General features: G+C 31.0%; 54 protein-coding genes, 14 tRNA genes and 1 other annotated feature (1 of these 69 running past the window's edge). Of the genes, 6 read left to right on the top strand and 62 right to left on the bottom strand.

Annotated elements, in window-relative coordinates:
- The 3 genes from C3E90_RS07675 to C3E90_RS07665 form a co-directional block, all read right to left on the bottom strand.
- Positions 1–1,147, bottom strand: partial view of an aminoacyl-histidine dipeptidase gene (locus tag C3E90_RS07675; protein WP_236915062.1) — the 5' portion only. The gene continues 317 nt to the left of window position 1, outside the view; only the first 1,147 of its 1,464 coding nucleotides appear in the window; the start codon lies at positions 1,145–1,147; its stop codon lies beyond the left edge, outside the window.
- A complete protein-coding gene (locus C3E90_RS07670; protein ID WP_236915061.1) occupies positions 1,132–2,544 on the bottom strand; it encodes a DNA methyltransferase in 1,413 nt (470 codons plus the stop codon). The genes C3E90_RS07675 and C3E90_RS07670 overlap by 16 nt, the downstream gene beginning before the upstream one ends.
- A 141-nt stretch (positions 2,545–2,685) precedes the next feature.
- On the bottom strand, positions 2,686–4,818 hold the full coding sequence (locus C3E90_RS07665) for an adenosylcobalamin-dependent ribonucleoside-diphosphate reductase (RefSeq protein ID WP_236915060.1): 2,133 nt from the start codon (positions 4,816–4,818) through the stop codon (positions 2,686–2,688).
- A gap of 217 nt (positions 4,819–5,035) precedes the next feature.
- On the opposite strand from C3E90_RS07665, the gene C3E90_RS07660 reads away from it, so the two are divergent.
- A complete protein-coding gene (locus C3E90_RS07660; RefSeq protein WP_236915059.1) occupies positions 5,036–6,385 on the top strand; it encodes a transglutaminase-like domain-containing protein in 1,350 nt (449 codons plus the stop codon).
- 63 nt (positions 6,386–6,448) lie between these two features.
- On the opposite strand, the gene C3E90_RS07655 is transcribed toward C3E90_RS07660, so the two are convergent.
- The 21 genes from C3E90_RS07655 to C3E90_RS07555 form a co-directional block, all read right to left on the bottom strand.
- Positions 6,449–6,946, bottom strand: a complete 498-nt coding sequence (locus C3E90_RS07655; protein ID WP_236915058.1) for a GAF domain-containing protein — start codon at positions 6,944–6,946, stop codon at positions 6,449–6,451.
- An 11-nt stretch (positions 6,947–6,957) separates the two neighbouring features.
- Positions 6,958–7,314, bottom strand: coding sequence for a DUF3221 domain-containing protein (locus C3E90_RS07650; protein WP_236915057.1), 357 nt, complete (start codon positions 7,312–7,314; stop codon positions 6,958–6,960).
- A 31-nt stretch (positions 7,315–7,345) separates the two neighbouring features.
- Positions 7,346–8,449, bottom strand: coding sequence for an ArsR/SmtB family transcription factor (locus tag C3E90_RS07645; protein ID WP_236915056.1), 1,104 nt, complete (start codon positions 8,447–8,449; stop codon positions 7,346–7,348).
- Complete coding sequence (locus C3E90_RS07640) at positions 8,439–9,728, bottom strand: MFS transporter (protein WP_236915055.1); 1,290 nt, start codon at positions 9,726–9,728, stop codon at positions 8,439–8,441. Before C3E90_RS07640 ends, C3E90_RS07645 begins: the two co-directional genes overlap by 11 nt.
- A gap of 199 nt (positions 9,729–9,927) precedes the next feature.
- A complete protein-coding gene (locus C3E90_RS07635; protein WP_236915054.1) occupies positions 9,928–10,509 on the bottom strand; it encodes an HDIG domain-containing metalloprotein in 582 nt (193 codons plus the stop codon).
- A gap of 78 nt (positions 10,510–10,587) precedes the next feature.
- Positions 10,588–11,001 carry a hypothetical protein gene (locus tag C3E90_RS07630; RefSeq protein ID WP_236915053.1) on the bottom strand — a complete coding sequence of 138 codons (414 nt, stop codon included), beginning with the start codon at positions 10,999–11,001 and terminating at the stop codon, positions 10,588–10,590.
- Between the two features lie 19 nt (positions 11,002–11,020).
- Positions 11,021–12,652 (bottom strand): MBL fold metallo-hydrolase RNA specificity domain-containing protein, encoded by a 1,632-nt coding sequence (locus tag C3E90_RS07625; protein WP_236915052.1) that lies wholly within the window; start codon positions 12,650–12,652, stop codon positions 11,021–11,023.
- Positions 12,653–12,918: 266 nt separating this feature from the next.
- A complete protein-coding gene (locus tag C3E90_RS07620) occupies positions 12,919–13,599 on the bottom strand; it encodes a hypothetical protein (protein WP_236915051.1) in 681 nt (226 codons plus the stop codon).
- Between the two features lie 19 nt (positions 13,600–13,618).
- On the bottom strand, positions 13,619–14,311 hold the full coding sequence (locus tag C3E90_RS07615) for a DUF5058 family protein (protein WP_236915050.1): 693 nt from the start codon (positions 14,309–14,311) through the stop codon (positions 13,619–13,621).
- A gap of 118 nt (positions 14,312–14,429) precedes the next feature.
- The gene (locus C3E90_RS07610; protein WP_236915049.1) at positions 14,430–15,146 is read right to left on the bottom strand and encodes an isochorismatase family protein; all 717 of its coding nucleotides are present in this window, start codon (positions 15,144–15,146) and stop codon (positions 14,430–14,432) included.
- A gap of 288 nt (positions 15,147–15,434) precedes the next feature.
- Entirely contained in the window at positions 15,435–16,862 is a 1,428-nt protein-coding gene (locus tag C3E90_RS07605; protein ID WP_236915048.1) for a sigma-54 interaction domain-containing protein, read from the bottom strand.
- Positions 16,863–17,052: 190 nt separating this feature from the next.
- Positions 17,053–18,390: a sodium-dependent transporter gene (locus tag C3E90_RS07600; protein WP_236915047.1), complete on the bottom strand. Its 1,338-nt coding sequence runs from the start codon at positions 18,388–18,390 to the stop codon at positions 17,053–17,055.
- Positions 18,391–18,618: 228 nt separating this feature from the next.
- Entirely contained in the window at positions 18,619–19,926 is a 1,308-nt protein-coding gene (locus tag C3E90_RS07595; protein WP_236915046.1) for a glycine/betaine/sarcosine/D-proline family reductase selenoprotein B, read from the bottom strand.
- 24 nt (positions 19,927–19,950) lie between these two features.
- The gene (locus C3E90_RS07590; protein WP_236915045.1) at positions 19,951–21,237 is read right to left on the bottom strand and encodes a glycine/sarcosine/betaine reductase component B subunit; all 1,287 of its coding nucleotides are present in this window, start codon (positions 21,235–21,237) and stop codon (positions 19,951–19,953) included.
- A gap of 37 nt (positions 21,238–21,274) precedes the next feature.
- The gene (locus C3E90_RS07585; RefSeq protein WP_236915044.1) at positions 21,275–21,637 is read right to left on the bottom strand and encodes a GrdX family protein; all 363 of its coding nucleotides are present in this window, start codon (positions 21,635–21,637) and stop codon (positions 21,275–21,277) included.
- A 324-nt stretch (positions 21,638–21,961) separates the two neighbouring features.
- Positions 21,962–22,846: a homoserine kinase gene (gene thrB / locus C3E90_RS07580; RefSeq protein WP_236915043.1), complete on the bottom strand. Its 885-nt coding sequence runs from the start codon at positions 22,844–22,846 to the stop codon at positions 21,962–21,964.
- Positions 22,839–24,323, bottom strand: a complete 1,485-nt coding sequence (thrC, locus tag C3E90_RS07575; RefSeq protein WP_236915042.1) for a threonine synthase — start codon at positions 24,321–24,323, stop codon at positions 22,839–22,841. Before thrC ends, thrB begins: the two co-directional genes overlap by 8 nt.
- A gap of 14 nt (positions 24,324–24,337) precedes the next feature.
- On the bottom strand, positions 24,338–25,549 hold the full coding sequence (locus C3E90_RS07570; protein WP_236915041.1) for a homoserine dehydrogenase: 1,212 nt from the start codon (positions 25,547–25,549) through the stop codon (positions 24,338–24,340).
- Entirely contained in the window at positions 25,543–26,544 is a 1,002-nt protein-coding gene (locus C3E90_RS07565) for an aspartate-semialdehyde dehydrogenase (protein WP_236915040.1), read from the bottom strand. The genes C3E90_RS07570 and C3E90_RS07565 overlap by 7 nt, the downstream gene beginning before the upstream one ends.
- A gap of 1 nt (position 26,545) precedes the next feature.
- On the bottom strand, positions 26,546–27,877 hold the full coding sequence (locus C3E90_RS07560) for an aspartate kinase (RefSeq protein ID WP_236915039.1): 1,332 nt from the start codon (positions 27,875–27,877) through the stop codon (positions 26,546–26,548).
- Positions 27,878–27,917: 40 nt separating this feature from the next.
- Positions 27,918–28,126 (bottom strand) — a binding site (T-box leader).
- Between the two features lie 90 nt (positions 28,127–28,216).
- Positions 28,217–28,855 (bottom strand): GntR family transcriptional regulator, encoded by a 639-nt coding sequence (locus C3E90_RS07555; protein ID WP_236915038.1) that lies wholly within the window; start codon positions 28,853–28,855, stop codon positions 28,217–28,219.
- 287 nt (positions 28,856–29,142) lie between these two features.
- On the opposite strand from C3E90_RS07555, the gene C3E90_RS07550 reads away from it, so the two are divergent.
- Complete coding sequence (locus C3E90_RS07550; RefSeq protein WP_236915037.1) at positions 29,143–30,462, top strand: helix-turn-helix domain-containing protein; 1,320 nt, start codon at positions 29,143–29,145, stop codon at positions 30,460–30,462.
- The gene (locus C3E90_RS13280) at positions 30,459–30,593 is read left to right on the top strand and encodes a hypothetical protein (RefSeq protein WP_272879089.1); all 135 of its coding nucleotides are present in this window, start codon (positions 30,459–30,461) and stop codon (positions 30,591–30,593) included. Before C3E90_RS07550 ends, C3E90_RS13280 begins: the two co-directional genes overlap by 4 nt.
- Positions 30,594–30,678: 85 nt before the next feature.
- Here C3E90_RS13280 and C3E90_RS07545 read toward each other — a convergent pair whose 3' ends face one another.
- From C3E90_RS07545 to C3E90_RS07470, 16 genes are all read right to left on the bottom strand, one after another.
- Positions 30,679–31,863, bottom strand: coding sequence for an NAD(P)/FAD-dependent oxidoreductase (locus C3E90_RS07545; protein ID WP_236915036.1), 1,185 nt, complete (start codon positions 31,861–31,863; stop codon positions 30,679–30,681).
- An 88-nt stretch (positions 31,864–31,951) separates the two neighbouring features.
- Positions 31,952–32,998, bottom strand: coding sequence for an ABC transporter substrate-binding protein (locus tag C3E90_RS07540; RefSeq protein WP_236915035.1), 1,047 nt, complete (start codon positions 32,996–32,998; stop codon positions 31,952–31,954).
- Positions 32,995–33,786, bottom strand: coding sequence for an ABC transporter permease (locus C3E90_RS07535; RefSeq protein ID WP_236915034.1), 792 nt, complete (start codon positions 33,784–33,786; stop codon positions 32,995–32,997). The genes C3E90_RS07540 and C3E90_RS07535 overlap by 4 nt, the downstream gene beginning before the upstream one ends.
- Entirely contained in the window at positions 33,780–34,616 is an 837-nt protein-coding gene (locus C3E90_RS07530; protein WP_236915033.1) for an ABC transporter permease, read from the bottom strand. The genes C3E90_RS07535 and C3E90_RS07530 overlap by 7 nt, the downstream gene beginning before the upstream one ends.
- Complete coding sequence (potA, locus tag C3E90_RS07525) at positions 34,613–35,662, bottom strand: spermidine/putrescine ABC transporter ATP-binding protein (protein ID WP_236915032.1); 1,050 nt, start codon at positions 35,660–35,662, stop codon at positions 34,613–34,615. The genes C3E90_RS07530 and potA overlap by 4 nt, the downstream gene beginning before the upstream one ends.
- A gap of 23 nt (positions 35,663–35,685) precedes the next feature.
- Positions 35,686–36,225, bottom strand: coding sequence for a helix-turn-helix domain-containing protein (locus C3E90_RS07520; protein WP_236915031.1), 540 nt, complete (start codon positions 36,223–36,225; stop codon positions 35,686–35,688).
- 243 nt (positions 36,226–36,468) lie between these two features.
- Complete coding sequence (locus C3E90_RS07515) at positions 36,469–37,257, bottom strand: metal ABC transporter permease (protein ID WP_236915030.1); 789 nt, start codon at positions 37,255–37,257, stop codon at positions 36,469–36,471.
- Positions 37,258–37,267: 10 nt separating this feature from the next.
- Positions 37,268–38,017 carry a metal ABC transporter ATP-binding protein gene (locus C3E90_RS07510; protein WP_236915029.1) on the bottom strand — a complete coding sequence of 250 codons (750 nt, stop codon included), beginning with the start codon at positions 38,015–38,017 and terminating at the stop codon, positions 37,268–37,270.
- A gap of 1 nt (position 38,018) precedes the next feature.
- Positions 38,019–38,909: a metal ABC transporter solute-binding protein, Zn/Mn family gene (locus C3E90_RS07505; protein WP_236915028.1), complete on the bottom strand. Its 891-nt coding sequence runs from the start codon at positions 38,907–38,909 to the stop codon at positions 38,019–38,021.
- Between the two features lie 14 nt (positions 38,910–38,923).
- Complete coding sequence (locus C3E90_RS07500) at positions 38,924–39,715, bottom strand: TPM domain-containing protein (protein ID WP_236915027.1); 792 nt, start codon at positions 39,713–39,715, stop codon at positions 38,924–38,926.
- A 9-nt stretch (positions 39,716–39,724) separates the two neighbouring features.
- Positions 39,725–40,279, bottom strand: a complete 555-nt coding sequence (locus C3E90_RS07495; protein ID WP_236915026.1) for a LemA family protein — start codon at positions 40,277–40,279, stop codon at positions 39,725–39,727.
- 142 nt (positions 40,280–40,421) lie between these two features.
- On the bottom strand, positions 40,422–41,792 hold the full coding sequence (locus tag C3E90_RS07490) for a radical SAM protein (protein WP_236915025.1): 1,371 nt from the start codon (positions 41,790–41,792) through the stop codon (positions 40,422–40,424).
- Positions 41,793–41,810: 18 nt separating this feature from the next.
- Positions 41,811–42,398 (bottom strand): TetR/AcrR family transcriptional regulator, encoded by a 588-nt coding sequence (locus tag C3E90_RS07485; protein ID WP_236915024.1) that lies wholly within the window; start codon positions 42,396–42,398, stop codon positions 41,811–41,813.
- A gap of 120 nt (positions 42,399–42,518) precedes the next feature.
- Complete coding sequence (thiI, locus tag C3E90_RS07480; protein WP_236915023.1) at positions 42,519–43,685, bottom strand: tRNA uracil 4-sulfurtransferase ThiI; 1,167 nt, start codon at positions 43,683–43,685, stop codon at positions 42,519–42,521.
- Positions 43,686–43,690: 5 nt separating this feature from the next.
- Positions 43,691–44,848: a cysteine desulfurase family protein gene (locus tag C3E90_RS07475; protein WP_236915080.1), complete on the bottom strand. Its 1,158-nt coding sequence runs from the start codon at positions 44,846–44,848 to the stop codon at positions 43,691–43,693.
- A 24-nt stretch (positions 44,849–44,872) separates the two neighbouring features.
- Complete coding sequence (locus C3E90_RS07470; protein ID WP_236915022.1) at positions 44,873–45,478, bottom strand: lactate utilization protein; 606 nt, start codon at positions 45,476–45,478, stop codon at positions 44,873–44,875.
- 332 nt (positions 45,479–45,810) lie between these two features.
- Between C3E90_RS07470 and C3E90_RS07465 the strand changes: the two genes are divergently transcribed.
- On the top strand, positions 45,811–46,794 hold the full coding sequence (locus C3E90_RS07465) for an asparaginase (RefSeq protein WP_236915021.1): 984 nt from the start codon (positions 45,811–45,813) through the stop codon (positions 46,792–46,794).
- 25 nt (positions 46,795–46,819) lie between these two features.
- Here the strand turns inward: C3E90_RS07465 and C3E90_RS07460 are convergent, their stop codons facing one another.
- Both C3E90_RS07460 and C3E90_RS07455 read right to left on the bottom strand, forming a co-directional pair.
- Positions 46,820–46,999 carry a hypothetical protein gene (locus tag C3E90_RS07460; RefSeq protein ID WP_236915020.1) on the bottom strand — a complete coding sequence of 60 codons (180 nt, stop codon included), beginning with the start codon at positions 46,997–46,999 and terminating at the stop codon, positions 46,820–46,822.
- 14 nt (positions 47,000–47,013) lie between these two features.
- Positions 47,014–48,090, bottom strand: coding sequence for a hypothetical protein (locus C3E90_RS07455; RefSeq protein ID WP_236915019.1), 1,077 nt, complete (start codon positions 48,088–48,090; stop codon positions 47,014–47,016).
- A gap of 147 nt (positions 48,091–48,237) precedes the next feature.
- Between C3E90_RS07455 and C3E90_RS07450 the strand changes: the two genes are divergently transcribed.
- Positions 48,238–49,206, top strand: coding sequence for a hypothetical protein (locus C3E90_RS07450; protein ID WP_236915018.1), 969 nt, complete (start codon positions 48,238–48,240; stop codon positions 49,204–49,206).
- 36 nt (positions 49,207–49,242) lie between these two features.
- On the opposite strand, the gene C3E90_RS07445 is transcribed toward C3E90_RS07450, so the two are convergent.
- From C3E90_RS07445 to C3E90_RS07420, 6 genes are all read right to left on the bottom strand, one after another.
- Positions 49,243–49,713: a nucleoside recognition domain-containing protein gene (locus C3E90_RS07445; RefSeq protein ID WP_236915017.1), complete on the bottom strand. Its 471-nt coding sequence runs from the start codon at positions 49,711–49,713 to the stop codon at positions 49,243–49,245.
- Positions 49,714–49,724: 11 nt separating this feature from the next.
- Positions 49,725–50,141 (bottom strand): nucleoside recognition domain-containing protein, encoded by a 417-nt coding sequence (locus tag C3E90_RS07440; RefSeq protein WP_236915016.1) that lies wholly within the window; start codon positions 50,139–50,141, stop codon positions 49,725–49,727.
- Positions 50,142–50,212: 71 nt separating this feature from the next.
- Positions 50,213–51,193 carry an acyl-CoA dehydratase activase gene (locus C3E90_RS07435; protein ID WP_236915015.1) on the bottom strand — a complete coding sequence of 327 codons (981 nt, stop codon included), beginning with the start codon at positions 51,191–51,193 and terminating at the stop codon, positions 50,213–50,215.
- A complete protein-coding gene (locus C3E90_RS07430; protein WP_236915014.1) occupies positions 51,186–52,277 on the bottom strand; it encodes an acyl-CoA dehydratase activase-related protein in 1,092 nt (363 codons plus the stop codon). Before C3E90_RS07430 ends, C3E90_RS07435 begins: the two co-directional genes overlap by 8 nt.
- Positions 52,249–53,250 carry an acyl-CoA dehydratase activase-related protein gene (locus tag C3E90_RS07425; protein ID WP_236915013.1) on the bottom strand — a complete coding sequence of 334 codons (1,002 nt, stop codon included), beginning with the start codon at positions 53,248–53,250 and terminating at the stop codon, positions 52,249–52,251. The genes C3E90_RS07430 and C3E90_RS07425 overlap by 29 nt, the downstream gene beginning before the upstream one ends.
- 78 nt (positions 53,251–53,328) lie before the next feature.
- On the bottom strand, positions 53,329–54,795 hold the full coding sequence (locus tag C3E90_RS07420; RefSeq protein ID WP_236915012.1) for a hypothetical protein: 1,467 nt from the start codon (positions 54,793–54,795) through the stop codon (positions 53,329–53,331).
- A 107-nt stretch (positions 54,796–54,902) separates the two neighbouring features.
- Here C3E90_RS07420 and C3E90_RS07415 point away from each other — a divergent pair, with 107 nt between their 5' ends.
- Positions 54,903–55,817 (top strand): ribonuclease H-like domain-containing protein, encoded by a 915-nt coding sequence (locus C3E90_RS07415; protein ID WP_236915011.1) that lies wholly within the window; start codon positions 54,903–54,905, stop codon positions 55,815–55,817.
- A gap of 50 nt (positions 55,818–55,867) precedes the next feature.
- On the opposite strand, the gene C3E90_RS07410 is transcribed toward C3E90_RS07415, so the two are convergent.
- From C3E90_RS07410 to C3E90_RS07345, 14 genes are all read right to left on the bottom strand, one after another.
- Positions 55,868–55,944: transfer RNA gene (locus C3E90_RS07410), tRNA-Ile, on the bottom strand.
- Between the two features lie 4 nt (positions 55,945–55,948).
- A tRNA-Ile gene (locus C3E90_RS07405) sits at positions 55,949–56,025 on the bottom strand.
- A gap of 66 nt (positions 56,026–56,091) precedes the next feature.
- Positions 56,092–56,167, bottom strand: a tRNA-Val gene (locus C3E90_RS07400).
- 10 nt (positions 56,168–56,177) lie between these two features.
- Positions 56,178–56,252, bottom strand: a tRNA-Trp gene (locus C3E90_RS07395).
- 33 nt (positions 56,253–56,285) lie between these two features.
- Positions 56,286–56,361 (bottom strand) — tRNA-Phe (locus tag C3E90_RS07390).
- A 1-nt stretch (position 56,362) separates the two neighbouring features.
- Positions 56,363–56,439 (bottom strand) — tRNA-Ile (locus tag C3E90_RS07385).
- A 6-nt stretch (positions 56,440–56,445) separates the two neighbouring features.
- Positions 56,446–56,537 (bottom strand) — tRNA-Ser (locus tag C3E90_RS07380).
- Positions 56,538–56,548: 11 nt separating this feature from the next.
- Positions 56,549–56,639 (bottom strand) — tRNA-Ser (locus C3E90_RS07375).
- Between the two features lie 51 nt (positions 56,640–56,690).
- A tRNA-Lys gene (locus tag C3E90_RS07370) sits at positions 56,691–56,766 on the bottom strand.
- Positions 56,767–56,904: 138 nt separating this feature from the next.
- Positions 56,905–56,981 (bottom strand) — tRNA-Gln (locus tag C3E90_RS07365).
- Between the two features lie 6 nt (positions 56,982–56,987).
- Positions 56,988–57,064, bottom strand: a tRNA-Arg gene (locus tag C3E90_RS07360).
- A 67-nt stretch (positions 57,065–57,131) separates the two neighbouring features.
- Positions 57,132–57,205, bottom strand: a tRNA-Gly gene (locus C3E90_RS07355).
- Between the two features lie 279 nt (positions 57,206–57,484).
- Positions 57,485–57,570 (bottom strand) — tRNA-Tyr (locus tag C3E90_RS07350).
- A 10-nt stretch (positions 57,571–57,580) separates the two neighbouring features.
- Positions 57,581–57,656, bottom strand: a tRNA-Thr gene (locus C3E90_RS07345).
- Positions 57,657–57,671 lie beyond the last annotated feature (15 nt).

Genomic DNA, 57,671 nt, shown 5'->3' with positions numbered 1-57,671 from the left:
TCTGCTTACTAATATTTGATTTCAATGTTTCTTTGGAACTTCTTATAGCTGATTCAATTGTAACTTCCTTATCTAAAGTATTAACAATCCCTAAATTATTAGAGCTTTCTACCAATCCTTCCATATCCATGCTCATAGACTGAACACCAGTAGGGATTAAGGTTAAAGCTGCTATTGTTCTATTAAAACTATCTTCAGTAAATACTTTATCTACTTCTTTATCTACTTTTTCTATAATAAGTTTAAAGTTAGAATCAGAACTTGCCAATTCCTTCTGTATTTCATTTTCTAATGCTTCAATGGCTTGTAAAAATATACTTTCATCTTCTCTTTCTAGTACAATAATTGCCTTTCCATTTCTAGGTATTGCATTGGTCTTTGAGCCTCCTTCAATATGTACTAAATCATATTTACACTCATCTTTAACAAAAGCTAATATTCTTGCAATAATCTTGTTAGCATTTCCTCTACCCTTATGGATTTCCATTCCCGAGTGACCTCCTTGTAACCCAGAGATCTTTATGGAGTATATTATCTTATCTTCTGTTAATTCTATTGATTGCCAATCTATTGGAATTGTTACCTTATTCCTTTCTCCTCCTGCACAGCTCACTAATATAGTTCCTTCCTCTTCTGAATCTATATTGATAAGTATCCTGCCATTAATATGTTTAGGGTCTAGGGCCTTGACGCCATCCATTCCCGACTCTTCATTAGTTGTAAAAACCACTTCCAAGGGAGGATGGGGAATATCTTTTGATTCTAACAAGGCTAAAGCCATAGCTACTGCTATACCATTATCTCCACCAAGGGTAGTTCCTTCTGCCTCCAAAAAATCGCCTTCCACCTTTAATTTAAGAAAATCCTTTGAAAAATCATGGTTGGAATCTTCTTCCTTTTCACATACCATATCCATATGTCCTTGTAAAATGACAGTAGGACTATTTTCATAATCAAAGGTACCAGGTTTTTTTATAATAATATTTAAAGCCTCATCTTGAATGGTTTCAAGTTTCTGCTCCTTCCCAAATTCTTTTAAAAAATTGCTTATTTTCTCTTCATGAAAAGAACAGCGAGGTATTTTAGATATTTCCTCAAAATAATAAAAAACTCTCTCAGGTTTTATTCCTTCTAATCTTCTTGACATAAAATCACCCTTTCATCTCTTATTTCATATAGATTTGAATTTCCATGGCCAAAAATATCAACATATTTTATATATATTTTTTGACCCTTTTTAATATTTCTTAATTGTAAACTAAAATTTGAATGAATATTTAAACCATCTTTATTTTTATAGTATTGCCAATGGATAATAGGAGTATTACCATCGTAGTCGGTATCTATGCCAATATAATCTATTAAGGATAAGGATTCTTTTGATAGTATAGTTTTAATTTTATTTTTATATTTATCTTTAATATGGATTTGGTTTAAACTTAATTCATATCTATCTAATTCCATATATAATTCTTTACTACCTTTTTTGTTCTTTCTAATCTCTATTTCTTTTATTAATAATTTTCCTGCTTTAATATGATTTTTATAAGTTTTGCAAATATAATATGGTGAAGATTTATTTCCAATCAACCTTTTACTAATAGTAATAGAAGATAAAGATCCAGAGTCTGCCATTATCCATTTCCTATTAAATTTTTCTGCCACCACTCCTGTTGTACCACTGCCTGCAAAAAAATCTGCCACAATGGATTCTTCATTAGAAGATGTTAATATAATTCTTTCCAATAATTTTTCAGGTTTCTGTGTATCATAGCCTACCCTTTCTTTTGACGTTCTACCTACCATATCGATTTTCCATACGTCTTTTAAGTTAACTAAAGTATACCAACCTATATCATCCTCATACTCTTTAACTCCTTTAAATCTATAGGGTTTAAAATCCCTATTGTAAGACTTTTCCAGTTGGGGGTTAAATATGTAGTTTTTCCCTTTGGTATATACTAGAATGTTATCATGTTTTCTTGAATAGTTTCTCGGGCTTGCTCCTCCAGATTTATATGCCCAAATAATTTCGTTTAAAAAATTTTCTTCTCCAAATATTTGATCCATGAATAACTTTACATAGTGGACGGTTCTATAATCTAAATGGACATAGATAGTACCCTGATTACTTAATAATTCTTTCATCAATAATAGTCTTATACATAGCATTTCAAGATACGAAAGTAATCCATTTTCCCATGTGTCATTGTATGCAAAGTATTCTATTACATCTTCCCTTTCTCCATTATTGAGCAAAATTCTTCCCTTATATTTTGTTTTAGTTAAAAATGGTGGATCTATGTATATTAAATCTATCTTTTCTTTATATCCATCTTCTATAAGCTTTTTCATCACCATTATATTATCTTCCTGATAAAATTGGTTAACCCAATTTTTTTTGCAGATAGCTTCTATTTTATTTGGACAGGATATAATCTTTTCTTTTTGAATAAAATTATTAATATAGGGTTTATTAATAATATCTTCCGCTTGTCTTTTACAATTACCAATAATTAGGGGCAATTTCTCTAATATTTGCATATTATTCTCTCCCTTGATGATATTATAACCCTATTATACATGTTATTGAAAAGAAAAAACAAGTCTCTCTGAAATAAACTCTACTAACTCTATATTAGTAATAGTATTTATATAATTTCAGAATGACTTGTTTCATTCAGATTATATGGAACAAGGACTATATCCACAATCTTGACATTCAGAACATCCACCACTATGGATTAATCTTCCCCCACACATTGGACAAGTATCTGGGTCTTCTTTTAATTGTTTAGATACTAATTCATCTAATTCCCGTTGTAATTTTTCTATTTTTTCTTGGTTAGATAAATTATTCTTATTTGTAATTAGTATTCCTTCTCTAGCACATCCATCTCGATAAATTGTAATCCCTTTTAATCCATTTTGCCATGCATATATATATAGTTCTTCTACTTCTTCCACAGTAAATTCATTAGGTACATTAACTGTTGAGGAAATGCTAGCATCTATATATTGTTGCCAAGCAGCTTGTACTTTTATTCTATCCTTATAGTTCAAGGTAGAAGTAGTTACAAAGAAATCTGGCAAATCTTCTTCTCTAGTAATATCATTTCTATCCATATATTCCTTTACTATAGGAGTAAATACCTTATAGTAAGTGTCCTCATGGTGTAGAGACTCAGATTTTCTGGTATAGGATGTTTGGAATATAGGTTCCAATCCATTGCTACAACCAATTAAAGTCGATATACTTCCCGTAGGAGGTATAGTTAATAGCTGACTATTTCTAAGTCCATATCTTTTAATAATTTCTATGACATCATCCTTAGCGTTTGATACTAAAAACGGTGATTTTAAAACAGCTTCTTCTCTATACCTAGGAAATGGTCCATGTTCTTTTGCTAATAATGCAGATTGTTTTAAAGCTTCATTTACTAAAACTTTACCAATTTGATGTATTAGGTTTATTGATTCTTGATCACCATATCTAACACCTAATTTAATAAACATATCTGCAATACCCATTATCCCTAGGCCAATTTGCCTCAACTCTCTAGCCATGTCCTTTTGTTGTAATAGAGGATGTAGTTTCATATTCTCATCTAATACCTCATTTAAGAAGATAACTCCTTCCCTTACCATTTCTCCAAATCTTTCAAATTCAAATTCTGCTTTTTCTGTGAAAGGATTTCTAACAAACTCACTTAAATTAATAGAAGACAGATTACAGCTTCCAAAAGCTGGTAAAGTCTCTTCTGCACAAGGATTTACTCCTGCAAATTCGAAGGTATCATCTTCGCTCATTAAATGCCAAGAATTTATTCTATTTGTAAATAGCATTCCTGGTTCTGCCATATTCCAGTTGTTTTTTGCCAATTTTCTAAACAAATCTCTAGCTTTGATAGTTTTTCTAATTTCTTCACCAGTAGCTTCTACTTTAAAATATAGTTCATATTCCCTATCATCTATTACAGCTTCCATAAACTCATCAGTTATATTGACAGAAATATTAGCATATTTAACTTTGGTTAAATCATTTTTCACATCTATAAAATCTTCAATATCTGGATGATTACAATCTAAATTAAGCATTAATGCTCCTCGTCTTCCTCTCATTCCTATTAGTCCAGTGACTAAAGAATAAAGGTCCATAAAGGAAACAGCCCCTGTAGTAGTACTAGCTGCATTATTAACCTTTGCACCCTTGGGCCTTAACTTAGATAAGGTTAAACCTACACCACCACCATAAGAATAGGTTCTTGCCATATATTTAGCTGTATCAAATATGGATTCAATATTGTCTTCTACCTTAGGCATAACATAACAATTGGATAATGTCATCTTTCTCCCATGCTTATCTAAACCTCGTCCTGCTAATATCCTGCCTGCAGGCATGAATTTTTTATCTTTAATAGCCTTTTTTATAAAACTATTGCCTCCACTTACTCTAGTTAAAAACTCATCAAAGGTTTCGTTATGGAATCTATACTTTTTCTCATATATATCTCTTTGAAGATCTGTCATAACCCAGCCATGTTTTCTTAGCCTTGCCCTTTCATCTCTGTATAAAATATATTTTTTTGCTACATCTGGTCTAATTTGCATCAATTGGATTTCAACAAAATCTTGTATTTTTTCAATGTGTACCACATCTAAATCACTAAATGTTTCATAAGCCTTGTCTGCTATTTGTTTTGCTATTTCCTCGTCTATACCTACTTCCGTCTCAGCCATAGCTTTACTAATAGCATTTACAATTTTATCTCCATCAAAATCAACAATCATTCCATTTCTCTTTTCAACCTTCAACATAAAACCCCCTCCTCGTGTCTATATATAGTATATGTAATATATTCGGTATACTATATATACACAATTTATCATATGTCTAATCTAAAAGCAAGAAATTATTTTTATTTTAATCCTTTAGTCTTATGGAATATTTATTATCTCTTTTATTATACTTCCAATTTTATATGATTATCTATATAATAGATTAAAGTAGTAATATAATATTGGGGGGATACAGATGAATAAATTAAAATTTTTGATGGTTGATTTACCAGAGGATGTGAACAGATTAGTAGCATTTGGTGATTTCTCTAAAGCTCTAGAATTGATAGATCTATATATGACAAGAAATATCCCAAAGATACTAACGGATAGACTAACCTTTGAAAAAGATAGAATTAGAAGATTCAAGCAAGATTATATATATTCCTTTGATAAGGCATTGACTTTAGCTCAAAATCAAATTCAAGATTTTACCAAGGAAGAATTAGAGTCTCTAAAAGATGGAAGATATGCAGATTGGATTTATATAGATGGTAAAGTTACATTTCATAAAAATTTTTTGGAAAATTCTATTAAGGTGCATCCCATTTTAAAAACAAGACTTATTAATCCTGTAGCGGATGATTCTAATATATTAGATAAAACTATAGAAGAAATCATTAACAGGAGAGAGATAAAATACTTTATTCATATTAAAACTGGTTTAAAATTAAAAGATGAATATGCTAGAAATGGTGAAACTATTAGAGTTTATTTACCTATACCTCAAGGTGCTCAGCAAATAAAAAATGTCAATATATTACATACTTCTCATAAACCTAAGGCTATTTCTCATGAAAATCATCCCCAAAGAACTGTCTGTTTTGAGGAAATAGTAAAAGGAGAAGATGAATTTACCGTTGAATATTCCTATGAAAGCCATATTAAATACAAAGATCTATCAGCAGATAGGGTTTCTAAAAATCAGCCTACTTTTTATACTGAAGAATATTTGCCTCATATAAAGTTTACACCTTTATTAATCGAGTTAGCAAAAGAAATAGTTGAAGAGGAAACAAACCCATTGATTAAAGCTAGAAAGATTTATGATTACATTACTCAAAATGTCCAATATTCTTATGTAAGACAATATGCAGCCATAACCAATGTACCTGAATATGCTGCTTACAATTTAAAAGGAGATTGTGGTATTCAAGCTATGTTGTTTATTACCCTCTGTAGAATAATTGGAATACCAGCTAGATGGCAATCTGGTTTAGTTGTCAATCCAAACCGTATAGGTTGCCATGATTGGGCAGAGTTTTATATAGAACCTTATGGATGGGTATTTGCTGATCCATCCTTTGGTGGAGGAGCATTAAGAAGGGGTAATGAAAAGAGATGGAATTTTTATTTTGGAAACCTAGATCCCTTTAGAATGATTGCCAACTCAGAATTTCACTATAACTTCTATCCTGAGAAGAAGTTTTTAAGACAAGATCCTTATGATAATCAGGAGGGAGAAATGGAATATTTGGATAGGCCTGTTTTCTATGATGAGTATGATGTAATACAAGAGATAATTGAGGTAAGGAAAATGGAATAGATATTAGTAAAAACAAGACAAGAGAACCGTCCCCTTGTCTTGTTTTTAGTCCCCTTGTCTTATTTAAACATTTTGCCAATCTATATGTTCGTTCAATATCTTTACAAATTTAGTAAAATAGTCTTTCTCTAATTCTGTAAATCTTCCTTTTTCCGGACTATCTAAATCTAAAACTCCATATACTGTGTCGTCTTTTATAATTGGTATAACCAACTCAGAGTTAGAAGCTGCATCGCAAGCAATATGCCCTGGAAATAGATGTACATCAGGAACTAGTTGAATCTTCCTTGTTTTAACCGCTGTGCCACATACTCCTTTCCCTATTTCTATCCTATTACAAGCTGGTAGCCCTTGGAAGGGTCCTAATACCAATTCATCTTCCCTTAATATATAGAATCCTGCCCAATTTAACCTATCTATACAAGCCATAATAATACCCGTAGCGTTGGATATATTTGCTAAATCATTTTTTTCAGAGCTTAACTGAGATTTTAAGAGAAGGTTCATGTATTTTAATCTTTCTTCCTCATTCATATCTTTAATAGAATCTAATTTAAACATAATAATTCTCCTTATTCTTCAATAATTATAATTTTCTTTGCAATTCCCTGTACCGGATAGGATTCTGCTACAGCTCCATCAAAAATGACTTCCACTGTCAGCCCTTCCTCTATATCTTCTATTGTTACCTCTTCATCCCCTTTGAAAATTTCAGTATCATTAGTTATTGTAATATGAGCACTGTCATACATTGTATCATCATGAACTTCTCCTTCTACTAAAATACTTTGAACTAATAAACTATCCTCATCAGTATAAATTTCCTTTATTTCCCCTCTTATACCAATGGATTCCGTTGATTCTTTCACACAAGCAGTAGTATTCAAAATTATGGAAAAGATTAATAATATTAAAAGTATTTTTTTCATAAAGATAAATATACCTCCATCTCTCTATATACTATTTTGGGAAACTTAAATCTTTTTTAAACTCTTCTATTGTATCTTCTAGTAATTCATAGTCAACTACATACCCAAATTTATCATTATTCTTATCCATCTTTATCACCTTTGAAGTGAGAAAATTGTTTATATGATAGGAAATAGTTGCACTTGACACTCCTAAAGTTTTGGCAATTACTTTGGTAGAGGTTTCCCCTGCTGCAATTAATTTTAAGACTTCATATCTAGTCTTGTCTCCAAGGTTTTTGAATATTTGTACTCTTTCAAGGGTTTTATTTTCATTTATCTCCTTCATCCTTTTAAAGGCCTCTTCCATTCTCAAGCCCCATGCAGTATAATTAACTTTGCTAGTAGTGACTATTGAAAGGGCGTAGGGATATATTAGGGAAATCAATATATTCATATATTCATCATCTAATAATTTTATATTTACAATTGAATAGGTAATCTCTTCTAATCCTTCTGCCCCTTTTTCGTTTAAAAAATTCACTAAATATTCCCCATAATCCTTTACTTCATCTTCAAAGGAATTATAGATTTCATCAAAAATAGGTAATAATTTTTCCATTAGTTTAACATACATTTCTATATATTTTAAAGGCTCTTCAACTATTAAGAAAAAATTCCATTTAGAACCTGCTTCAATAGGTAATTCCTTAATAAATTCAATCATATCATTATAGTCTAAGCTGATTTCATCAGCCTTTTTCATAGCTTCATCTAAATCGTCGGGATAACCATCGTTTATTAGCATAATGGAATAGATGATACCTCTTTTAACCTCATATTCATCTAAAGATAAGAGCATATTCAGATAATCTTTTTCATCTTTAAAACCAAATATTCCAGTAACCTTTGATATTAAATCTATAAAATCGTAATCACTTAAATATTCCTTCATATAAAATTTCTCTATTTCCTCTGCGAAAGGCTTTAACCTTTCTTCCACTTTGCTAACAAAACTTAGATAATCTTCTATAAGTATTTCTTGATAATTTGTATCCTCTTTTGATTTATCAAATCCCTCCCTATAATATAGTAATCTTGGGAACTGTAAAAAATCGTATAATTTACTCTCCTTTGGATAAAATCTAAATTTCATTTATCACATCTCCCCTTATCCCATCTTCCTGTTCATCCAATTTCATTAAAGCAACTTTATACCTTCTAACTGCAACAATTAATATTAACCCGCTTATTGCAATTACATAACTTGGTGATATTATATCATAAAGATAGCCGAAAAGCATTTGTCCTATTGGAATAAATACAGTAACTGCTAAATTAAATACGGTAGATGTTCTACCCATCAACTGGATAGGAGTTACCTGGTTAAATATAGTACCCATAGTGATATTAGCTATTGTCGCAAATACCCCAACCATAAAAGAAATTATTGATAAAAGAATATATGGTATTAAATTGGATTTGAAACTACCTAATATAGCCTTAGATGGAATTACTGCCATAATCAATATGGATAATGCAATTGAAATAAAACTCAAATAACATAATCTACCTACTTTTACTTTCTTTATATAGCCTGAAGCAAAGATTGGGGCAGCAATCATAGAAGCAGACAAAACCATTTGGAATATTCCAAATTGAAAGTCCGTTGCTTTTAATACTTCCTTAATAATAAATATTAACCCTACTGAAAAAACTGGTGCAACAACAAAATTGATAATAGTTCCTAAGGATATCATCGTAGAAATAAATTTATTTCCCTTAATAATATTTATGCCTTCCATTAAGTCCGTTTTAAATGCCTTCATACTGATTTTTTCTGGCTTTTTATGCTTTTTAGGAATGTTTATAAACATTTCACTAATAGCTGATATCAAAAAGCTAATGGAATTAATTATCATAACTACTTTTAATCCGAATGTTCCATAAACAACAGCTCCAATTACTGGAGACAGTAACTGACCTATATTCATAACTAGGGAGTTGAAAGAATTTGCCTCCAATAATTCTTCTTTATCTACCATGCTAGGTATAACAGCAGACATGGCCGAACCAAAGAATATTTCTGTAATTTCCAAAAGAATAACCAACACATATATCATAGGTATAGTTATACTTCCTTTTAAAGAAAAAACAGCTGCATATATGCCAATTATTATGAAGTTTAATAAATCCAGTAATACTATAGTTTTTTTCCTATCAAACCAATCCCCAAATACTCCAGCAATAGGCGATAATAGTAGCCTAGGAAGAATTGATATGGATAGAATAGATGCAAATATGGTTGCAGACCCAGTCAGTTCAAGGACGTATAAAGATAGAGCAAACTGTTGCATATTACTTCCAAGTAAGGATACCAACTTCCCTAATATCAATAAAGAGAAATCTTTTCGTTTGATAAGTTTTATATTCATAATATAACCTCCGTATTATTAGTTGATTATATTATATATTGATATGTGTTGTATGTCAATATATAAATTTGATGTTTGTCTAATTGTTAGTCAGGGGTTGAAACTTTTATAATTGTATTTTTTGTCTGGGAAGTATGCTTTCCTATTCCTAGGCAATAAAAAAGAGCCGCATATTTCATTGCGACCCAAATTCATAAACTTAAATATTTCCCTTTAATCCAATTTCCTCTGCTACTTTTTGCATTCCTTTAATGGTTTCAGCTATTACTGAATTTAATTCCATACCCAACATTTCTGCACCTTTTTCTATGATAGATCTATCCACCCCTGCTGCAAAACTACTTTGATTCCATTTTTTCTTTACGGATTTTGGCTTCATATCTAAAACGCTTTTACTTGGTCTTACTAAAGCTGTAGCAGCTATTAATCCCGTTAATTCATCAACTGTATATAATACCTTGTCTATTGTCTCCACAGGCTCTACATCGGTACATATCCCCCATCCATGACTAATAATAGTTCTTATATATTCTTCTGGCCAATTTCTTTCAGTTAATATTTCTTTAGTCTTAATACAATGTTCTTCTGGATACATTTCATAATCCAAGTCATGAATAAGGCCTATTACAGCCCATTTTTCTTTATCTTCTTCTCCTAACAATTCTGCAAAATGAATCATAACCCCTTCCACTGCTAAAGCATGTTTTATTAGGCTTTCATTTTTATTATACTCCTTTAATAATTCAAAAGCCTCTTCTCTAGTTGGAATATATTTACTCATATTAATTAACACCCCTTGTGCAAAGATATTTAAATCAAATATAAGGCTTTTCTACCATAATGTCAAGAAAAACCCATGCTATAACATCCTTTTTGTCTCCTTTGTATGCAAATATTTATCCGTAATGAATATTAAAGCTAATGCAATAACCCCTAATAATATATCTGCCATATTTGCACTGCTGACCAACATCTTTCTTGCTATAGCGTATAATATAACTTGCAAAACTTTCCCTGGAGTATGGCTTATTAGCATTATGGCCAACTCTAAGCCTACTACCAATAAAAGGGTATGAGATAAAAATCCTTGTAATATCTCATAGCTGGCATTTGCTTCTGTTATAAATACATTAATCCCTAGTACTATTAAATCTTTAATGCTTAATATAACAGTAAATATTATTAACAGAGCTAATAAAACTTCTATTATGATTGTAAACTTTTCTATTAGTAGTTTTATGTTTTTTAACTTTTCTTCAAATTTATTAATCATTCACTTCTTCTCCCAGAGTTTATTTGCCAATCATCATATTTAAGTCCATTAAATTTTGTTGAAGTAAAATCAATATATTTTTAAGAGAATCATATTCCTTTTCTAATAATTTTCGATCTGTTAATTTGTCCTTTCTAGCGTTTAATGATTGGAATTGATTGTATATATATTCTAAATCCCTTATTATATTTTCTTCTAAATCTAAAGGCTCTTTTGCTACTCTTTTAGTTAATTCTATACTTTGTTTCTCTATATTAAATTTATCTCCTATATTTGGTATTATGGTTTCGATATTGAATTCTTCTTCTATTAAATTAGATAAAGTATTAGAAGACTTTTCTTCACCATGGACAACAAAAATCTTTTCTGGTTTCATTTTAAATTTTCTTATCCAATCAATGAGCATAGTTTGATCTGCATGACCAGAAAAACCTTCTAAATCATAAACTTCAGCTTTCACAGCTACTTCTTCTCCCAATATTTTTACCTTTTTTGCACCATTTAATATTATTCTTCCTAATGTACCTTCTGCTTGATAACCTACAAATACTAAACTATTTTTCCCATCCCATAGATTATGTTTCAAATGGTGTCTAACTCTACCTGCTGTTGCCATACCACTAGAAGAGATTATTACCTTAGGAAATTTATACTTATTTAATGCCATAGATTCTTTTTGGTCTTTAATATATCTTAAATTAGGGAACTGGAATGGATTATCTCCCTTTAGAATAAGCTCTTTTGCCTCATCATCAAAACTACTAGAATTGACCTGAAAAGCTTCTGTAGCCATTACAGCCATAGGACTGTCTACATAAATTGGAATCTTCATGTATTCTTCTATCTCTTCATTGTATTCATAGTACTTATTTAGTTTATAAATCAATTCCTGTGTTCTACCTACAGCAAAAGAAGGTATGATTACCGTACCACCTCTAACTACAGTTTTATTTATTATATCTACTAATTTTTCAGTACTTCGATTAAATTCTTCATGTATCCTATCTCCATAAGTTGACTCTATTATTAAATAATCAGCCTCATCTACATATTCTGGGTCTTTGATTATAGGCCTGTTAGGCATTCCCAAATCTCCAGAAAATACAACTTTTACATAATCTCCCTTATCCCTAATCCATAACTCTATAATAGATGAACCTAGCATATGTCCTGCATCTTTAAAGGTTAACTGGATATCCTCGTTGACAATTATCTTTTGGTCATATAGATAGGTTTCAAAAAACTTTAGACTAATCTCAGCTTCTTCAATAGTATATAATGGTTCAATTGGTTTTTTCCCAGCTCTTTGTCTTTTTCTATTTTCCCATTCTACATCTGCTTCTTGAATTTTAGCTGAATCCATAAGCATTATCTTGCATAAATCATAGGTTGGTTTTGTTGATATTATTCTGCCTTTAAAACCATCTTTTATTAGTTTAGGAATCCTTCCACTATGATCTATGTGAGCATGAGATAATATTAGATAATCTATCTCTGATGGATTATAAGTAAAAGGTTCAAAATTTAATCTTTCTAGTTCTTCACTTCCTTGAAACATACCACAGTCTATAAGAATCTTGTATTTATCTGTAGTAAGTAGATAATTTGAACCAGTGACTACCTTTGCAGCACCACAAAATTGAACGTCCACAAAAACGCCTCCCCATTATTGAATATACTAATAATATATCAATTTATATTGGTTTTTTCAATATTTAAAAAATTCGATATTCTATAATCAATGATATTTGGAAGGTTTGTTTTTCTTTGTATTATTCCTTTTGAAGATTGAAAAAGGAACTTTATAATTTATTAATAAAGTTCCCCTTAAAAGATTATTTGTTTTATTCTATAATTGATAAATATGAGTTTTTTTATTTGATTAATCATTCCATAATATTTCAAATTAATCTTTTACTATGCTTTTTGTACTTTTTTATGCTTATATGAATATATTGCATAACCTATTGTACTAAAGGAACATAATGGCACGACAAGCCAGGTTGGTAGTACTCCTATTACTATTACCAAAAATGCTGAGACTACCATTCCGAAGATTCCATACTTTGGATACTTTACTGCAAACAAAGAAAATAATGCTCCAAAAATTGCTGGTAATACATAGTCAAAAGCCTTTATTACTACTGGTGGGAAGTATGAAATTAAAGCATTGCCTGCTAGAGCAGCAATTGTTACTACTACTAAATTTGTTATTATAGATCCAGCTATACCCAATGTTGCAACCAATTCACCTTCGTTGGTTCCTGGTTCAGCGCCTATAACTTCTTGAGCAACTACAGCACAAGGTACTCTTACATTTGCAATATTACCAGATAGAAAAGACATATATGTTCCTGACATTCCTAAAATAGGAAAGTATGAAATTGGAGTGGCAAAATATTCAACTCCATATATAGAGGCAATCATGAACCAAGCTGTAAATATTGTCTTAACTGGCGGAATTGCTCCATATCTAATCCAAAGGTATATTGCAGGTAGTAAACATAATGGAATTGCTGCTAATAATGTCCAACGTCCAGTTTTTATTATTTTATTTGTAAATACCTCTTCATATGAGTTTAAATTATCTTTTTCCAATGTTATCCCTCCTTAACCATTAAATTAAAACAGCTATAAACATTCCAACTATCATTGATATTCCTAAATTATATTCTTTAAGTTTTGGTAATTTATCTGATACCTTATCAAGTATAATCATCGCAATTGCAGCTACTAATGCTGCCACAAATCTATCAAAACCTGCTTTTGAATTACTCATTACTAAATATGAAGCTGTTCCTAATATGGCTGCACCACAAATTTGCCCCATTAGTACTGTATCTCCACCTGCTACCTTATCTTGTAATCTATCTAATTTATGAGTAAATAATCCGCAGAATATTAACCATCCACAACCATTTAATGTCATGGTCCATACTGATGAAGCAAAAGCTGTTACGTCGTATTCAGGAGAACCAAATTCAACCCCCATAGCCTTAGCACCAATAGTTGATGCTGTTAATTCCGTTGGCGCTGCTCCTATAAAGGATAATCTTAACCATGTAACTGGTCCACCTATAACTGCCATCATGGCAATCATAACAACAAATACTGAAAGGGAAGGCCCTATAGCAGATACTGCTCCAACTTTAAAAGCTTTTCTGCACTGCTCTTTTGTTAAGCTTGTTGTCCTAGAAGCATTAAATGCTCTTTTTGAAAACAAATAAGCTTGAATTCCAACCATTGCCACTGCAGGTATTGCCATTACCCATAGCATTGGATCATTTGCAATTTCTAAATAGTCTTTCATATTAATTCTCCTTTCTAACTTCACAGTTAGTAGAATTTATATCTAAGGGACACCTTATTAAGCTTAGCTCGTTTGGTGTCCCCTATAATTTTAACTAGATATATATATTGTTAGCAGATTATCTATTATATACGCTACTATCAATACCTTCTAAATATTTAACTACAGTTTCTAATGGTTCAACGTCAGCAAATTTAGCATCCATATCAAATAGGTTCCAAGCAATAACTCCAGGTACTCTATCGCCTACTGTTCCTTCAGGAACTATTGTCTTAAATCCATGTCCTGTTGAGTCCATTACAGTATGTCTAACACATGCACAGGAAGTAGCTCCCATTACTATTACAGTGTCAACTCCTAATTTATATAAAGTTTGAGCTAAATGTGTTCCAAAGAAGTTACTAGCATATTTTTTGTGAATAACTGGTTCTTCTGGTCTTGGTTTTAACTTAGGATCAATTTCCATCCATTCTGAGTTAATATCTAATGTATGCATAGGAATTTTTTCGTCCCATCTTGGTAAATCCCATTGTTCTTTTCCTACATAACCAGTAGTTGTATGGAAAATAGGTACTCCTGATTTTCTTGCAGCTTCTAATACCTTAAGAGCGTTAGCACAAACTTCTTCATTGTTTTCACATGTAAATGGATGGCCATCTGACATCCAAGCTTTTGCCATGTCTACAGTTGTTATAGCAGGAGCTTTACCATAACCCATTCTAGTTTGGAATCCTCTTTCTTTGTAAATCTTTCTTGCTTCTTCAAAAGCCTTTTCTAATAATTCGGTATCAAAATTATATTGTCCACCTTTGTCAACAAATTTTTCGTTTTTCATTTATAAATCCTCCCTTTAATTTTATTTTTCAATACCTTTACACCAATTTGTATAGTGCATTTTTATATTTAGTATTGAACTTCTTGCCCTTATATATAGCAAGTACCGTGCCAACTTTCAAAAAGGGAGAATTTAGCCAAAACAATGTTTTTTTATTTAATTATAGAGTCGCGATTTTGCAACAGTACGTTTTGGTATTTTCTCAACACCTGTTGACTACAAGGTTTTGCAAATTTGCAATCAAGTTATCCACAATCGCAAAATTGCGACTTTTTAATAAAAAATATATCAATCTAAAAAATCCGTATTAATATTATGCTTTTTTATTTTTCTAAATAGAGTAGACGGATGGATATCTAGAGTTTTAGCTGTTTCTTTCACAGAATTATGCTTTCTTAATGCAAAGGTAATAATATTTTTTTCATACATGTCTAACATATAATTTAACCTTGGAGTACAATCACCATTTTCACAAATATATTCTTCCATCACATGTTCCGTTAGTACCCAAGATGGAAGCTGTTCTACAGTTATTTGGTCACTAGGATTTACAATAAAAAGATATTCAACTAAGTTTTCTAATTCTCTTACATTTCCTGGCCATGAATAATTGGTCAATATATGTTCTACCTCAGAAGTAAAAGTAATGTTTTTCTTATATTTTCTATTTAATTTTTCTAAAAAATGTGAAGCAATTTCATTAACATCTTCTTTTCGTTCTCTTAATGGTGGTATTTTGATTGGTAGTACATTCAATCTAAAGAATAAATCTTCTCTAAAACATCCTTCTTTAACTGCTTCACCTAGATTTACATTTGTAGCTGCTAAAACCCTTATATCTATTTTTATAGGCTTTTCAGCCCCTACAGGATGGACCTCCATCTCTTGTAATACCCTTAGCAATTTAGGTTGAACAGATAAGTCTAATTCACCTATTTCATCCAATAATATGGTTCCTCCGTCAGCTAATTCAAACATACCAGTTTTGCCTTGTGAAGAGGCCCCTGTAAATGAGCCTGGAACATATCCAAATAGCTCAGATTCAAATAATTCCGCTGGTATAGCTGAACAATTGACTTTTATAAAAGGTCCATCTTTTCTTGGACTATGTTGATGAATGAACTTTGCTAATACTTCCTTACCAGTACCCGATTCTCCAGTAATCAATACGGTACTATCAAAATCTGATACCTTTGAAGCAAATTTAAGGGTTTCTGCCATTGTTTGGCTTTTATAAATTAATCCCTCACATTTCAATTGTTCTTCTCTGAGTTTTTGCAACTCATCGGAATATTTTTGAGTAAGTTCTTTAGTTTTTTCCAATTCCCTTCTTATGTGTACAAGCTCTGTAATGTTTCTTGTATTACAAACTACTCCTAGAAGTTCCCCATCTTCGTTAAAAATAGGATTTGCAGTAGTTAAGGCAGATTTGCCAGTAACATATTGATGAATAAGTGAAAAAGGTTTTTGATTTTCTAGCACAGAAAGAGAAGCAGCTTTATTGAAAAGCTTTTGTTCTAACAGCATTTTTAAGTTCCTACCTAATAAATCATCTCTTTTTAATCCCGTTGTATTCTCATATGCATGGTTCACATAAAGTACATTTCCTTTATTATCACAAATCAATATCCCATCAGAAGAAGCATTTAATGCTTTTATAAACATCTCTTTATATTGAGGGTCTATTAATTCATCTTTATTCATTAAAGATGCCATAAAAAATTCCTCCTCATAATAGTTTACATAAGCTTGTTACTTTTTAATTTTATAACACACCTTTACCAATTACAAGAAAATATATTTCACTTAATATGTTAATTTAATCATAATATTCCAGCCAAATTAATGCTGATAATTCAAAGCAGTGTAATAGACAATCTACTACACTGCTTTAATTTATACTTATCTAGAATATTCCTGTTATAAAAATTATAACTAATGCCACTGGAATTAATATCTTAACCAATGGACCCCACCAACTAAATACTTTAAACTTTGATGCCCCTATATTTGTTTCTTCCTGATATTTCTCAAATTTCCAAACAAATAAAGTATAGAAAGCTAAAACTAAAGCTCCTAAAGGCATCATAATGTTACCGGAAAGATAATCTGCAAAATCAAAAAAGTTTCTTCCTCCAATTAGAATATCTGACCATGGGCCTTGAGCCATTATAGTTGGGAAACCTACTACAAATATAACTATCAAACTTAACCAAACAGCTTTCTTTCTATCCATCTTAAATAATTCAGTACAAGTCATTACAACAGGTTCTAAATATCCTAATGCAGATGATAGTGCAGCAAAGAATACCAATAAGAAAAACATTCCTCCAAAAATATTCCCAGCTGGTAAATGTGAAAATAAATTTGACATAGTTACAAACAACAAACTTGCTCCAGCATTTGGTTCTAACCCTAATGCAAATATTGCTGGGAATATAACAATACCTGCAATTAATGCTGCTAATGTATCAAACCCAATTATAATAATAGCATCTGTTGGAATATTGCTATCTTTTTTAAGATAACTACCATATATAAATGCACCACCGCTAGCTATACCAATAGAAAAGAAACATTGTCCTAATGCAGCTAATAATACTTGTCCATTTATCTTTGAAAAATCAACTCTTAGATACCATTTTAATCCTTCCATTGCTCCAGGAAGTGTTAGGGACCTAATAGCTAATATGATTAACATAGTAAATAAAGTTGGCATCAAAAACTTACATGCTTTTTCGATACCTTTTTCTAACCCTTTTGATGAGATTAAAGCTACAATAATAACACATGCCAAGGTAGATACTGCTACTAAAACCGTGTTAGAAGTAAAATCTGTGAAAGCTTGTGTATAGCCTTCTGCTGTCAATCCGCTTAATGAACCGGAAACCATCTTAAATAAATATGCTAAAAGCCATCCCATAATTTGCATATAATAAGTTAAAATTACGAATGCAGAAAGTACCCCTAGCCATCCAAAGGCTACCCAAATACTTCCTTTTTTAGTTAAAGACCTCATACCTTCTACAGGGTTTAATTGAGTTTTACGGCCTAAGCTCATTTCCATTGTAAATAGAGGAATACCAATTAATAAACAGATTATCAAATATACAAATACGAATGCACCGCCACCATTAACTCCTGTTAAATAAGGGAATCTCCATATATTCCCAAGTCCAATTGAAAAACCTGCAGCTGCCATAATAAAACCAAATCTACTTCCCCAATTTTCTCTTTTTTCCATATTCTACACTCCTCAACTTTATTTTTTAGTTCCGTTCATTTATACAATAAGTTAAATTTTTAACATAAAACTTAAAAAATAAAAATCTTCTAAATCCGACTCTCCCCAAAGGAGAGGTGAAGGAAAGAATCGGATTTATCATAAGATTATTTATTTATTGTTATTTTATTTTAATACCGTTCCTCCCAAAGGAGAGGTGAAGGAAGGGAGTGGTCTAAAATAAAAACTTTATTCAAATTGTGTCGGTTCAGAAACTTCTGTACTTAGAGCATTTAAAGCTTTTTTAACCATTCTACGCCTTAATTCTAATTCCTCTTCAGCTGGAAGATCTGGATTTCCAACTGGATGAGGTATTGCAACAGTTGGAACTATTCTATTTGCTCCTACAGATTCTGAAATAGTGGTGATTGTAGCCATATGAACAATAGGTATGCCATACCTTTCAATTTCTTTTACCATCGTTGCACCGCAACGTGTACAGGTGCCTCAGGTTGAAGTTAAAATAACACCATCTACTCCAGCTTCTTTTAATTCCTTACCTATTTCAGTACCAAATTTAACTGAATTTCCAACAGATGTTCCAGTACCTGTAGTTGTATAGAAGTATTCAAATACCTTTCCTATAAAACCTTCTTTTTCGAATTCTTTCAACATATCTAATGGTGCTACCCTATCTGGCAATGCATTAGCATATACTGGGTCAAATCCACCATGGATTGTACAATATTCTCCAGTAAGTGAATCTCTTTTACTTACATCATATTTACCCCATTTTTGAGCACTTGCTGATTGGATTCTATCTGGATTTCCTAAAGGAACCATACCACCACTAGTAACTAATGCAATAGTTGCTTTACTTAAATCTTTTATTGGTGCAGCAGGTTCTACAGTGTCAAATACTGGCATTGGCAATTCTGTTTGAAATTCTTCATCATTTAAACGAGCCAATAACATTTCTACTGCTCTCTGAGATCCTCTTTTATCTACAAAGACTGTAAGCCTTTTACCTTGTGGAATATAGCCTTCTTCTTCTGGTAATCCTAATGCTTCTCCCTTTGCAATTTTCTTTACTAGTTTTGCCATAACGGGCAATGCTTTACGCATGCCAGCAGCTGAGTCTATTGTTTCTGCTACAATTGCTACGCTTTTACAAACGTCTAATCCTGGATTTTCTATATACATACCTGAAACTACTGGAATATTTAATTCTTCTACTACAGCTTTTGCAATCTCTGCACAAGCCATTCCATATCTACCAGCATTAAAAGCTGGACCTGTTACAACAATATCCGGATTATTCTCTTTGACAACTTTAAGTATATATTCTAAAGCTTCTTCTTTGTTTTCATTGAAATAGTTGTCCCCACAAATTAATGTTCCAATTACTTCTCCTTCATCTCCTAGTAAGCCATTGAAACCCATTGCTGGTCCTATAATTTCTTCTTTATACATTGGCTCTATTCCTGCTTTATCTTCGCCACCTATTTGCCCAAAAAACTGGTTTACATAGTATAATACCTTAAATTTTTCTGTCATTTTCCATCCTCCTTTCAATATTAATTAATAAAGTTTAGCTGTACAGTAATGATAACCTATTTCTGATGTAGACCCGATTACTGCATTTAATTCACACATTAATGTTCCATCTTCAAGTAATGCTCCATCCCAGCCTCCTGCTAAAGTTGCTATGGATTTAGCATTTCCTATAACTTTTTCAGCTGGTGGTAAAGTAACTACATGGCTTACATTACCTCCTGATACAACAGCTACTGCTTCTTTTGCTGTATCTGCTAAAGGTTGACTCATTCCATCTCTACCTGAACATTCATCTGTGATTAAAACCGTTTTTATTCCTGCATCTTCTAGTCTCTTACAAATCATTAGTAAATCTGAATCAGGATTGCCATAACCTTCCTCTGATACTATGACTCCATCTGCACCAATCATCTTACATAGTTTTGATGTATAATCACATGTTCTAAACTTACCTTCCAAAGTAGTAAGTTCTGGTGTCAATACTACTCCCATAAAGTTTAATGTCTTTCCATGTTGTGCATATAAATCTAATATTACTGAGTTGTTTTGGTGTTGATAAGTTGTAATCTTATCACAGGCAGCAACGCAGTTACCACTAATTACAGCACCATCAAGTTCTTCATTTGGATGTAATAATGTTGGTAATATTTTTTGACTGTTAACACCATAAATATATCCATCATGAAGTAACCCTTGAGAAATTAGCATTTCTACATATAATACTTTTGGCAAATTAGGATATTTTTTAGTTTCCTCAGCATGACTCCCTATTTCATAGGTTAATATTTCATCTGGTTCAACTTCTCTTCCTGCTTCACCTATAAGTTCAGCAGCTTTTAGACCTACTGACCTTACAGTTGCTTCATGAGTATGTGGATCTAATCCTTCAACTGGAGTAATGTCTATTACTAAGTTGAATGTCTTTGAAAAAGGTGTCCATTTTGCACCTTCTCCCCACATATCTATAACGCCTTCTTGAAACCCTACTATATCTCCTACTGTAACTACAGCTGCACCATATAGTACATTTACTTTACCTTCCCCTAATTGAGCCATTTTAGTGGTTACTCCTGGAAATCCATTTCCAGATCCTTCAATTTTTACCCTAGGTTCAATTACGTCTTTAACTGGGATAATTCTTACCTTTTCTCCTGGTCTTGCGATGTCAATTTTTATGTCTTTAACCCTATCATCTTCCATTAATTTTTTAATTAGTTCTTCTTCATTTACCGTTAATACACCATCTTTAACAAAAGTTTCTTTACCAAGTTGGATATCCTTAATATGAATCCTTCTAAGTTCTAGTTTCAAAAAATCACCTCCAAAGTTTTTAAAAGTATTGATTATATTAATAAACTTCTAAGTCTCTAAGCGTGGACTTTAAAAGTTCATTATCAATTAAAGCATAATCATCAGCATGAACCCAATCTACTTTTCTAGCCTTCAAATTTTTCTTATAATTTATAATGCTGTTTTCAATTGTTTCAATATGAGAAGGGTTTATTGTATTGTTCTTCTTTCCAACTAATATGGAACGGTAAGGAGAATATAACATTCTCATGCTAGCACCTAAAGGATGACTAATTAACTCTACACCTTCATAGACCAAATCTCTAACTTTAATTAACACATCCTCAAAAGAACCTTCTACAAAACATATATTTTCAGATTCTTTCACAAGCGGATTATTGGTTACAATTTTATATTTCACGTAATCCCACCTCTCATATAGTTTTTACTCATCATCATGTTTAAAAATAGTAATGCATAATATCCATATTGGTTTTGGTATTTTATAATCCATTTCTTTGTTGATGTGTTTCCTAATTGTATTTTATATGTATTTCATTTGTATTTCAATAGTATATTTAACATTTTTTCATAAAGTTAATCTTTTGTCAATCCCTATTTGCTATTTAATTTTATATTTTCTGCTAGTATGCTATTCTTCATAGGTTTTTTTAAAATTTTTTTCATAAAAAAAAGCCCAGGACATGGGCATTAAATTTCACATTTTTAATTATTTATTATTAGGCTATAATGAAACCTTAGTTCCTTCTAAATCTATACTCAATTCTTTTATATACCATTGTTGGTCTAAAGTATGAAGATAGGATTTTATTTTCTCTATAAAATCCCTATTATCTTCTTCTACAATACACATAATAGTAGGCCCAGCACCGCTTAAATAGGCTCCTAGACTATCCAACTTTTCACATTGTTCTATTATATTAAAGTAATCGGGTATTAGTTTTCCCCGATAGGGTTCATGCAATCTATCCTTAAAGGCATATTTTAGTAAATCAAATCTACCATTAGAAAGAGCTGATATAAGTAAAGATACTTTACTTATATTATTTATACAATCCTTAAATTCTATAATAGTTGGCAATACTTCTCTAGATTCCTTTGTGGATAATGTAAAATCTGATATTAAGGCAATGAATTTTATTCCTCTAGTAACTTCTATTTTATTGTAAATAACCTTGTCTTCTTCCATGAGAGATATTACAAGTCCACCAAATAATGCTGGTGCAATATTGTCAGGATGTCCTTCTATCTTTGTTGCTAATTTTAATACTTCATCTTTCCCTAAGGGACTCCCTGCCAACTCATTAGCTCCTATGACTCCAGCTAAAATACAGGAAGCACTACTTCCCAATCCTCTGGAAATAGGTATATTGGTTTTTGCATCTATACTTATTCCTGTAGGAATATAACCAATTTCCTTAAAGGTTTCCTTCATTGATTTATAGACTAAATTGTTTGTCAAATCATATTCCTTTTTAAGTCCGCTGATTTTCAAGCCTTCTGGAATTTCCTGAAATGTGAATTCATTATATAGATTAAGGGCTAACCCCAAAGTATCAAATCCCGGTCCAAGATTTGCAGTGGTAGCTGGCACTCTTACTTTAACCATAAATTTCACCTACCTTTAGAAATTCCTCTATCATGTTTTTCATATCTTCCTTTGTTGAAATATTTTTATGAACAATAGCCTTATCCTTTAGGGATTTTATATTGTCAGGTATATCTATTCCAGTCTTTTCAGCTAATTCTTCAAGGATAAGAATTTCATTTTTACCTCTTGTATCTATGCCTATAGATGAAGCTACTTTTTCACCAAATTTAAAGGGGCTAGCTGTGGAAGCTATTATGGTTTTGGTCCCATCCTTTGAATCCTCTTTATACTTTTTATATACACTATAAGCCACAGCTGTATGAGGGTCTATTAAGTAATCTCCCTCCATGAAAACATCTCTTATACTTCTGGTAACTTCTTTTTCATCTGCATAATTGGAATAAAACTCACTAGTATCTAAATCCAATATTTCATATTGTCCCTTCTCTGAAAGTTCCTTCATTTTATCCTTTATTAATTCTTCATCCTCTCCAGTTAAATGAAATAATAATCTTTCTAAATTACTAGATATTAGTATATCCATAGAGGGAGAAGAGGTAAGGACTAATTCCCTTCTTTTATCGTATTTACCTTGATCAAAAAATTCTGTTAAAACATTATTATTATTTGAAGCACATATTAATTTATTTATAGGTAGTCCCATATGTTTTCCATAATAGGCTGCAAGTATATTTCCAAAATTTCCCGTAGGTACCACTATATTAATCTTTTCTCCTTTTTCTATTTCTTCTCTTCTAACTAATTCACAATAAGAATAAAAGTAATAGACTATCTGGGGAATTAATCTTCCTATGTTTATGGAATTAGCTGATGAAAGTATATAATCATCCTTTTTTAAATCTTCTTTAAACTTTTCATCATTAAATATTGCCTTAACACCACTTTGGGCCTCGTCAAAGTTTCCCTTTATTCCTACTACAAAGGTATTTTCTCCTTCTTGAGTTATCATTTGAAGTCTTTGAACTCTACTTACACCTTCTTCTGGGAAAAACACTATTATCTTTATCCCTTCTACATCAACAAAGCCTTCTAATGCTGCCTTTCCAGTATCTCCAGATGTGGCTGTTAATATTACTATTTCTTTATCTATTTCTTCTATCTCTTTAGATATTTTTAACAAATGAGGCAATAGGGATAAGGCCATGTCTTTAAAAGCTAAGGTTGGACCATGAAATAATTCTAAGAAATTTACTCCCATTACAGTTTTGATATCCACTATCTCTTTATGGGTAAATTTTGTATCATAGGCCATGTTTACAGCTTTTTGGAGATTGTCTCTACCTAATTGGGGAAAGAACTTTTCTAAAATGTATAAAGCTATTTCTCTATAATCCATATCCATTAAGATGTCTAAATCCTCTATTAAAGGCAAAGATTTAGGCACAAACAAACCACCTTCCATGGATATTCCCTGCAAAATAGCCTGACTTGAATTTACCTTTAATTCTTTATTTCTTGTGCTAATATAATCCATATTCTTCACTCCTACTAAAGAAATCTTCCTAAAAAGTACTCTTTTTTGTTTATATTTAATGATTTGAGGATTTCATAGATTTTCCCTAATTTTACTTCCTTAGTTTTAATTCCTATATATTTTCCCTGTCCTAAAATTTCTTCTGTTATCTCCTCTAATCCTTTTCCAGTTTCCCAATCTAGCTTTGAAACCCTTAGATAAAATTTGCCTTTTATACTGTAATTATAGTTTTTAAGTTTCTTATTTCTCAAGGGATTATTATTTCTGTAGGTATTTAATCCTATGTCTAATACATCAGTTAAAATAGCATTTGCCGTAGGAAGTTTTCCTGCTCCTGGTCCATAAAATTTTAATTCTCCCACATTATCTCCTTTAAAGGCTACAGAGTTAAAGGCCTCATTAACAGTGGAAAAATAAGAATCTTTTGTTACAATGGTGGGTAAAACTACTGCTATAAATCCATCTTCATAATATTTACCTTCACCTATTAATTTTATGACACTATTTAGCTTTTTTATTTGTTCTATATCAAAGGATTTAATATTATCTATTCCCTCTAGAAGAATATCTTCTTCTAATACTTTTACTTGCAATCCTAGAGTGCTTAGTATCCTTAATTTTCTTAGAGTATCATGGCCTTCTACATCTGCTGCTGGATTTGCTTCTGCATAACCTAAATTTTGGGCAATCTTTAAGACTTCATCATAATCTAAATCATCTTTAAACATTCTAGTAAGTATATAATTACAAGTGCCATTTAAAATTCCTTGTATTTCATTTATTCTATTTAAAGGAATATGTTCCTTTAAAGGCTTTAATACAGGTATACCACCTGCTACACTAGCCTCATATAAAAAAGCTACTTTATTTTCTAAGGCTAAGGCCGTTAGTTCCTCAAAATATTTAGATACTATGGCTTTATTAGCTGTAACTACATGTTTTCCCCTATTCAATCCTTCCTTTATATACCCATAACTATCCTCTAAATTACTGGTGGCTTCTATTATTAATTGGATTTTATCATCTTCTATAATGTCATTAAAATTATCTGTAATAATACCCTTTGGCAGATCTATATTTCTTTTTTTCTCTATATTTTTAACTAGTATCTTTTTAATTATTATCTTTTTATTCAAAATTTCTTCCAACTCTTTTTTTCTTTTGGAAAGTATCTCTAATACTCCTTGTCCTACTGTCCCAAGGCCTAGAAGACCAATATTTAACATTTTTCTTTCCTCCTATACAGTTTTTCAGCTACTAATTCAGCTATTTGTACAGCATTTGTGGCTGCTCCCTTTCGAATATTGTCTGCAACTACCCAGATATTAAGGCCATTATCTAAACTATAATCTCTTCTTATTCTACCTACATACACCTCATCCTTGCCTTCAACATCTATTGCCATAGGGAAGATATTGTTTTTTATATCATCCATTACTACAATTCCATTAAACTCCTTTAAATCCTTCTTTATTTCTTCTAAATTGAAAGGTTTTTCCAATTCAATATTTATAGAAACGCTATGACTATATTTAACTGGTACCCTTACTGTAGTAGCTGTTACTCTTATATTATTATCCTTTAATATTTTTTTAGTTTCCTCTATCATCTTCATCTCTTCTTTTGTATAACCATTTTCTAAAAATTCATCTATATGAGGAAATACATTGTATTGAATTGGATAGGGGTAAAATTCTATATTTCCCTCTTCTAAATCCCTAAGACCTCCTAAACCAGATCCTGATACTGATTGATAAGTAGAGTAGATTACCCTTTTAATCCCATATTTATCATATAGGGGCTTAAGGGGCAATACGGATTGTATAGTTGAACAATTAGGATTGGCTATTATTCCCTTATTAGCCTTTATATCATCAGGGTTTACTTCAGGTACTATAAGGGGAATATCCTTGTCCATTCTAAATACACTGCTATTATCGATTACTTGTATCCCTTTTTCTACTGCATATGGAGCAAATTTTTTGCTTACAGTTCCTCCAGCAGCAAATAAAGCTATGTCTATATCCCTATTAAAGGATTCTTCTTCTAATTCTTCTACTATATATTCTTTTCCTTTAAATTTTACTATACATCCTGCAGATTTTTTAGAAGAAAATAAGAACAAGTTGTTAATGGGATAATTCCTTTCTTCTAATATTTTAAGCATGGTACTTCCTACTAACCCTGTAGCTCCTATAATTGCAATGTTAAGCTTTTTCATATTATATCCCTCCATTTTTATTAAAAGCATTATATATGGATTTTATAGCCTTTTCAAAATCATCATTTTTGATGCCTATTATTATATTTAATTCACTGGACCCTTGGGTAATCATCTCTATATTTACCTTCCCTTGGGCTAAGGCTGTAAATACTTTCGCAGATATACCTCTTGTCTTTATCATCCCTCTGCCTACTACTGCAATAAGGGCCATATCCGTATAACAAACTATATTGTCTGGACTACAATATATCCGTATTTCCTCCACAATTTTATTTAATTTAGAACCAATTTCTGAATTAGGTACTATTACCGTAATAGAGTCTATACTGGAAGGCATATGTTCAATAGTTATATCATTGGTTTCCAATACGGACACAAGTTTTCTATAAAAACCCTTGTCAATGCTCATTAGAGTCTTTTCTACGGATATGGCTGTAAAGTTCTTTTTTCCAGCAATTCCCGTTATAGTTCCTATATAGCTTATTTCTGAAAAATCATCTATTATCATAGTTCCAGGGTCCTCTGGAAAATTGGTATTTTTAATATTTATTGGTATGCCAGAGTTTTTTATGGGAAATATAGCCTCTTCATGAAGTACTGGCGCGCCCATATAGGAAAGTTCTCTAAGCTCCTTATAAGTAATCCTTTCAATTGTCTTGGGATTTTCTACTATAAAAGGATCTGCCATTAGAAATCCTGATACATCGGTCCAGTTTTCATAGAGCTTAGATTTTACTGCATTAGCAATAATTGAACCGGTGATATCTGAACCTCCCCTAGAAAAGGTCTTTATTTCCCCATTAGGTTTACTTCCATAGAATCCTGGAATCACAGCATAGGAGACTTCTTTTAAGGCTTCTCTAACCTTTGTTTCTGTTCCTTTTTCATCAAATTGACCGTTTTCATCAAATAATATAATTTCCTGGGAATCAATAAATTGAAAACCTAGATATTGGGATAATATTATACCATTTAAATATTCTCCACGACTTCCACAGTAATCTTTAGAAGCGCCATCCTTTATTTGTTCCTTTATATGGCTTAATATTTTATCTATTTCTATTCCTAGTTTTAAATCTCTACATATATCTAAAAATCTGTTTTCAATTATATTATAAACCTCATCAAAGTTTAATCCATGGGATGCAAGTTGATAACACATATATAGTAAATCCGTCACTTTATGATCCTTTGAATTTCTTTTTCCTGGTGCTGAAGGTACTACATATCTTCTATTGTTATCTGATTTTACTATTTTCTTAACCTTAGCAAATTGAGTTCCGTCGGCTAAAGAACTTCCTCCAAACTTCACCACTATTATATCTTCCATCCTATATCCCTCCAATTTTTATAAAAAAAATACCCGTCCTTAATAGGACGAGTATTACTCTCGTTTCCACCTAATTGCGAATTAAGTATAGTTAATAGCTGTAACGTAAGCCAACGCAAATCCCTACTAGATTTCAGGATTGAGCTCATAGGGGGTTTTCAATTTAGTGTGTCAAAGAAGTCTTTCAGCCGATGAACTTCTATCTCTATTGACCTTAAAAAATCTACTCGTCCTATTCACCGCTTTGCAATATTTTATAGCTTTAATTGGAGAAAGTCAAGTTTTTTTAAAAAATCATACTGGCATTCTTGGTGTTCATAATAAACAAGAAGCCCTAAACTAAAGTAACTCTTGTTTTATTTTATCAACAAAATCATCTATATGCTCTCTTGCATATTTCTCAGCTCTATCTCTATCTTTTTCCTTTATTGCCTTTAAAACCTTACTTAAACTATCAGTAAACAAATCCATAGTATCAAAATAGCGTTTAGAATAATGCCAAAGTCTTTCCGTATGACTATGTAAACCAAGGAGAATCTCTTGCAAACATGGATTCCCACTACTTAAAAATATAATATCATGGAACTTTTGGTCATCAATAATCGCTTTTTGATAATCTACATCTATATCATAAGTTTTAAATCTATCAATTATGCTTTCCAATTCTTTAACTTGTTCATCAGTAATTCTATCAACTGCTAGTTTTGCTGCAAAAGGATCGAGTATACGAGTTACTTCAAAAACTGATTTCATATACATGAAATCAATTGGCGCAACCTGGGCACCAAACCTTGGTATTATATTAAGTAACTTATCAGTACTTAGTTGATGGAATATTTTCCGTATAGGTGTTCTACTAATATTAAACTCATCAGCTACATCTACTTCATTAAGTACTTCTCCAGGTTCATAATCTAATTTAATAATTCTTCTTTTTAGAATATCATAAATTTCCTCAGTTTTAATCTTCTTGCTCACAGTCATAACTCCTTATTGTAATATTTACTTCTATCATATCAGTATAATATTAATTCTGCAATTATTGAAGCCTAAATAAAATTATTTTTCAATACAAATATACCAGGAAATAATCCTAACCCCATAAACTTCCCACCACACAAATTGGACTTTCCTGGTATACAGTAAAATTTAATCTTTGTACTATATATTATATCATAAAAAAATAATATGTAAATATATTTACTTAATATTAGTTATGTGATATAATCTAATTTGAATAAAATATACAATAAAGGTTGAGAAATGTGGAGGATAACGAAATAACCATAGGCCAAAATTTAAAAAAAATAAGAAAGGACTTAAACTTAAGGCAATATGAATTAGCTGGTGATCAAATTACTAGAAACCTAATCAGTCTTATAGAAAATGATAGAACACCGATATACTATAATGTGGCTAATATTATTTCCAAAAATATAAATAAAATTATTCATGGAAAAGGTAATGATATATATATTCAACCAGAAGATATACTCAACCCAGAAAGATATGAAGCAAGAAAACAAGCTAATGTTTATATTGAAAAATTAAATCATCATTTGATTGAAAAAGACTATGAGTTTGAATTGGAAGAATTAAACGAAATTGAAACTTTTCTGAACAAATGGAACTTTATAGACAAGAAGGTAAAAGCTTATGAATTATTAGGAGACATTTATTATAATGCCAAGGATTCCAATAAAGAATATTACTATTATTTAAAAGCTTTAGAGGTTTCTTATGAATACCCATATATGAAAGAGCGCTATAAGATTATCCTAAAGCTAGTCTATAATTGTATTGTAACAAAGAAATTTGATGAGGCTATTAGATTATGTAATTTTGCTCTTTCTACTCAAGATGATATTCCTGATAAATATAAAGGTGTTTTTTATTATAATAGTGCATTAGCCTATTATAATAAAAAAGAATATGGTAAATGTTTGGAACAGCTAATAAATGCTAAATATTATGTAAGTCATGATAACCATAGAGAAACAAAAAGAATATTAGTTCTAGAAGGAATATGTAACTCAGAGAATGAAAATTATGATGGTGCTTTAAGAAGTTATAACAAATTATTAAAAGTAATTAATAAATTCGAAGATCCTGAAGAGTTGTGCTTAGCATATATTAATATAATTCAAATCTACATTGAGTTAGAAGATGATTCGAATATAGTTGAATGCAAAAACAAAATTTTAGGTTATCTAGAAAAATTAGATAATACATCTTTTTATTTACCTAAAATCTTATTTAGCATATCAAATATTTATTATTATTTAAAAGATTATGAAACCTGCGAGAAATATTTAATAGAAGCATTATCTTTATCTCAAAATCATAAGGACACAAGTCTCTTTCCAGACGTTTTTATAAGAACAATAGATTTTTACGCAGAAACAAAACAGCTTAATAAAATAGATACTTTAGTGAAAATCTATAGAAGAGAAATTTGTAACTTAAAAATTAATAAAGATTTTATTATAATACTTAAAATTCTATATAACTTTATTGAACAGAACAATAATTTAGATGCAAAACATTTAATTAAGAACTTATTAGATAGGGAGGTGGAAAAATGAACTTTAAGAGGAAACTAGCAATAGTTTTATCAGTTATTACTGTGATTACTTTATTAAGCACTGTTGCATTTGCAAAACCAATTCATGTACCACCAGAGCCAATTAGAGATTCAATAATTTTAGAATTTTAACCCAAGGCATATTTTTAGTATCAATTTTAATTAACTAAGTATAAAAAGTGTGACTTCAAATGTCACACTTTTTATATGGACTATTTTATTTGAAAGGTAAGCCACTGCCTAAATAGATATTTATATCTAGTTTTTCAGTAACTGCTTTTTTAAGCTTAATCATATCTTTGGTATCTCCAAATAGTATTCCACCAGTTAATTTATCCTCCGTAGTAAATAATTTATGATGGATATTTTTACTCTCTTCTTTGTATTCATATAATCTATCAAATTCTTTTATATTTCCTACTGAAAAAAGTTTAATATCTCCTATTGATAAAGATGTAAAAAATTTGGCTTCAGTATATTCTATGGCTTTGCCCGACATATTAGCTCCTGCAACTTTTCCTTGTTCATTTGCTGCAGTCCATAGGCCTATTATTTTCCCATCTATTTCCACCACATCCCCAGCTGCATAAATATTTTCTATATTTGTTCTTAAATATTTATCAACTATTATTCCTTTATTATATTCTATTTGGGTGTCTCTAATTATGTCTATATTTGGTCTGATACCTACAGAAAATAATATTCCATCAGTTTTGATTTCTGCACCATTATTTAATAATATTCCATTAACCTTATCTTCCCCTAATATTTCTTCTGCTGCTGAAGAAAGATAAATTTTAAAACCTTCTTTCAGTAGGTTTTCCTTCAACCTATCTGCTATATCTTCATCTAATTGTTTAGGCAATAAATATGGTGCAAATTCTACAATAGTTATATTTTTCTTCAGTTTTTTTAATGACCATGCAGCTTCTAATCCTAGAAGGCCACCACCTATTACGGCAATGTCATCACATTTATTAAAATAGTTTCTAATATATCTTAAATCTTTTAAAGTCCTTAATGCTAATACCCCTCGTTTAAACTTCCCAGCTATAGGAGGTATAAAGGGTCTACTACCAGTAGCTAATAACATCTTTTCGAACCCAATCTCCACTCCATCATCTAATCTTACTTTGGAATTCTCCACATCTATTTTTTCAACGATTTTATTTAGTAATACCTTTATATGATTTTCATCATACCAGCTATTTTTATTTACTAAGAATTCTTCATCTTTAAAATTTTGAGATAGGTATTTAGTTAATCTTAATCTATAGTAAGTATGATATGGTTCACTAGAAATCATAATAATACTACCCTTATTATCATTATTTCGTATTTCTTTTGCTGCTGAAAGTCCTGCAATCCCATTTCCTATAATTAAATATTTTACTCTCTCCATTGTTTTCCTCCTTGGGTTAATAGTTAGTTAATAATTACCCAAAGTGTCAATGTATTACACATAACCCTACAATTATCCATTGTCAAAACTATCTTTGTGCTTTAATTTCCAACCATATTTCATCATAAACTTTTAAGAAATCTTTAGGATCTTTAAATATTTCTACTTCTCCTATTTCCTCATCAGTAGGATATGCTACTTCACTATTTACTATATCCTCTGGCAAAAATTCTAACGCTTTATAATTAGCTGTAGAATATCCAATATAATCTGTATTTCTGGCAGCTATTTCTGGTCTATTCATAAAATTAATAAATTTTTCAGCTAATTCTTTATTATTTCCACTCTTTGGTATTACCATATTATCAAACCAAAGATTAGTTCCTTCTTTTGGTATTACATATTCTAGATTTTCATTCTCTCTTATCATGGCTACTGCATCCCCCGACCATACAACAGCAAGAGCAGCCTCTTCTCCAACCATTAAATCTTTTACTTCATCTCCCACATAAGCATAAACTAAAGGTTTTTGCTTAATTAATTCTTCTTTTGCTTCTTCCAATTCTTTCATCTCTCTAGAATTCATTGAATAACCTAGCTTTATTAGTGCCACAGCTAAAGAATCCCGTTGGCTATCAAGCATTAAAATTTGTCCGCTATATTTTTCATTCCAGAGTATATTCCAACTATCTACTATATCATCAACCATATTTTTATTATAAATGATCCCCATGGTTCCCCACATATAAGGTACTGAGTATTCATTATTGGGATCGAAATCCAGATCTAAAAACCTATCCTCAATATTGTTCAAATTTGGTACATTTTCTTTGTTTATTTTCTCCAGTAAATTTTCATCTATCATTCTTTCAATCATATAATCTGAAGGAAAGGCCACATCATAGCTGGTGCCTCCCTTTTTAATGCTTACATACATGTCTTCATTTGTTGCAAAAGTATTATAGTTAACTTTTACATTGAATTCCTTTTCAAAATCCTTTAATACATCAGGGTCTATATAATCTCCCCAGTTATATACATTAATAGTAGGTTTATTGCTACCACACCCAGTAGATAATAAACCAATTATCAATATTAAACCTATACTGATTAATAATTTTACACTTTTTTTCATATAATATCACCTCTCTCACTAATACTTTTAGAAGATCTACTATTTATTATTAATAGTAGAATTAGTAAACTAACAAACATCAGAGTAGATAAAGCATTTATTACTGGATTAATGCCTCTTCTTGCCATGGAAAAAATTGTAATGCTTAAATTGGTAACTCCTGCTCCTTTGTTAAAAAAGCTAATAACAAAATCATCAACCGATAGAGTAAATGCCAATAGAGCTCCAGTTACAATTCCAGGTTTTATTTCTGGAATTATTACCTTTCTTAATGCATAGAAAGGGGTTGCTCCTAAGTCCATTGCTGCCTCTGCTAAATGTTTATTCATCTGTTTCAATTTAGGCAATATAGATAATATTACATAAGGTATGCAGAAGGTTATATGGGATAAAAGCATAGTAATAAATCCGAATTCAATCCTAATAAACCTAAATAAGGTCATTAAAGACACTGCTGTAACAATATCTGGATTTAATACAGGTAAATAGTTTAAATTAAGCACAATCTTTTTGCTAAGTCCCGGCATACCATATATACCTATGGCTGCAAAAGTACCAATTATTGTTGAAATAATCGATGATAGTACTGCAATAAGTAAAGTATAATATAAAGCTTTCAGTACTTCTGCATCCCTAAATAATTCTATATACCATTTAAATGTAAAACCACTCCAAGTCCCCCTAGATTTTGAACTATTGAAAGAAAACACGATCAATACAATTATAGGAGCATATAAAAATAAAAATATTAAACAAGTATATAGCCTTCTTAGTGCTTTTCCTACCATAACCCTCCACCTCCCTCTTTCTGAGAGTCAAATTTTGCAGTAATAGCTATAGTTACAAGTATAAAAGCCATCATTATTATGGATATGGCAGAACCAAAATGCCAATCTCCAACCCATAAAAACTGTTGTTCTATTAAATTTCCTATAAGCATATATTGGCCACCACCTAATAGCCTTGATATTACGAAGGTGCTAACAGCAGGCATAAATACCATGGTAATTCCTGTAATTATACCAGGAATACTCAATGGGAAAGTTACTTTAGAAAAAACTATAAGCTTATTTGCACCTAAGTCTTCTGCTGCTTCAATTAAGCTTTTGTCTATCTTTATCAAAACCGAATATATAGGTAAAACCATAAAGGGTAAAAAATTATATACCATTCCTAATAGTACTGCCATATCATTGTATATTAGATTAAGTGGACTAAACCCAAGTCTTGTTACAATATAATTAATGAGACCGTTCTTTCCTAGTAAAGTTAACCAAGCATAGGTTCTTAATAAAAAATTCATCCACATAGGTATAACAAATAAAAGAATCATAATATTTCTTCTATTAGGTCTTTCTCGGGCAATAATCATAGCCATAGGATACCCTATTAGCAAAGTAATAACTGTAGACTTTAGGGCCAAACTAATAGATATCCATAATATATCTATATATTTGGAATCTAAGAATCGTTTGAAATTTTCAAAAGTAAATTGTAGATTCTTTATTCCACCTTCTTCACCAGTAGTAAGGGAAAACAGAAGTATTAAAGCTAAAGGAACCACTATAAAGATAATCATCCATAATATATATGGATAGGAAGTCCACTTCATCTTCATTCTTTAATCACCTTCCTCATTATGTGAATATTCTCAGGTAATATATTCATACCTATTTCAGTACCTACTGGTTTCATTATTGTGCTATGAATCATCCAATCTGCCTCTCCATCTTTAACAATCATTTCATAATGAACCCCTTTAAAAGTCACCGATACTACTATTCCACTTAATAAACCTTCTTCTAGTGGCACAATTTCTAAGTCTTCAGGTCTAATAACTACATCTATTTTTTCCTTTTTGTTAAAACCTTTATCCACACATTTAAAAATTTGCCCAGCAAATTCAACTACAAAATCTTCATGCATAATTCCATCCACAATATTACTTTCTCCAATAAACTTAGCAACAAAAGCATTTTTAGGCTCATTATATATATCAACAGGTGTCCCAATTTGTTGTATAATTCCTTTGTCCATTACTACTATAGTATCTGACATAGTTAAAGCTTCCTCTTGATCATGGGTCACATATACAAAGGTAATTCCTAATCTTTTCTGCATGTTTTTTAATTCTGTTTGCATATCTTTTCTAAGTTTTAAGTCCAAAGCACCTAAAGGTTCATCTAATAGTAATACCTTAGGTTCATTGACTAATGCTCTTGCAATAGCAACCCTTTGTTGTTGTCCACCGCTTAAAGAATCTATAGACCTGTTTTCGAATCCTTTTAGATTTACTAATCTTAGCATTTCTTTAACTCTTGTTCTTATAGCATCTTTTTCCATCTTTTTTATTTTTAAACCAAAAGCAATATTATCAAATACGTTCACATGTGGAAATAATGCATATTTTTGAAAAACAGTATTTATTTGTCTTTCATAAGGGGGCGCAGTTGTAATATCTTTTCCTTCAAATATTACTTTTCCTTCTGTAGGCTGTTCAAATCCTCCTATTATTCTTAGAGTAGTTGTCTTTCCACATCCGCTAGGGCCTAACAATGTTAAAAATTCATTTTTCCTAATGTAAAGATTAATATCATCAAGGACTTTTATCCCATCATATTCTTTTGATATTTTTTTTAAATCAATGGCATGAGTTTTATCCATCCTTCAAACCCCCTCCTTTTATATTAAAAACTTGGTGGTGAGCTTACCCAGACTATAACAGATTGGGTTTTACCAGCATTACTTAAATAATGGTTAGAGTTAGCTTTATAATAAAAGCTTTCTCCTTTTCTTACTTTATATTTTTCACTACCTAAATGAATAATTATACTTCCTTTTAACACATAACCAAATTCTTCTCCTTCATGGGGTGAATCTTCTTTAGTCCTACCCTCTGGCTCTAATTCTATAAGAATCGGTTCCATAATATTTTTTTGTGCATTTGGAACAATCCATTTCAGGGTGTACTTATAATCTTCATTTTCCGCAACAAAAGCATCATCTTTTGAAAAGACTATTTTTTCATCTTCTATTTCATTAAAAAAGTCTCTTAAATTAGTCCCTAATCCTTCCAAAATATCCATTAGAGTTGCTATGGAAGGAGATGTTAAATCTCTTTCTACTTGAGATATAAACCCTTTAGTTAGCTCACATCTATCTGCTAACTCTTCTTGGGTCAATGAATTTTGAACTCTAAGACGTCTAATTTTTTCACCAATTTTCACAATTATCCTCCTCGATATAAACTAGCCATATATTAAACCTCTAGTTTATAATTACTAAACTTCCAATTCAACTATTACATTATAAGCAAAATATTACTAAAAAGTCAATAGATTTTTAAAAATATATTATTTAATTTTAAATAGGATATATACAACGCTTCATCTAGTTTAATATTTTTTTGGTTTAATATATAAATCTTTTTACTTAATAAAAAAAACCAGCTTCAAAGCTGGCTTTTTTTATTATTTCTTTATATTTTCGATTATTATAATAGCTATTAGTAATAATAATGCTGATAATACTATAGTTCCTCCTGGAGCTAAATCTAAATAATAAGATAATATTAAACCTATTATTACTGATATTACACCAAAAACATTAGAGTATATCAGGCCTGATTTAAAACTTTTAGCAACTAAAAGACTTGTAGCTACGGGCAATACCATTAAAGATGAAATAAGAAGTACACCAACAATTCTTATGGAAATTGCAACTGTTAAGGCCACTAGTATAGAGAAAAAAAGATTGATAAATCTGTTAGGAACTCCAGCTAAATATGCACTTTCTTCATCAAAGGATATGTAAAATAAACCTTCGTAAAAAAGAACAATAGTAATAAAAACTATTATTCCCAAAACAATTACCAAAAATATATCTTGATTTGACACCAGGGCTAAACTCCCAAATAGATATGATAATATCCCTTGGGTATTGCCTAAACTAATTAAAACAGAAGCCAAACCCACTCCAGCAGATAATACTATAGCAAGGGATAATTCAGCATAATTTTCAAATCTCTTTCTTAAACCTTCTATTCCAACAGCTGCTATTATAGAAAATGTAATTGCAGTATAAACAGGGTATGAATTGGTTATCATACCAAAAGCTACTCCAGATAAAGCAACATGAGACAAGGTATCTCCTATTATCGATTGTCTTCTAAGAACTAAAAAATAACCTATTGTAGGAGCAATTAAGGCTATCATAATACCCATAACAAATGATTTTTGCATAAACCCGTAAGAAAGCATACTTTTCCTCCTAATGATTATGAAACAATATATTCATATTTTCTCCATAGACGTCCTTAAACATATCAATGCAAATACTTTGATTAGAATTATGCCCATATACTTTACCCTTAGATAAGCAAAGTATCCTATTTACCTTTTTTGATATAACACCTATATCATGGGATATCATTACTAATGTAATATTATAATCTTTATTCAATATATCCATTAAATTGTAAAATTTATTCTGGGAATCTAAATCCATTCCCACTAAAGGTTCATCCATAAAAAGTATTTTAGGATTATTAACCAATGCCCTAGCAATAAAAACCCTTTGCTTTTGCCCACCAGATAGATTGCCAATCTTTCTTTTTTTGAATTCTTCCATTTCAACAATTTGTAAGGCTTTATCAATTTTCATATTATCTTCTTTTTTCAACTTATTAAATAGACCCCTGTTTAAATAGAGATTAGCTGCAACAACTTCTTCTACTGTTGCAGGAAACATTTGATTAAAATCCCTAACATTCTGAGAAATATAACCTATACTTTTATAGTCATTAAATTTCTCAATTGGCTTACCCAGCAATTTTATAGAGCCTTCATCTGGTTTAAGTAACCCAACCATCAATTTTAGTAGGGTACTTTTAGCAGAACCATTAGGCCCAATAATTCCTACAAAATCCCCTTCTTGAATAGAAAAACTAACATTTTCTAATACTTTATTCGAATCATAACTAAAGCTTAAATTGTCTACTTTTACTATATATTTATCCATCTCATTCCACCAAAGCCTTTTTTAAGTTTTCAAGATTTTTTTCCATTATGGATATATAATCTTCACCTTTATTTTGTTCTTCCTCAGTTAGACCCTCTATAGGGTTTAATATAAGAGTCTTTAAATTAGTCTCTTCCGCAATTATATCAACAGTCTTTGGGTTAGCTAAAGTCTCTAAAAAAATATATTCATAATCTTCCCTTTCAACGATTTCTATAATATTTGCAATAGTTCTAGGACTAGGCTCCTGTTCTGGACTAATTCCAGCTACTGACAACTGGTGAAAATTATATCTTTCTGCCATATAAGCGAAAGCTGAATGGGATACAAGTATTGTATCTTTTTTCTTATTCTTCAGTTCATCCATAAATTGATTATCTAATGTTATTAACCTTTTGGATAATTCGTTAAAATTTTTTTCATACTCATCTTTATTTTTTTCATCTATTAGTATAAACCTCTCTTTAATCTTTTTACCAATAATATTCATATTTTCAGGGTTTAACCAAATATGAGGGTCTGAAATACCATTATCACTAATTAATTCTACCGCTTCGCTGGCTTTTAATGTTTTTTCTTCATCTACAATAGTACCTATAAGTTTATCTGCCCAACTTTCAAAATCAGCTCCATTATATATAAAAATTTCAGCTTGTTCTATTTCTTTCAATTGCTTCATAGATGGCTCATAATCATGAGAATCTACGCCGCTAGGTATTACCATTTTTAAATCTATATTAGTCCCACCTATTTCATCTGCTAAAAAATATAATGGATAAAAAGATGTATAGACCAATAGCTTATCCCCGTCTGATTCCTTTGATATATCTCTGGAAGAACATCCAGTAATCAATAATGTTATTATAGTAAATATTATTATTAATTTTTTCATATTTTCATCCTTCCTTACCATCTGCCTCCAGCGCCTCCACCACCAGATCTGCCTCCTCCTCCAGAAGATCTACCACCAGAAGATCTACCGCCTTTACCACCAAAGCTAGAGCCGCCAAACCTACTTCCTCTTAACAGGGAATAAGTTAAAAATCCATTAAAAAATCTAAAGTCTATAAATAAAAACATTATTATCCCAACTACCAATAAAATTTTGCCAAACTTATCAAATAAACTTATTCCCCCATAGGAATCGTCAAAATAATATAGTTCTTCGTTAATCCTTTCACGCCCCAATTCAATATTATATTCCCTCTCTACTTCATTGATTATTTCATTAAATCCGGATAATATACCTTCAGAATAATTATCTTCTCTAAAATAAGGTAATATAGAATTTTCAATAATATTTCCTACTTTACTATCTGGTAATGCTCCTTCTAAGCCATAACCTACCTCTATCCAAATCTCTCCTTCTTCTGGAGCGATAAGGATTAATAGGCCATTATCATATTCCCTACTACCTATACCCCATTTTCTAAATAATTCACTAGCAAATAATTTTATATCCATATTTTCTAAATCAACTATACTAGCAACTACTATTTGAGCTCCCGTTTTTTTATATAATTCTTTATTGGTTTCAACAATATAGTCTTCTATATCACTATCAATTATATTACCTTCATCAAAGACATAAAAAGAATAACTAGGTTCGGGTAGATTAAATTTGGAAGCTAACCCTACACTGCTATTAAATATCAATAATATAAATAGAAAAATGAATATAGCTAATTTTTTTCTCATCCTCATCACCTAGAAATTCACTTCTGGAACTTCAACATCTTCTGGACTTATCTCAAAATACTGTCTTTTCTCAAATCCAAACATTTTTGCTATTATATTGGTTGGAAATCTTCTTATAGTAGTATTAAAACTTTCCACTGTTTCATTATATCTCATCCGTTGAGTTGCAATTCTATTTTCAGTTCCAGCTAATTCATATTGTAATTCCGAAAAGTTTTCATTTGCTTTCAATTCTGGATAGTTTTCTACTACTGCATATAGATTTGTCAATGCCCTATTGAATTCTGCATTTGCTTCTGCATATTCATCAGGAGTATTGGCTGCATTAAATTTTGTTCTTGCTTCAGTAATGCCAGTCAATACTTCTTTTTCGTGACTTGCATAACCCTTAACTACCTCAACCAAATTTGGTATCAAATCCGCTCTACGTTTTAGTTGATTCTCAACTTGTGCCCAAGCACTTGTAACTTTTTCATCACTAACGGCTAAATTGTTATAACTCCCAGCAAATAATGCTACAATCATAATAATTATCACTAATGGAATTAAAAATTTTTTCTGCATTCTATATCCTCCTTATATTTGTAGTCTAATACACTCTCTATTATATTATAATATATAAATAATCAAAAGATTTGATTTTATAATAAAATAAAGCTGGTAATAAAATAATCCCAGCTTTATTTTTAACTAAACATTTTTTTATTTATGCTTTTTCAGTTACCCTTTCTTTTTCTTCTAAACTTTTGTTCCACAATTTATCTGCTGTTATAGCCCAATCTTTAGCAGCTTTTTCAGTTTTGCCAATTAAATCTTCTACATCTTCTCTATCTATTGGTTGGGTCGAATAAGCTTCAGATTCATTTACCATATCTTTTATTTTTTCTGGATTGTCCAGTAAAGGACATGGTCTTAGGTGGTTATGATTAAAAGGCTGATGTTCTTTATATTGCATAAATAATGGAGATTGTAATGCTTCAAGTAAACTAACGTTTTTAATATTTACATTTGAGTAATGAATGAAAGCACAAGGTTCTACATCCCCATTGGCATTAATATGAAGATATCTTCTTCCTCCAGCAATACATCCTTGTACATATTCTCCATCATTCCAAAAGTCCATTAAAAATATAGGCTTTTTAGTCCTTAAATCTCTAACTTGATGATACATATATTCCCTTTGTTCAGGTGTTACCATTAAATCAGTTACTGCATCTTTCCCTATAGGCATATACGTAAAATACCAACCAAACATACATCCTTTATCAATTAAAAAGTCTACATATTCTTCTTTGGCTATAGAATCAGTATTGTATTTATGATAACAGGTTGAGAACCCGAAAGCTACACCTTCTTTCTTAAGTAAATCCATAGCTTCCATAACCTTGTTATAGGTACCTTTTCCCCTTCTCATATCCGTTTCTTCTTCAAAACCCTCTACACTAATAGCTAACCCAAAGTTTCCTAATTCTCCTAACTTTTTGGCAAATTCTTCATCTACCAGAGTAGCATTTGTAAAGGATAGGAAAACACAGTCTTTATGTTCCTCAGCTAATTTAACTAAGTCGTTTTTCCTTACTAAAGGTTCGCCGCCAGAATATATATACATGTATATCCCTAAGTCTTTTCCTTCTCTTATTACTCTATCCAATAAATCATAGCTTAAAGCATCTGTTTTATCATACTCTGCTGCCCAACAACCAGTACATTTTAAATTACAGGCGCTTGTAGGATCAATTAATATGGCCCATGGTACGTTACAGTTATGTTTCTCCATTAGTTTATATTGAATAGGTATACCCACCATCCCTGAATTTACCATAAAGTTAATCATAAATTTTTGCCTTGTTGCAGGAGAAAGTTCATCAAAATACCTTTCAATCAGTTGATACCAGTTATTATCTGCATCATCTACTATATTTCTAAAGGTTTGAAGCATTTGCTTATGGTTTTCCCTTGCAATAAGTTTCTCAGCCCAATCCATTAGTTTAGGTAGATTTTCCATAGGATTCCTTTCAATATATTTAAGCCCTTCATTCATAACTTTAGTACTAATAAGTTGTTTTATACTTGCCATTCTAAATCCCCCTTTTAATTAAGCTTTTAACCCATCGATTAACAGATTTAGTGATTCTACCTTAACTTTTGCATCTAAATTGTTAGATGTTCTTTGCAATGTAAATGTTTCAATAAATGTGTAAATAGTCTCTGCTAAGCTTTTACTATCAATTGGCTTAATTTCTTTTGCTATTATTGCCTCTTTTATTAATTCTTCTATAACCATTTTTAATTCTTTAGTATATTCTTTTAATTTTTCCAAAGTGTCATTATTTTCTCTTTTCAAAACAAGCCATACTTCTAGCAATAATATAAAAGTATTATTATGTTTTTGCTCATCTGTCAGTTGGTGGATTATTTCTTTTAATTTCTCAACAAATGTTAATTGGTTATTTACAACAATTACTTGTACTTGACTTTTAATCTCTTCTAATGTTAAACCCATGGTGTGATAAAATATTTCATCCTTATTATTAAAATATTGGTAAAGGGTAGTTCTACCCATCCCACATTTTTTTGAAATATGAGATAGATTAGTATTTCGATATCCTCGTTTCGCAAATACAATTCTTGCTTTTTCAATTATTTCTTGCTTTTTTGATTCATAATCTACTATTTTCGGCAAATTAATCTACCCTCCCTCCTCTATGCGAAATAATTGATTTAATTATATTTTATCATATCCGACACTAGTGTCAATAAAAATCAGTAAATCTTTCTTTATCATTAAAGGGGGTATTTATGATTATTCTATATAATAAATTTCCACATTTGATACAGCTTCTTTAACTAATCTTTCTACATCTATTGCTTCTTCAGATTTCTCTATATCAGCTAGTTTAGGTTTAGTTACAGGATGTTTTGGTAGAAATAAAGTACAACAATCATCATAAGGAAGAATGGAAGTATCATAAGTTTCAATATCTTTTGCTATATCTATTATTTCTACCTTATCTTGACCTATTAATGGTCTCAATATGGGCATGTCTACTACCGAATTTATAACAGATAGTCCCTTTATAGTCTGGCTTGCAACTTGACCTAAGCTCTCCCCTGTTATAAGGGCATCTATATTATTATCTAATGCAATTTTTTCTGCTATTCTCATCATGAATCTACGAGATAATATGGTCATTTCGTCTTCAGGGCATTTTGCATTTAACTCTTTCTGGATTTGTAAAATATTTACACTATATAATTTAATCCTTCCTGTATATATGCTTAATATTTTTGCTAGTTTTTTTACCTTTTCTTCTGCTCTTTCGCTGGTAAAAGGATAACTATGATAATGAATTCCACTCAATTCAACGCCTCGTTTGGCCATTAAAAATCCAGCTACAGGACTATCTATCCCTCCTGACAATAACAATAATCCTTTACCATTAGTACCTACAGGCAATCCCCCATATCCTTCTATTCTTTCAGTATAAATATATGCATTTTGCTTAATATCTATGAATACATAGGTATCTGGATTGTGTATATCGACTTTCACGCCTTCAATGTTGTTTAGTACAACTCCTCCCATTTTCTTAGAAACTTCTGGGGATTTAATTGGGAAGTTTTTATCTACTCTATTTGTTTTGATTTTAAAGGTTTTTACAGGGTCTTTCATTTGTTTTTCTTTCATTATCTCTATAATAGCTTTTTCTATCTCATTAATGTCCTTTTCTACCCTTATACAGGGACTAATATATACAAGTCCAAATACTTTCTTCAATTTATTTATCATCATAGGAAAATTGTCTTCTGGTGCTTCTATATAAATTTTACCTTGTTCCTTATAGATTTTTGAATAATGTAATCCTTTAATAGCTTTTCTCATTCTTGATATTAGTTTGTCTTCGAAATATTTTCTATTTTTCCCTTTTAGAGCTATTTCACCGATACTTATGCTCAGAACTTTGTCCATTTCTATCACCTCATAGTAATTTGTCTAATCTCTTCAACTGCTTTTTTTAATATTTCTATAGTATAGTCTATATCCTCTTTCGTGTTTTCGTGAGAAAAACAAAATCTTATAGCCCCTTCTATTAATCTATCTGAAAGCCCTAATGCTAATAATACATGGCTCTTTTCTGTACCTTTTGAAGAACAAGCAGAACTAGTAGATACATAAATACCCTTGTTTTCTAAATAGTGGAGCAAAACTTCTCCTCTTACATATTCAAAGGAAACATTTAATATATAAGGTGAAGATTTTTCATTCATTGGACTATTAATGTGAATATTGTCAATCTCTGCTTTCAGTTTCTTAATAAGGTATTGCTTAATTCCATTGACCCATTTTTGTTCCTTTTCAAAATTTTTCTCCATCAATTCTACAGCTTTTCCTAGCCCCATTATGCCTGGCACATTCTCTGTACCAGAACGCAATCCTCTTTCTTGATTACCACCAAATATTATAGGATTTAAATTTAAATCTTTATTAATATACAATCCACCTATCCCTTTTGGTCCATAAATTTTGTGCCCACTAAAAGAAAATGTGTCTATACCCCAATCCTCTAGGCTAATATGAACTTTACCGAAAGCTTGAACTCCATCCACATGTATTAATGCTATTGACTCTATATCCCTTAAAATGTTTTTTATTTCCCAAATAGGTTGAATACTTCCTATTTCATTATTTACTTGCATTATAGATAGAAGTATGGTATCTTCTCTTATGCTTTCTTTTAATTGATCTAATGAAATTAAGCCTTCACTATTTACATCTAAATAAGTTACATCATAACCTTTTTCCTCATAGTCTTTTAGTATATTCAACACTGATGGATGTTCAATTCTTGTTGTTATTATGTGTTTTCCTAATCTACTATATTTATTTATTATACTTTGAATAGCCATATTGTTGCTTTCAGTGCCTCCAGATGTAAAGTATATTTCATCCTTATCTACTTTTAAAAATCTAGCTATATTATACCTTATATCCTCTATTTTTTTTTCTACAGTAAATCCCATCCTATGAAGGGATGAAGGATTACCATATTCTTCCCTTAAAACATAAATCATCTCTTCTATAACTTCTTCTCTTGGTTTAGTTGTAGAGCAATTATCCAAGTATATGTCCATGTTCAAAGTATCACCTCATCTAGTTTAGTATCCTAAATCCTCATCTATCAAGTATATGTTAATGTTTGATCCTGAAGTATTTTTATGTATAATAACCTCTACATTACATATTCTATCTGGAGAATCGCAATCACTACATTTCCCTGTAAATTTACATGGTGTATTAACATCTAATCTTTGAGCGTTTTTAGGTGCTGCTATGTTTTTAATCCTTTTCTTTGCTTCTTCATAATCTTTGCATATTTTATTCCTTCCTGCAATTATATATACCCTTTCATGCCCATAAAACATAGATGAAACTCTGTTGCCAACTCCATCCATATTTACCAATTTCCCGTCTAAGGTTAGAGCATTGGTACTTGTTAAATATACTTTAGAAGTATGAGCTTTTTTTAATTCTCTTTTCCTATCTTCCCCTTTCCAATGCCAATATGTTTCATTTCCTCTCTTAACAAAATCTTCATAAATATCTAATTCGTATAAAGTAATAGAGCCTCCTAAAGCTACGGATTCATCAATATCAATTGCCTCCATCAGCGCTTCTTTTGCCTCCTGTACATTTTGAAAAGTCTTTACTTGAAATCCATTCCGTTTTAAACTTGATTCTGCTAATAAGATTTTATTATTCATTTTAACCCCCCTAATATTATCTTCTATTTCAATAATAATTATATAGCATTTATAAACTATATTAAAGATTAAGTTTGTTATATATAGTTTCTTTTGAAAACATAATAATTTTTTAAAAAGGTGTTGCAAACTTTGTCGTAATTTGCTATAATTTAAAAGTGGTTATCCCCCTGGTAACCTCAAATAAGATCTCTATTCCCAATACCCCTTTTGAACGGTTTATTTTACATCCGTTAAGGATGGGAGGCCCCGCAAGGGGCTTTTTTCTTTTTTGTACTTTATTTTATTTTTTATGATAAAATATAATTATCATAAATTGAGGAGGCGTTTATATGACCTGTCCTAATAAAGTTGCTATTATCTTCACTGGTGGCACCATATCTATGAAAATAGACCCTAGAATTCACGCTGCCATACCTGCTTTATCTTCAGAAGAAATAATGGCTATGGTTACAAATATAGAAAAATTTGCAGAAATTGAAATAATTAATTTTTCAAATCTTCCTAGTCCTCACATTACTCCTGAAATGATGATAAAACTATCAATACTAACAAAGAAAACCATTATGAGAGAAGATATTACTGGTGTTATTGTAACTCATGGTACTGATACTTTAGAAGAAACAGCCTATCTACTAGATTTGACAATTGATTCAAAGAAACCTATCGCTGTTGTAGGTGCTATGAGAAACAGCTCCGAACTTGGCTATGATGGTTCCAGTAACTTATCTGCTGCCATTTGTACAGTTATATCTAAAAACGCCAAAAATAAAGGTGTTTTAGTAGTTATGAATAATGAAGTAAACGCTGCCAGTGAAGTCACAAAGACCAATACTTTGTCCTTAGATACTTTTAAATCCCCAGAATTTGGTCCATTAGGTATAGTAGATAATGATGAAGTAATTTTTTATAGGGATATTTTATCCAAAAAGCATATTGAAACTGAAAAGATAGAGTCAAAAGTAGCATTGATAAAATGCGGTCCTGGAATGAATTCTGATATATTTGATTTCTACATTGAAAAAAATTACAAAGGTATTGTAATTGAATCTTTAGGAAGAGGAAATATACCGCCTACCATGGTTTCTGGTGTAAAAAAATCTATAATAAAAGGGATACCAGTGGTTATGGTATCTAGATGCCCCACAGGACGAGTGTTAGATACATATGGTTATGAAGGTGGCGGTAAGCATTTAAGAAACTTAGGTGTTATTTTTGGCAAGAATCTTCCGGGACAAAAAGCCAGAATAAAGTTAATGTTAATATTAAGCATAACTAATGATTTTAATATTATTAGAGACCTTTTTGAAAATTGATATAGATAGATGTTACTAGTAACATCTATCTATGTTTACTTCTTTCATATAAACCCCTTGTTCTATTATTTAAAAAGCTTTCTACGTAATCAACTTTTTTTGTCAATAACTCCACATCCTTATTAATTTCTAACATCTCCATAGCTGCTACTCTTTTTTCCAATCCTTCTATCAAGTTATATATTTTTTCTAACTCTGTTTTCATTTCATTGTTAAATTCTAAAATCTTGGAATGTTCTTGATGATAGTCTGGAATGCCTTTTTTTTTAATGGTATTTCTATAGTATTATCTAAAACCCCGATACCTATAAAACTGATATCTGAATCAATCTTTCCAAAAGAATAGTTTAATATAATTCCTTCATTGTTCAGTTTATTATACTTGTATCTTACAATATCCTTTCCTTTTGATTCTTTCCATAAATAAATTGGACTCCAAGTATTGCCAAAGTCATCACTATATCTACTCATTACATTTTCATATTCAATCCATACAATCCATAATCGGTCTTCATAGTATATTAGTGTAGGGTCTTGCGGGTTTTCTATATTAGATATTTTCTCTTCTACTTCCTTTCTCAACAGAACATTATCATAACTATATCTTTCATATTTTACTACCAGATTTCCTTCTTCATATTGGCAGTAGGTCAGGTGTATTTTGTCCTTACCAACAACAAAATCTAAATATAATTTGTTTCTTTCATCATCAGTTAATCTAATTTTTTCTTCCCATTTTTCTTTATTTAAATCGAATTTTTTTATATAGATTTGTTCATCTCCAATCTTGTTATAGTAGGATAAAATAATCTCATTATCAGCTCTAAATATTTTTAATGGGTTTAACAGTTCTCTAACTTTTATTTCATCTACTTTGTTAGTTATCCATTCTCCCCCAGTAAAATAATGATGATAAATTCGATATTTTTTTTCAATCTTTGATGTCAATATAAAATAAAAAATATGTGGTTTATCATTATCCAAAATTATGTTTAAATAATAAACTTCTGGTATTGGTTCTTCTGTCAATTTAACTACTTCCATGTCTTTGTTCTTTTTTAAAAGAATTAATATTAAATCAAAAGATTTATCTTGGCAAATAATATATATAGTATCATTTTCATCAATGGAACCATCGTATTCTAAAAATACTTCTTTTGCTATAACTTTTTCATACTGTTTTTGTGTTTCGTAATTGAAATTGTATCTTGTTATTTTCCCTTTTAATAGTCTAAATACGTCAATGTTCTCATGGGAATCTGATATTAATAATAATTTGTCATTAAAATAAGCCATATTATCACCACCTAAATATACTTCTTCTAAAATAATATTAATAACTGAAAATAAATATTCCTGTTTTAACATGTAACAAGAACTATAACAGAAGAATATAATATGAGTGAGACAAGGGACTCAAGACTATTGAAAGGGGGAAAAATAATGAGTTCGAACTTTAGACCTGAAACAATAAGTTTAGGTATAACCGATAGATGTTGTGAAGGCGTTACAGGATGCGAATGGGATGGTACACTAAGAAATGTAAAGACTGAACCAATATTTGCTCAAAAAGTATTTGATGCTACATTAGTTAATTTGCAAGCTCTAAGCACCATAAACAATGTAAGGTTTACACCAAATTTAGGCCCAAATGCAAGGATAATAAGAATTCTAGATATTAGGTGTAAAAGATTCTTTAATCCTGAAAATATTAATGACCCACGTAATTTAGTTGTAGATCCAGAAACAGTCCTTTCAGGAGGACAATTTGTAAAAGATGGAAAAGGAAAACCAGTTGAAGTAGTGGGTCCTGATGGATTCATGTCTGAAAAAATTATTTTTGCTGATACCAGTGAATGCGATGAAGAAGGTAAAGGTACCCCAGTTTTTGGAACGCAAAGAGTAAGAATAAGAGGCAATGTATTAGTAGAAATAGATGTGGTTGTTCAAACACCTAGTAATAGAAGAAGGAATGTTACTTTGACTGCTAATGTTCCTATTACACCAGTAGAGCTAACTAACTTCTTTGAACTATGTATACCTTCAGTATTCAACTCAGCTTTCTTCCCAAGATTTGCTGAATTCTGCAATATACTTTGCGAAACAAGATTGGCAACTAATAGCATCACAAGGGATATAGATATTAATCCAGAAACAGGAGAGGTAAGAATCGATTTAATAATAGCTATATGTATATCCTGTGAAAAGAAAATTATAGTACCAGTTCAACTTTGTGTTCTATCTACTGGATTCCCAGAATTATCACCAGAAATATCTCCAATCTGTACTACATTCCCAACCTTATTCCCTAGACAAATTGACGAAAATAATGATAACAACGACCCGCCACATCCTAGACCACGTCCACGTCTTTCATTAGAAGCTGAAGAAGATGATAAAGACATTTATTAATAAAGCAAATAGAACAGGTTCCCTAAGGTACCTGTTCTATTTATTACTCTCAAATATTTTATTATTTAAACTTCTATCTATTATCTTTGATGCAAAATAAGCGGTAATAGTTGCTACAATTAACCTAGTAATAAAAAGCATCCATAGATTTGCTCCTACTGTTACAAAGATTAAAGTATCTTCAAAGATTGCATGGCATGAAACCAAAAATATAATCAACACATATAAATCTTTTTTCCTTAATTCTTTTCCATCAGTACTTTCTATTATTACACCAGCTCCATATACTAATCCAAAGATTAGTCCTATCATCATTGGAAAAACCGTCTCGTTGGATATATCAAAAAACCTAGATATAGGCTTTAGTCTTTTGGATATGGTTTCCAGTACATTTGAATCCTTTAAAATTTCCATAATTATCATGAGAGGAATAATTATCTTTGCCATATTTAAAATAGAGTTTATACTCCCTATAGAACTTTCTTTTAAATATGCTATTAAGTCCATTTTTTTACCTCCTATAATATTAGATTGAAAGTAATTCCAGATAATAAAGCTAATATTATCCTTATAAGCACTGCTACACTAGGGCTTACTCCAACTTTTTTAGCTACTGCAGTTTCTAAAAATAAGCTATGGGAAAAGGACAACATAATTGCTAAAATCGTTGCTTGTTTTGGAGTTAATGATAAACTTGCCATAGCACCTAATCCAGCATATAGATTGATAAAGTTTCCTAAAACCAGAGGTAGAGAAGCTTCACCTGGAAGACCAATAATTTTCATTACTGGCTCAAAAAAATTTGAGATTTTATTTAATATAGGAGTAAAGCCTAAAAAGGTAACAAAAAAATAAACAGGCACAACGATTTTAGCCAATTTCCATACAGTTATAATCCCCTTCCTAAACCCATTAACAACACTATCCTTATACATAACGCTCTCCTCATTTAAATATTATAAGGATATTATAGCATAGAAAATACCTTAAGTATATAAACTTAAGGTTATGCTAGTTTAGAACCTCTATTATTAATAGAATTAGACCATTTTCCACATTTATCTCCATATCTAGCTAATACTATTCCTTCTTCTCTTATTTCTACCACCTCACATATGTTGGAACAACCATCACATTCAAATCCTTTTACTTCGTAATTCATTTTAGACAAAGAAGTCCCTTTAAAATTAGTCTTATCTTTCTTTTTTACCTCCTCCTTTGCAAGTATAGCTACGCCAATAGCTCCCATTACATCATAATTTTCTGGTACGTATATTTCTTTTTCTAGTGCTTCTTTAAAAGCTTCTTTTATTCCTGCATTTGCTGCCACACCTCCTTGGAATAAGATAGGAGATAATATTTCTTTTCCTTTCCCTACATTATTCAAATAATTTCTAACCAAAGCATCGCATAATCCTCTTGCAATATCTGGTTGATTATGACCAAGTTGTTGCTTGTGTATCATGTCAGACTCAGCAAATACAGCACATCTTCCTGCAATTCTTACGGAATTTTTTGATTGTAATGCTAGATGTCCAAAATCACTAATATCTACTCCTAATCTTATAGCTTGCCTATCTAGAAAGGATCCAGTACCTGCAGCACATACGGTATTCATTGCAAAATCTACAACAATTTTATCCCTAATAAGAATTATTTTAGAGTCCTGTCCTCCAATTTCTATTATAGTCCTTACATCGGGGATAAAGTTTAATCCTGCTACTGCATGGGCTGTAATTTCATTTTTTACTATATCTGCTCCTACTATTATATTTGCCAAATATCTTCCACTACCAGTTACACCAACTCCTAGAATCTCAATCTTACTAAACTCCCTTTCTATTTCTCCAATACCTTCTTTTAAAATCTCGATAGGCTTCCCTTGGGTTCTCAAATATCTTTTATAATGTACGTCATTATTTTCATCCATTAATACTATATTGGTACTAACGCTACCTACATCAATGCCCATGTAATACTTATCCATATTTTACCTCCTCTTTTCTTCTTTTGAGTAAATCCACAAAGGCTTCAAGCCTTGTTAGATAGCCAGCTTCACCCGTCATTTCATCCAATATTAATGTCATAATAGGGAAGTTCAAATCTTTACTCACAGTATTTAATATACTTTTAGCAACAATTTCAGGCATGCAATTTAAAGGTAAAAGTTGGATTACTCCATCAAAACCTATGTTTCTAAAATATATAGCTGAACCTACAGTTTCCCTTCCATGACCGCCTACCAAAGTTTTTAAATATGGTTTAGCCAATTGATGTTTCTTCCTTTCGCTCTTTGAACCAAAAGGAAAACTTTTAACATGGTGTTCTAACCAAATAGTTGGAGTCAAAGACTTTTCAACTAAAACACCCATATGACCAAGTTTTCTTTCTACTTCTAAGTTTACAAAGGGTTCTATAACCGTGTATATCTCCCCTATTAATCCTATTCTAATAGGGACATGCTCTGGATTTGTTTTTACTCCATTTAGTCTTTCTATGGTTTTATCCATAAGTGCCATCATTGCTCTTTCTCCATATGTTTCTTCTACTTTTCCATAATAGTCATCAATAATCAAATCTACCATATAGCTATCAACTGCATAAGCTCTTTTTTGGTTAGACAAATGAATAATATAGTCCGCCTTTTTAATAAGCTCCCAACCTAACTTACCTGCAGCAAATATATCTTTTACATTGGTTACTTTGAACGTTTTGTAAATATTGTCCCGTAAAGGTTTCCACCCTTCCCCAATTGGATCAAACACTATAAAATCTATATCATATCCTAGATCCCTTAATATATTTTCCTCTAATATAGAATAATATCCAAATCTACAAGGTCCACAACTGCCAGTTAAAAGAATAGTATCTGCTCCCTTTTCTATACTCTCTAAAAAGTTTCCAATCATAATTTTTAGGGGTAAACAAATAGTTTCTTGGGAATACTTGGTTCCTGTTTCTAAAGTTTTTCTACTACATCTTGGTGGTGGAATTACCTCTTGGCCTAACTCTTCAAAAAAAGCCTTTCCTGCAATATATACATTACCCATGTGTGGAAAAGTAATCTTCATTATTATCCCTCCACTCTAACATATCTAGAAAAGCTTCAATCCTCGTATTGATACCGGCTTCGCCTGTTTGTTCATCGATTGTTAGTAAAGTAAAGGGTATCTTATACTCTTTAGCTTTTCTTTCTACTAAATCCATCAATACAGAATCTAACCCGCAACCAAAAGCAGAAATATAAATAATACCATCAATTATTTTTCTTTCAATTAATGAAAAAGCAGCTCCAACTATTTTTTGACCATGAGTCCAAAACATCCTCTTAGACAACTTTGAAGCATAGTATCTTGTTGATATTTCTTCAATCATTTCTGCTGTAATAACTTTTATTTTTCTTTTTTTTAACTTTGAAGCTATATTCATGTTAATATATTCATCGTAAATGTTGTAAGAATGTCCTAATAATAGTATCTGTCTTTTGTAGATTTCTTTACTCCCTTTAATATTAAATGATAAATCATCATATAACCCAACAGCATTAATTGGTATGACCCCACGAGACATTAATTTAGTATATTTGGAAAATTGGTTATAAGCTTCATTATATGCTCTGTGTATTTTTTTTGAACTTTTTATAAAATATTTGCCTGTATATAGAATTGACTTCTTTAAGTTATTATTGGATTTTCTCAAATTTATTTCCGTATCAATTATATGAGGCAATCCTTCCACACTATGTTTCACCATATCTGGTAATCCTAAATGTTTTGGACAACAATACTCCCTCATATAAATACTAATAAATTTTGGAATAAATATATAATCTACTTTGTCTTTTAAATATTCTACATGACCATGAAATACTTTTACTGGCAAACACGCTTCATCTACACAAGCATGAACTCCCTTATTCAATATATCCTTATTAGTTTTCGGAGAGGTTACTACTTCTACATCTAGATTATTAAAAAATTCTTTCCATAATAGATAATAATCATAATATAGCATTCCTCTCGGTATACCAACTTTATTTTTCATATCATCCCTCCAGTTCACATTAATCTATTATTACCAAAAGGATGTTAAAATATAATAGACATAAAAAAAGAAAGGCTGTTATTGCCCTTCTATGTATTCATCCAATAAATAATTAACTGCATCTAAGGTAAAAAGCACTTCTTCGATACTAATAGCTCTATCATCTAGAGAGTACTCTATATAGGTAAAAAACTCTCTTATGTTCTTAAAAGGTAATTGAAGTATAGATAATAACCTTCTCATCCTAATTTTCCTTTCTAAGTTAGACATTGTAGATATACTTCTATTTATATATTGAATTAAATTATCTATTAATTGTATCAAATAATCTTTCTCTACTATTTCATATTTGTCAGGATACAATAAATCCAACCTAGTAAACTTCATATCATTATAATAAGTTAAAACTTTTCCAGTAAATAATATCTCTTTATTAAGATTTTCATCATTAAAACCTTGTCTAGTTGATGCTTCTTGGCTTGTAATTTCTAATTTTTTTATACCATTTAATAATCCCTTTTCCAGTGTTGTCAACTGGCTATCACATGTTTTTATTAAGGAATCCAGTAATTTTTCATCTCTATTTTGATAATATTCATCCCATTTTTTAAAATTATCTCTTATTTTAAGGTTGATGGGAATTTCTTTTTTAGTCATATATATAACCATTAATCTGTTAAGAATCACTCCTAAATCTCTTATAAAAATACTCCACTTATTGATTTCTTCCATTAATTGAACAATATCTTTAGTAATATTCTCTATTTCATCTAAGGACTTAGATTTTATATTTATATTTTTATACTTTTGTATATTAGTAAAATAATTATCAAATACAATACCATAGTCTCCAATATATCTACTATCGAATATAGTTTTATATTCCTCTATTTGGGTTTTTACCACATATAATGGATAGTTGCTAAAATTTCTAATTAAAGTAGATTTAATTAAGTCAAAATATTTATATTTACTCATTCTAAAGGGTATTATGCTCAATATATTGGAAACTATAGACATAAAAATAATATCATTAGATTCTGCACTATCTAATGCTCTTCTAGTCCTATTAATTAAGGTGTTAATTTTAATTTTATCTAGATTAACATCCTTATAATCTACTTTAGATATTGTCTTCATTATATGGTAATCTATTAATTCTTTTATATAGGAAATCTCAACTTCATAAGCATTTAGCGCCATTGCTAAATCATATAATTTCTCTCTAGTATCCAATAATGTATTTATTCTCTCTTCTATTTCTTTTTCTACCATATCTTCATGGAAATTCATAAAGGAATTTATAATTACATTATAACTATTAAGTATAATCTTTTTTTCATCTATATTATTTCTATCATCAAAATAATTTTTGACCTCTACTAATTCAATAAGTTTTCCAATTCTACTAGAGAGGTAATAATATGACATGTTTCTTATATAATAAAGTTGAGCATCGTTTAATTCTATTATTATAGACTTCAATTCTTCATCTGTTAATTTTGATATATCTAAATCATCATCAAGTTTGCTCCATTGATTCATTTTTATACTCCTTTCAATAGATTCTAGAATATTAATATGATAAGATCAACATATAGTTTTAAATATAGGATTATTATATCATATTATAGAAAAAGGGAGAATTACATATGGAAATATATAAACATTTGTTGAAATCTAAGAAAGTTGTTGATAATTATTTTAGAGAAAAAAAATTGTGTTTTTTAGATATAGAAACTACAGGCTTAAGTAGAAAGTATAATCATATTTATCTAATAGGATTAATCTATTTTGATGAAAGAAAAGATAATTGGTATTTGACACAATTCTTTGCAAATCATACTGATGAGGAAGAAGATTTATTGAATAAATTTAATTCCTTTATTGAAAAGTTTAATCTAATTATTACCTATAATGGTGATAGTTTTGATATTTATAGAAAGGTTAGAGTTGAAAGCCCATATATTGATATAAAAAATTTAAAACTAAAAACCATTGAAGAAAGTTTAGGAATCTTTAGGGAAGATGAATATTCTGGAAAAGACTGTATCAACTTTTATTACCAATACATGAGTAGAGGAGACTTTCTATTAAAAGAAAAAATTTTAAAACATAATTATGATGATCTTTACTATTTAGTAGATATTCTTGATTTTTTTAAACTTATTGATGATATGAAAACCGTATCAGTTAATTTTAATAATCATAAAATGGTAATTAAGATTAAAAATATTATTATTAGTGGAGATGTTTTTAATATTTCATGCAATACATCATTTATAGACGAAAATATAAATATTGCTTATTACCAAGAAGGATTTAATATCATTTGGCAATCTACTTCCATGACTATTGATTTAGAAGTGCAAGAAGGACTTGTAACCCCTACTAAAAAAGCTATATTTCTCAATAAAAAAATTTTCCCTTATAAATTTCAATTAAAAGACCTTTCTCAATATATGGTACCAGATAATATTATTCTTTTAAAAGTAGAAGATAAATATGTAATGGATAATATTAAAAATATAATAAAGAAACTAGTTTATTATGTAAAACAACAATAAAAAACAACAGACCTTTCCTACAAAGTCTGTTGTTTTTTTATTTATATTTTTGGTGGGCCTTCAGGGACTCGAACCCCGGACCTACCGGTTATGAGCCGGGCGCTCTAACCGACTGAGCTAAAGGCCCCAAGTGGTGGGCCTGGGTGGACTCGAACCACCGACCTCACGCTTATCAGGCGTGCGCTCTAACCACCTGAGCTACAAGCCCATGCCGCTTATGCGGTATTTTTAACTTTATTTACACTTCACAATTTTCAACCCAAAGGGTTGAAACTGGTGGGCGCAATAGGGCTCGAACCTATGACCCCCTGCTTGTAAGGCAGGTGCTCTCCCAGCTGAGCTATGCGCCCCTATCTCGAATGGCAGGGGTGGCAGGACTCGAACCCACGACATTCGGTTTTGGAGACCGACGTTCTACCGCTGAACTACACCCCTTTGTTATTATCCCTCACCTTGAATGTTATTACATGGTGCCCAGAGGCGGAATCGAACCACCGACACGAGGATTTTCAGTCCTCTGCTCTACCTACTGAGCTATCTGGGCGTGGTGGGCCTTCAGGGACTCGAACCCCGGACCTACCGGTTATGAGCCGGGCGCTCTAACCGACTGAGCTAAAGGCCCCAATATTGGCGGAGAAGGAGGGATTTGAACCCTCGCGCCCCATTGAAGGACCTACTCCCTTAGCAGGGGAGCCTCTTCAGCCACTTGAGTACTTCTCCATGTAAACTAATGGCGGAGAGGGTGGGATTCGAACCCACGTGGGCCGTAAGACCCTAACGGTTTTCAAGACCGCCCCGTTATGACCTCTTCGGTACCTCTCCAATATTGTTCTATCTAGATTACAATATATTTTATTAAGTTCATAATTATAATGGTGACCCATCGGCGACTCGAACGCCGGACACCCTGATTAAAAGTCAGGTGCTCTACCGCCTGAGCTAATGGGTCATGATAGTTTAATTAACTACAGTAAAAGTTTTGTTTTTCCATTGACCTTTGTGGAACGGACTAAGCGATTCACACCAAATTGAAAAACACAATTTGGGTTCTCTGCTTATACCGCCTGAGCTAATGGGTCATGATTAATGGCTGGGGCGACAGGACTCGAACCTGTGGAATGCTAGAGTCAAAGTCTAGTGCCTTACCGACTTGGCTACGCCCCAACATTATGGTGCACCTAGGAGGATTCGAACCCCCGGCACACGGATTAGAAGTCCGTTGCTCTATCCTACTGAGCTATAGGTGCAATTTTATCTCCTATTGTGGACACCCCTGTATTTATTAGAACCTATTATTTATAATGTCTTTTCTAATGGAGCGGGTGAAGGGGATCGAACCCTCGCAACCAGCTTGGAAGGCTGGGGCTCTACCACTGAGCTACACCCGCATGTAATAGTAAATGCCATTTGTCTTTCAAATTTCGTTAGCACTCAGTTTTGCCTGACTAAGCGATTCGCACCAAATCGAAAAGCCTGATTTGGGCTCTCTGCTTATACCACTGAGCTACACCCGCATGTAATTGTAAATGCCATTTGTCTTTCAAGTATTGAATTTTTTATTAAATGTTTCACAGTAATCTATTATAAACTCTTTTGCTAATAAAGTCAATAGGAGACAAGCTTTTAAAATTATCCTTTTTAAGTAATATTAGCAAATTAAATTTATATGGTGGAGGAGACTGGATTCGAACCAGTGAAGGCTTAGCCAACGGATTTACAGTCCGTCCCCTTTAGCCAACTCGGGAACTCCTCCATTCATTTAATGGAGCTGGTGAGAGGACTTGAACCCCCAACCTACTGATTACAAGTCAGTTGCTCTGCCAATTGAGCTACACCAGCATAAATATTAAATTA

This window comes from Clostridium sp. Cult2 (genome assembly GCF_021655075.1).
In the GTDB taxonomy this organism is placed as follows: Bacteria; Bacillota; Clostridia; order Tissierellales; family Tepidimicrobiaceae; genus Schnuerera.
Note: the sequence above shows the minus strand (reverse complement) of the source record. Positions and strands in the feature narration are given on the sequence as shown.

Coding starts and splice junctions, on each gene's coding strand:
- C3E90_RS07670 (WP_236915061.1), bottom strand. CDS start 2,544: ATGCAAATATTAGAGAAATTGCCCCTAATTATTGGTAATTGTAAAAGA.
- C3E90_RS07665 (WP_236915060.1), bottom strand. CDS start 4,818: ATGTTGAAGGTTGAAAAGAGAAATGGAATGATTGTTGATTTTGATGGA.
- C3E90_RS07660 (WP_236915059.1), top strand. CDS start 5,036: ATGAATAAATTAAAATTTTTGATGGTTGATTTACCAGAGGATGTGAAC.
- C3E90_RS07655 (WP_236915058.1), bottom strand. CDS start 6,946: ATGTTTAAATTAGATTCTATTAAAGATATGAATGAGGAAGAAAGATTA.
- C3E90_RS07650 (WP_236915057.1), bottom strand. CDS start 7,314: ATGAAAAAAATACTTTTAATATTATTAATCTTTTCCATAATTTTGAAT.
- C3E90_RS07645 (WP_236915056.1), bottom strand. CDS start 8,449: ATGAAATTTAGATTTTATCCAAAGGAGAGTAAATTATACGATTTTTTA.
- C3E90_RS07640 (WP_236915055.1), bottom strand. CDS start 9,728: ATGAATATAAAACTTATCAAACGAAAAGATTTCTCTTTATTGATATTA.
- C3E90_RS07635 (WP_236915054.1), bottom strand. CDS start 10,509: ATGAGTAAATATATTCCAACTAGAGAAGAGGCTTTTGAATTATTAAAG.
- C3E90_RS07630 (WP_236915053.1), bottom strand. CDS start 11,001: ATGATTAATAAATTTGAAGAAAAGTTAAAAAACATAAAACTACTAATA.
- C3E90_RS07615 (WP_236915050.1), bottom strand. CDS start 14,311: ATGAAAGACTATTTAGAAATTGCAAATGATCCAATGCTATGGGTAATG.
- C3E90_RS07610 (WP_236915049.1), bottom strand. CDS start 15,146: ATGAAAAACGAAAAATTTGTTGACAAAGGTGGACAATATAATTTTGAT.
- C3E90_RS07605 (WP_236915048.1), bottom strand. CDS start 16,862: ATGGCATCTTTAATGAATAAAGATGAATTAATAGACCCTCAATATAAA.
- C3E90_RS07600 (WP_236915047.1), bottom strand. CDS start 18,390: ATGGAAAAAAGAGAAAATTGGGGAAGTAGATTTGGTTTTATTATGGCA.
- thrB (WP_236915043.1), bottom strand. CDS start 22,846: ATGGTTAAAGTAAGAGTGCCAGCTACCACTGCAAATCTTGGACCGGGA.
- thrC (WP_236915042.1), bottom strand. CDS start 24,323: ATGGATTATATTAGCACAAGAAATAAAGAATTAAAGGTAAATTCAAGT.
- C3E90_RS07570 (WP_236915041.1), bottom strand. CDS start 25,549: ATGTTAAATATTGGTCTTCTAGGCCTTGGGACAGTAGGACAAGGAGTA.
- C3E90_RS07565 (WP_236915040.1), bottom strand. CDS start 26,544: ATGAAAAAGCTTAACATTGCAATTATAGGAGCTACAGGGTTAGTAGGA.
- C3E90_RS07560 (WP_236915039.1), bottom strand. CDS start 27,877: ATGGAAGATATAATAGTGGTGAAGTTTGGAGGAAGTTCTTTAGCCGAC.
- C3E90_RS13280 (WP_272879089.1), top strand. CDS start 30,459: ATGAACTTTAAGAGGAAACTAGCAATAGTTTTATCAGTTATTACTGTG.
- C3E90_RS07545 (WP_236915036.1), bottom strand. CDS start 31,863: ATGGAGAGAGTAAAATATTTAATTATAGGAAATGGGATTGCAGGACTT.
- C3E90_RS07540 (WP_236915035.1), bottom strand. CDS start 32,998: ATGAAAAAAAGTGTAAAATTATTAATCAGTATAGGTTTAATATTGATA.
- C3E90_RS07535 (WP_236915034.1), bottom strand. CDS start 33,786: ATGGTAGGAAAAGCACTAAGAAGGCTATATACTTGTTTAATATTTTTA.
- C3E90_RS07530 (WP_236915033.1), bottom strand. CDS start 34,616: ATGAAGATGAAGTGGACTTCCTATCCATATATATTATGGATGATTATC.
- potA (WP_236915032.1), bottom strand. CDS start 35,662: ATGGATAAAACTCATGCCATTGATTTAAAAAAAATATCAAAAGAATAT.
- C3E90_RS07515 (WP_236915030.1), bottom strand. CDS start 37,257: ATGCTTTCTTACGGGTTTATGCAAAAATCATTTGTTATGGGTATTATG.
- C3E90_RS07510 (WP_236915029.1), bottom strand. CDS start 38,017: ATGGATAAATATATAGTAAAAGTAGACAATTTAAGCTTTAGTTATGAT.
- C3E90_RS07505 (WP_236915028.1), bottom strand. CDS start 38,909: ATGAAAAAATTAATAATAATATTTACTATAATAACATTATTGATTACT.
- C3E90_RS07500 (WP_236915027.1), bottom strand. CDS start 39,715: ATGAGAAAAAAATTAGCTATATTCATTTTTCTATTTATATTATTGATA.
- C3E90_RS07495 (WP_236915026.1), bottom strand. CDS start 40,279: ATGCAGAAAAAATTTTTAATTCCATTAGTGATAATTATTATGATTGTA.
- C3E90_RS07490 (WP_236915025.1), bottom strand. CDS start 41,792: ATGGCAAGTATAAAACAACTTATTAGTACTAAAGTTATGAATGAAGGG.
- thiI (WP_236915023.1), bottom strand. CDS start 43,685: ATGGACAAAGTTCTGAGCATAAGTATCGGTGAAATAGCTCTAAAAGGG.
- C3E90_RS07475 (WP_236915080.1), bottom strand. CDS start 44,848: ATGGACATATACTTGGATAATTGCTCTACAACTAAACCAAGAGAAGAA.
- C3E90_RS07470 (WP_236915022.1), bottom strand. CDS start 45,478: ATGAATAATAAAATCTTATTAGCAGAATCAAGTTTAAAACGGAATGGA.
- C3E90_RS07465 (WP_236915021.1), top strand. CDS start 45,811: ATGACCTGTCCTAATAAAGTTGCTATTATCTTCACTGGTGGCACCATA.
- C3E90_RS07460 (WP_236915020.1), bottom strand. CDS start 46,999: ATGAAAACAGAGTTAGAAAAAATATATAACTTGATAGAAGGATTGGAA.
- C3E90_RS07455 (WP_236915019.1), bottom strand. CDS start 48,090: ATGGCTTATTTTAATGACAAATTATTATTAATATCAGATTCCCATGAG.
- C3E90_RS07450 (WP_236915018.1), top strand. CDS start 48,238: ATGAGTTCGAACTTTAGACCTGAAACAATAAGTTTAGGTATAACCGAT.
- C3E90_RS07445 (WP_236915017.1), bottom strand. CDS start 49,713: ATGGACTTAATAGCATATTTAAAAGAAAGTTCTATAGGGAGTATAAAC.
- C3E90_RS07440 (WP_236915016.1), bottom strand. CDS start 50,141: ATGTATAAGGATAGTGTTGTTAATGGGTTTAGGAAGGGGATTATAACT.
- C3E90_RS07435 (WP_236915015.1), bottom strand. CDS start 51,193: ATGGATAAGTATTACATGGGCATTGATGTAGGTAGCGTTAGTACCAAT.
- C3E90_RS07430 (WP_236915014.1), bottom strand. CDS start 52,277: ATGAAGATTACTTTTCCACACATGGGTAATGTATATATTGCAGGAAAG.
- C3E90_RS07425 (WP_236915013.1), bottom strand. CDS start 53,250: ATGAAAAATAAAGTTGGTATACCGAGAGGAATGCTATATTATGATTAT.
- C3E90_RS07420 (WP_236915012.1), bottom strand. CDS start 54,795: ATGAATCAATGGAGCAAACTTGATGATGATTTAGATATATCAAAATTA.
- C3E90_RS07415 (WP_236915011.1), top strand. CDS start 54,903: ATGGAAATATATAAACATTTGTTGAAATCTAAGAAAGTTGTTGATAAT.